53 protein-coding genes, 1 tRNA gene and 2 pseudogenes (2 of these 56 only partly in view) are annotated in these 57,671 nt (G+C 37.1%); 17 read left to right on the top strand and 39 right to left on the bottom strand.

From position 1 onward, the window contains the following. The 4 genes and pseudogenes from TOL5_RS12645 to TOL5_RS12655 form a co-directional block, all read right to left on the bottom strand. Positions 1 to 983, bottom strand: the start of a protein-coding gene (locus TOL5_RS12645) for a hypothetical protein (RefSeq protein WP_019384240.1). The gene continues 2,593 nt to the left of window position 1, outside the view; 983 of the gene's 3,576 nt are visible here — the first part of the coding sequence; its start codon is at positions 981 to 983; the stop codon falls past the left edge of the window. 389 nt (positions 984 to 1,372) lie between these two features. Beyond that, positions 1,373 to 1,521, bottom strand: a pseudogene (locus TOL5_RS22720) (HNH endonuclease); the annotation flags it as partial. Further along, complete coding sequence (locus tag TOL5_RS12650; protein WP_221260382.1) at positions 1,514 to 2,098, bottom strand: class I SAM-dependent DNA methyltransferase; 585 nt, start codon at positions 2,096 to 2,098, stop codon at positions 1,514 to 1,516. The pseudogene TOL5_RS22720 and the gene TOL5_RS12650, both read right to left, overlap by 8 nt. Before the next feature lie 78 nt (positions 2,099 to 2,176). Beyond that, the gene (locus tag TOL5_RS12655; protein WP_221260383.1) at positions 2,177 to 3,811 is read right to left on the bottom strand and encodes an HNH endonuclease; all 1,635 of its coding nucleotides are present in this window, start codon (positions 3,809 to 3,811) and stop codon (positions 2,177 to 2,179) included. A gap of 596 nt (positions 3,812 to 4,407) precedes the next feature. Here TOL5_RS12655 and TOL5_RS12660 point away from each other — a divergent pair. Then, complete coding sequence (locus TOL5_RS12660; protein WP_019384237.1) at positions 4,408 to 5,157, top strand: metallophosphoesterase family protein; 750 nt, start codon at positions 4,408 to 4,410, stop codon at positions 5,155 to 5,157. Positions 5,158 to 5,256: 99 nt separating this feature from the next. After that, the gene (locus TOL5_RS12665) at positions 5,257 to 5,439 is read left to right on the top strand and encodes a hypothetical protein (RefSeq protein WP_019384236.1); all 183 of its coding nucleotides are present in this window, start codon (positions 5,257 to 5,259) and stop codon (positions 5,437 to 5,439) included. 625 nt (positions 5,440 to 6,064) lie between these two features. Here the strand turns inward: TOL5_RS12665 and TOL5_RS12670 are convergent. The 4 genes from TOL5_RS12670 to TOL5_RS12685 form a co-directional block, all read right to left on the bottom strand. After that, positions 6,065 to 6,229: a hypothetical protein gene (locus TOL5_RS12670; RefSeq protein ID WP_019384235.1), complete on the bottom strand. Its 165-nt coding sequence runs from the start codon at positions 6,227 to 6,229 to the stop codon at positions 6,065 to 6,067. A 264-nt stretch (positions 6,230 to 6,493) separates the two neighbouring features. Beyond that, on the bottom strand, positions 6,494 to 6,769 hold the full coding sequence (locus TOL5_RS12675) for a hypothetical protein (protein WP_026094076.1): 276 nt from the start codon (positions 6,767 to 6,769) through the stop codon (positions 6,494 to 6,496). A 329-nt stretch (positions 6,770 to 7,098) separates the two neighbouring features. Then, a complete protein-coding gene (locus TOL5_RS12680) occupies positions 7,099 to 7,404 on the bottom strand; it encodes a hypothetical protein (RefSeq protein ID WP_019384233.1) in 306 nt (101 codons plus the stop codon). 95 nt (positions 7,405 to 7,499) lie between these two features. After that, positions 7,500 to 7,790 carry a hypothetical protein gene (locus TOL5_RS12685; protein ID WP_019384232.1) on the bottom strand — a complete coding sequence of 97 codons (291 nt, stop codon included), beginning with the start codon at positions 7,788 to 7,790 and terminating at the stop codon, positions 7,500 to 7,502. A 282-nt stretch (positions 7,791 to 8,072) separates the two neighbouring features. Between TOL5_RS12685 and TOL5_RS22490 the strand changes: the two are divergent. Next, positions 8,073 to 8,381: pseudogene (locus TOL5_RS22490) on the top strand (IS5/IS1182 family transposase); the annotation flags it as partial. A 547-nt stretch (positions 8,382 to 8,928) separates the two neighbouring features. Here TOL5_RS22490 and TOL5_RS12690 read toward each other — a convergent pair. The 4 genes from TOL5_RS12690 to TOL5_RS12705 are packed head-to-tail and all read right to left on the bottom strand — an operon-like array spanning position 8,929 to position 15,468. Continuing rightward, positions 8,929 to 12,411 (bottom strand): hypothetical protein, encoded by a 3,483-nt coding sequence (locus TOL5_RS12690; protein ID WP_221260384.1) that lies wholly within the window; start codon positions 12,409 to 12,411, stop codon positions 8,929 to 8,931. Positions 12,412 to 12,422: 11 nt separating this feature from the next. After that, positions 12,423 to 14,720 carry a hypothetical protein gene (locus TOL5_RS12695; RefSeq protein WP_019384230.1) on the bottom strand — a complete coding sequence of 766 codons (2,298 nt, stop codon included), beginning with the start codon at positions 14,718 to 14,720 and terminating at the stop codon, positions 12,423 to 12,425. A gap of 4 nt (positions 14,721 to 14,724) precedes the next feature. Continuing rightward, entirely contained in the window at positions 14,725 to 15,177 is a 453-nt protein-coding gene (locus TOL5_RS12700; RefSeq protein WP_019384229.1) for a hypothetical protein, read from the bottom strand. Positions 15,178 to 15,228: 51 nt separating this feature from the next. Beyond that, complete coding sequence (locus TOL5_RS12705) at positions 15,229 to 15,468, bottom strand: helix-turn-helix domain-containing protein (protein ID WP_019384228.1); 240 nt, start codon at positions 15,466 to 15,468, stop codon at positions 15,229 to 15,231. A gap of 100 nt (positions 15,469 to 15,568) precedes the next feature. Between TOL5_RS12705 and TOL5_RS12710 the strand changes: the two genes are divergently transcribed. Further along, the gene (locus TOL5_RS12710; protein WP_019384227.1) at positions 15,569 to 16,363 is read left to right on the top strand and encodes a hypothetical protein; all 795 of its coding nucleotides are present in this window, start codon (positions 15,569 to 15,571) and stop codon (positions 16,361 to 16,363) included. A gap of 88 nt (positions 16,364 to 16,451) precedes the next feature. Here TOL5_RS12710 and TOL5_RS12715 read toward each other — a convergent pair. Then, positions 16,452 to 16,528, bottom strand: a tRNA-Ile gene (locus TOL5_RS12715). 574 nt (positions 16,529 to 17,102) lie between these two features. Here TOL5_RS12715 and TOL5_RS12720 point away from each other — a divergent pair. Then, complete coding sequence (locus tag TOL5_RS12720) at positions 17,103 to 17,912, top strand: siderophore-interacting protein (RefSeq protein WP_121774996.1); 810 nt, start codon at positions 17,103 to 17,105, stop codon at positions 17,910 to 17,912. A 439-nt stretch (positions 17,913 to 18,351) separates the two neighbouring features. Here the strand turns inward: TOL5_RS12720 and TOL5_RS12725 are convergent, their stop codons facing one another. From TOL5_RS12725 to TOL5_RS12745, 5 genes are all read right to left on the bottom strand, one after another. Continuing rightward, complete coding sequence (locus tag TOL5_RS12725) at positions 18,352 to 18,789, bottom strand: hypothetical protein (RefSeq protein ID WP_208474512.1); 438 nt, start codon at positions 18,787 to 18,789, stop codon at positions 18,352 to 18,354. Between the two features lie 18 nt (positions 18,790 to 18,807). Then, positions 18,808 to 19,398 (bottom strand): Type 1 glutamine amidotransferase-like domain-containing protein, encoded by a 591-nt coding sequence (locus tag TOL5_RS12730; protein ID WP_221260385.1) that lies wholly within the window; start codon positions 19,396 to 19,398, stop codon positions 18,808 to 18,810. A gap of 153 nt (positions 19,399 to 19,551) precedes the next feature. Next, the gene (locus tag TOL5_RS12735) at positions 19,552 to 20,331 is read right to left on the bottom strand and encodes a TIGR03915 family putative DNA repair protein (protein ID WP_004831122.1); all 780 of its coding nucleotides are present in this window, start codon (positions 20,329 to 20,331) and stop codon (positions 19,552 to 19,554) included. Then, positions 20,332 to 21,591, bottom strand: coding sequence for a putative DNA modification/repair radical SAM protein (locus tag TOL5_RS12740; protein WP_049044248.1), 1,260 nt, complete (start codon positions 21,589 to 21,591; stop codon positions 20,332 to 20,334). Positions 21,592 to 21,831: 240 nt separating this feature from the next. Continuing rightward, the gene (locus TOL5_RS12745) at positions 21,832 to 22,254 is read right to left on the bottom strand and encodes a PACE efflux transporter (RefSeq protein WP_009583960.1); all 423 of its coding nucleotides are present in this window, start codon (positions 22,252 to 22,254) and stop codon (positions 21,832 to 21,834) included. A gap of 92 nt (positions 22,255 to 22,346) precedes the next feature. On the opposite strand from TOL5_RS12745, the gene TOL5_RS12750 reads away from it, so the two are divergent. The 3 genes from TOL5_RS12750 (at position 22,347) to trmB (ending at position 24,875) form a co-directional block, all read left to right on the top strand. After that, on the top strand, positions 22,347 to 23,255 hold the full coding sequence (locus TOL5_RS12750) for a LysR family transcriptional regulator (protein ID WP_004831125.1): 909 nt from the start codon (positions 22,347 to 22,349) through the stop codon (positions 23,253 to 23,255). A gap of 154 nt (positions 23,256 to 23,409) precedes the next feature. Continuing rightward, positions 23,410 to 23,964 (top strand): lipocalin family protein, encoded by a 555-nt coding sequence (locus tag TOL5_RS12755; protein ID WP_004831126.1) that lies wholly within the window; start codon positions 23,410 to 23,412, stop codon positions 23,962 to 23,964. A 194-nt stretch (positions 23,965 to 24,158) separates the two neighbouring features. Further along, the gene (gene trmB, locus TOL5_RS12760; protein WP_004831127.1) at positions 24,159 to 24,875 is read left to right on the top strand and encodes a tRNA (guanosine(46)-N7)-methyltransferase TrmB; all 717 of its coding nucleotides are present in this window, start codon (positions 24,159 to 24,161) and stop codon (positions 24,873 to 24,875) included. 61 nt (positions 24,876 to 24,936) lie between these two features. Here trmB and TOL5_RS12765 read toward each other — a convergent pair whose 3' ends face one another. Continuing rightward, complete coding sequence (locus tag TOL5_RS12765) at positions 24,937 to 25,782, bottom strand: hypothetical protein (protein ID WP_228740287.1); 846 nt, start codon at positions 25,780 to 25,782, stop codon at positions 24,937 to 24,939. Positions 25,783 to 25,943: 161 nt separating this feature from the next. Between TOL5_RS12765 and TOL5_RS12770 the strand changes: the two genes are divergently transcribed. After that, entirely contained in the window at positions 25,944 to 27,347 is a 1,404-nt protein-coding gene (locus tag TOL5_RS12770) for a PLP-dependent aminotransferase family protein (protein ID WP_005029448.1), read from the top strand. Between the two features lie 325 nt (positions 27,348 to 27,672). On the opposite strand, the gene TOL5_RS12775 is transcribed toward TOL5_RS12770, so the two are convergent. The 10 genes from TOL5_RS12775 to TOL5_RS12820 form a co-directional block, all read right to left on the bottom strand. Further along, the gene (locus tag TOL5_RS12775; RefSeq protein WP_221260387.1) at positions 27,673 to 28,452 is read right to left on the bottom strand and encodes a Rossmann-like and DUF2520 domain-containing protein; all 780 of its coding nucleotides are present in this window, start codon (positions 28,450 to 28,452) and stop codon (positions 27,673 to 27,675) included. Between the two features lie 106 nt (positions 28,453 to 28,558). Further along, entirely contained in the window at positions 28,559 to 29,596 is a 1,038-nt protein-coding gene (locus tag TOL5_RS12780) for a hypothetical protein (RefSeq protein WP_042089586.1), read from the bottom strand. 122 nt (positions 29,597 to 29,718) lie between these two features. Next, complete coding sequence (locus TOL5_RS12785; RefSeq protein WP_221260388.1) at positions 29,719 to 31,257, bottom strand: OmpA family protein; 1,539 nt, start codon at positions 31,255 to 31,257, stop codon at positions 29,719 to 29,721. 187 nt (positions 31,258 to 31,444) lie between these two features. Beyond that, positions 31,445 to 32,680: a dihydroorotase gene (locus tag TOL5_RS12790; protein WP_221260389.1), complete on the bottom strand. Its 1,236-nt coding sequence runs from the start codon at positions 32,678 to 32,680 to the stop codon at positions 31,445 to 31,447. Positions 32,681 to 32,696: 16 nt separating this feature from the next. Next, positions 32,697 to 33,713, bottom strand: a complete 1,017-nt coding sequence (locus TOL5_RS12795) for an aspartate carbamoyltransferase catalytic subunit (protein ID WP_221260390.1) — start codon at positions 33,711 to 33,713, stop codon at positions 32,697 to 32,699. Between the two features lie 240 nt (positions 33,714 to 33,953). Beyond that, positions 33,954 to 34,346 (bottom strand): hypothetical protein, encoded by a 393-nt coding sequence (locus tag TOL5_RS12800; RefSeq protein ID WP_228740288.1) that lies wholly within the window; start codon positions 34,344 to 34,346, stop codon positions 33,954 to 33,956. A 178-nt stretch (positions 34,347 to 34,524) separates the two neighbouring features. Next, the gene (locus TOL5_RS12805; RefSeq protein ID WP_221260391.1) at positions 34,525 to 34,884 is read right to left on the bottom strand and encodes a hypothetical protein; all 360 of its coding nucleotides are present in this window, start codon (positions 34,882 to 34,884) and stop codon (positions 34,525 to 34,527) included. A 120-nt stretch (positions 34,885 to 35,004) separates the two neighbouring features. Then, on the bottom strand, positions 35,005 to 35,307 hold the full coding sequence (locus tag TOL5_RS12810) for a hypothetical protein (RefSeq protein WP_221260392.1): 303 nt from the start codon (positions 35,305 to 35,307) through the stop codon (positions 35,005 to 35,007). A 37-nt stretch (positions 35,308 to 35,344) separates the two neighbouring features. Beyond that, positions 35,345 to 35,560 carry a hypothetical protein gene (locus TOL5_RS12815; protein ID WP_228740289.1) on the bottom strand — a complete coding sequence of 72 codons (216 nt, stop codon included), beginning with the start codon at positions 35,558 to 35,560 and terminating at the stop codon, positions 35,345 to 35,347. A 408-nt stretch (positions 35,561 to 35,968) separates the two neighbouring features. Then, entirely contained in the window at positions 35,969 to 36,550 is a 582-nt protein-coding gene (locus TOL5_RS12820; protein ID WP_252715403.1) for a LysE family translocator, read from the bottom strand. A 230-nt stretch (positions 36,551 to 36,780) separates the two neighbouring features. On the opposite strand from TOL5_RS12820, the gene rlmKL reads away from it, so the two are divergent. Beyond that, positions 36,781 to 38,985, top strand: coding sequence for a bifunctional 23S rRNA (guanine(2069)-N(7))-methyltransferase RlmK/23S rRNA (guanine(2445)-N(2))-methyltransferase RlmL (gene rlmKL / locus TOL5_RS12825; protein WP_004831142.1), 2,205 nt, complete (start codon positions 36,781 to 36,783; stop codon positions 38,983 to 38,985). 11 nt (positions 38,986 to 38,996) lie between these two features. Here rlmKL and TOL5_RS12830 read toward each other — a convergent pair whose 3' ends face one another. The 3 genes from TOL5_RS12830 to clpB all read right to left on the bottom strand — a co-directional run bounded on the left by TOL5_RS12830 (position 38,997) and on the right by clpB (position 43,008). Beyond that, on the bottom strand, positions 38,997 to 39,461 hold the full coding sequence (locus TOL5_RS12830) for a hypothetical protein (RefSeq protein ID WP_004831143.1): 465 nt from the start codon (positions 39,459 to 39,461) through the stop codon (positions 38,997 to 38,999). A 154-nt stretch (positions 39,462 to 39,615) separates the two neighbouring features. Further along, complete coding sequence (locus TOL5_RS22495; protein WP_151806918.1) at positions 39,616 to 40,335, bottom strand: tetratricopeptide repeat protein; 720 nt, start codon at positions 40,333 to 40,335, stop codon at positions 39,616 to 39,618. A 93-nt stretch (positions 40,336 to 40,428) separates the two neighbouring features. Then, positions 40,429 to 43,008: an ATP-dependent chaperone ClpB gene (clpB, locus tag TOL5_RS12845; protein WP_221260393.1), complete on the bottom strand. Its 2,580-nt coding sequence runs from the start codon at positions 43,006 to 43,008 to the stop codon at positions 40,429 to 40,431. Positions 43,009 to 43,271: 263 nt separating this feature from the next. Here clpB and TOL5_RS12850 point away from each other — a divergent pair, with 263 nt between their 5' ends. Further along, positions 43,272 to 44,417, top strand: a complete 1,146-nt coding sequence (locus tag TOL5_RS12850) for a hypothetical protein (protein WP_221260394.1) — start codon at positions 43,272 to 43,274, stop codon at positions 44,415 to 44,417. Between the two features lie 373 nt (positions 44,418 to 44,790). Here the strand turns inward: TOL5_RS12850 and epsC are convergent, their stop codons facing one another. Further along, on the bottom strand, positions 44,791 to 45,699 hold the full coding sequence (gene epsC, locus TOL5_RS12855) for a serine O-acetyltransferase EpsC (protein WP_004831151.1): 909 nt from the start codon (positions 45,697 to 45,699) through the stop codon (positions 44,791 to 44,793). Between the two features lie 273 nt (positions 45,700 to 45,972). On the opposite strand from epsC, the gene TOL5_RS12860 reads away from it, so the two are divergent. The 4 genes from TOL5_RS12860 (at position 45,973) to TOL5_RS12875 (ending at position 50,540) form a co-directional block, all read left to right on the top strand. Continuing rightward, on the top strand, positions 45,973 to 46,461 hold the full coding sequence (locus tag TOL5_RS12860; protein WP_004831152.1) for a rhodanese-like domain-containing protein: 489 nt from the start codon (positions 45,973 to 45,975) through the stop codon (positions 46,459 to 46,461). Positions 46,462 to 46,608: 147 nt separating this feature from the next. After that, positions 46,609 to 47,541: a family 2A encapsulin nanocompartment shell protein gene (locus TOL5_RS12865; protein WP_046760268.1), complete on the top strand. Its 933-nt coding sequence runs from the start codon at positions 46,609 to 46,611 to the stop codon at positions 47,539 to 47,541. Continuing rightward, complete coding sequence (locus TOL5_RS12870) at positions 47,516 to 49,465, top strand: family 2A encapsulin nanocompartment cargo protein cysteine desulfurase (protein WP_151797239.1); 1,950 nt, start codon at positions 47,516 to 47,518, stop codon at positions 49,463 to 49,465. The genes TOL5_RS12865 and TOL5_RS12870 overlap by 26 nt, the downstream gene beginning before the upstream one ends. Before the next feature lie 310 nt (positions 49,466 to 49,775). Beyond that, positions 49,776 to 50,540, top strand: a complete 765-nt coding sequence (locus tag TOL5_RS12875) for a peptidoglycan DD-metalloendopeptidase family protein (protein ID WP_221260395.1) — start codon at positions 49,776 to 49,778, stop codon at positions 50,538 to 50,540. Positions 50,541 to 50,719: 179 nt separating this feature from the next. Here TOL5_RS12875 and TOL5_RS12880 read toward each other — a convergent pair whose 3' ends face one another. Further along, the gene (locus TOL5_RS12880) at positions 50,720 to 51,142 is read right to left on the bottom strand and encodes an OsmC family protein (protein WP_004831156.1); all 423 of its coding nucleotides are present in this window, start codon (positions 51,140 to 51,142) and stop codon (positions 50,720 to 50,722) included. A 151-nt stretch (positions 51,143 to 51,293) separates the two neighbouring features. On the opposite strand from TOL5_RS12880, the gene crp reads away from it, so the two are divergent. Next, positions 51,294 to 52,004, top strand: coding sequence for a cAMP-activated global transcriptional regulator CRP (gene crp, locus TOL5_RS12885; protein WP_004831157.1), 711 nt, complete (start codon positions 51,294 to 51,296; stop codon positions 52,002 to 52,004). A 321-nt stretch (positions 52,005 to 52,325) separates the two neighbouring features. After that, a complete protein-coding gene (locus tag TOL5_RS12890) occupies positions 52,326 to 53,375 on the top strand; it encodes an NADP(H)-dependent aldo-keto reductase (RefSeq protein ID WP_004831158.1) in 1,050 nt (349 codons plus the stop codon). A 112-nt stretch (positions 53,376 to 53,487) separates the two neighbouring features. On the opposite strand, the gene TOL5_RS12895 is transcribed toward TOL5_RS12890, so the two are convergent. From TOL5_RS12895 to TOL5_RS12915, 5 genes are all read right to left on the bottom strand, one after another. Next, the gene (locus TOL5_RS12895) at positions 53,488 to 54,273 is read right to left on the bottom strand and encodes a M48 family metallopeptidase (protein ID WP_004831159.1); all 786 of its coding nucleotides are present in this window, start codon (positions 54,271 to 54,273) and stop codon (positions 53,488 to 53,490) included. Positions 54,274 to 54,385: 112 nt separating this feature from the next. After that, a complete protein-coding gene (locus TOL5_RS12900; RefSeq protein ID WP_004831161.1) occupies positions 54,386 to 54,691 on the bottom strand; it encodes a phosphoethanolamine transferase domain-containing protein in 306 nt (101 codons plus the stop codon). Between the two features lie 141 nt (positions 54,692 to 54,832). Further along, positions 54,833 to 55,624, bottom strand: coding sequence for a M48 family metallopeptidase (locus TOL5_RS12905; protein WP_004831162.1), 792 nt, complete (start codon positions 55,622 to 55,624; stop codon positions 54,833 to 54,835). A 175-nt stretch (positions 55,625 to 55,799) separates the two neighbouring features. Further along, the gene (locus TOL5_RS12910) at positions 55,800 to 57,119 is read right to left on the bottom strand and encodes an adenylosuccinate synthase (protein WP_004831163.1); all 1,320 of its coding nucleotides are present in this window, start codon (positions 57,117 to 57,119) and stop codon (positions 55,800 to 55,802) included. A 70-nt stretch (positions 57,120 to 57,189) separates the two neighbouring features. Further along, positions 57,190 to 57,671: the end of an ATP phosphoribosyltransferase regulatory subunit gene (locus TOL5_RS12915; RefSeq protein ID WP_100885011.1), read on the bottom strand. The gene runs 685 nt beyond the window's last position; only the last 482 of its 1,167 coding nucleotides appear in the window; the start codon falls outside the window, past its right edge; it ends in the stop codon at positions 57,190 to 57,192.

Here is a 57,671-nt window from a genome sequence, read left to right on the forward strand (position 1 = left end):
CCTACAGCGCCGTAGATAGCACCAAAATCAATGCCATAGTCTTTAATGGCTTCAGTCGTTTCATCATTCCAAGGTGCAATTCGATCACCGAAAATCTCAAAAAAAGCGACTGCTTTACGGATATAAGAAACAGCAGCTTCACGTTTAAATTCATTTCGTTCATTCTGCTCAATGTGATCAGCAATGATCTCCATTATTTTAAAGCAATTTCGGATACGTGCTCGTGGTAGTGCTTTAGTTTCTACAAAATGAAGTAAATTTTGGATGTCGTTATTTTCAACTGAACATTCAGCATCAAGAATTTCCTCCATACGTTCAGCAACCTCTAATGGCATCTTTTCGCCAGCTGAGTAGGACTGTTTCACGATGGCTTTAATAGCATCACGAACTTCTTTCACCCATTTAGGTTTGCTGAGTTCTTCCGTTACAGTAAACAGTCGCAATTCGCCATCTTTTGCTTTTAAGTCGTTTGTATATTGCAAAGAAGCTACTTTAGATTGTCCTTTGACTTGCATAGGATACTGAGAATTTTTGGCAATCACTGGATCAGAATATTTGAGATCGCCTAAGAATTGGTTGAGAAAATTCAGTGCCATACCTGTCGGAGCATTTTGAAGTACTTGCTGAACAATTTCAGACATCACTTGGTCTAAATCACGATAGGTCTGGGCAGTTTTAGCTTCAGATTCCTTATCAAATAAAGTGCTTATTCTGAGTTTTGAATCTTCAGGTAATAATTGAATATCTTTGATGATGTTATAAATTGGCTTTGAATCGTTTTTAGTCCCGATCTGCTTAAATACTGCAGACACAAAAGCGGTGGCATCAAAATGCAAATTATGAGAAGGCCCATAATAATTGAAGAAATGATCTGATTGATGGTTTTTAAGAGTCCCCACCATGGCTTTTAATAAAGGGGAAAGAATTATTTTAGGTGCGAGTGTACTTAGTTCTGTACTAGAACCATTGTTATTTAATTGCATTAAGTTTTTCCATGATAAAGTTGGCACTAAGAGGTCTTTTTATATTTATTAAATATCAAAATCCTCTGTCTGAACTTTGATCATATTTTTTTTAATTAAGAATGTAAATATAAGTTATTTAGAGATTTCTTAAATCGCCACACATATCTTGATATTATGGGAGTAATTAAATCATATTGATAACCATAATTTTCTATATAACTTGGAAACTTGTACAGTAAAATGACTTCATAAACAGACGCGGATTAAAAACCATGGAATCCTCGGTAGCCTATAAATAACCGAAGTTATAAGTAGAGGTTAAGCAGCCATTAAAGGTGATCTTCCTTTGTTAGCTTGTTGTGGTCTTTCATGATTCGAATGCCACACCCAATCAGTTATGTAGTCCTTGTGTCCTGCCATTTTTCAATAGCTAATCGTTTGAGAATAATCAATAGTGCAAATTTATAATGACCACTAAAACTCTCCGACTATAGAACCAGTTGGATATTTTTTAAGAATTTCAATTTTTTTGAGCTGTAAGAATAAAATCAGGCATGTTTTTCCCAAAGTATATTCAGCCATTTTTCTTGTCGATCATGTCGCTGATCTACTGTAATCCACTGTTTTAATACCCTAACCCCATTCAACTGGTCTAACAATTCCTGAGCCTGCTCTTCATTTAAGTCAGTAAACGCCCTACCGCCTTTTTCTCTATCTGCTGTTCCATATTTAAAAGACATATAGCACACACCGCCACGGCGTAATGCAGCATGAATACGTTTTAAAACATCAGGGAGTCTATTACGAGCACAATGTAGTAAAGAGGCACATGCCCATACCCCATCATAAACATCGTGCATATCAAGCTCATAAAAACTTTGCTGCTGAACAGCGATACCAGTCAGTTGGCTCGCTCGTTCGACCAATACTTCAGAATAGTCGATAGCATCAACTTGATAGCCTTTATTTTTAAAAGCCAAACTGTCACGTCCTGAGCCACAGCCTAAATCCAGGATGCGTGCTGAATCTGGCAACTCAGCTAAAAATGGTTGGTATAGGCTTTCCATATCCACATACAACGTGGCTTGTAAAAATTGATCTGCGTATTGGTTGTAATAGTCTATTGTTTTCATATTGGTTGCTTAGGCTAAAAACTAAACTCAGTCTACTAAAAAACAAAAAGATAAGGGAGCATTTGCTCCCTTATCTTTTTAGTCAAATAAATCTGCTCTTACTTCTTCCAAAGCACGATCTGACTTAAAACGATTACATATCGGGTGAATAATTGCTCCATTTTCTAAAACACCATAACCACCTTCTGCTTTCGATTCTCGATGATCTACCTCAGTCGACTCAAGGTATAGAGCACTATCACATACTTCACAATAGCTCCATGTTTTCCTTTCCTCACTTTGATAAAGATTTCTTTTGGTCGCGAGTGAAAAATTTAGAGGTTTTTTCTTCTTTGTTAGTCTTACTGATTTCACAAAGCTCACAACATCATCCACAATGCTCTCATCATAATCACCACCAAAACGATCAAGGTAAAAAGCATTAAAATTAATATAATCAAATGATTGACTCATTGAAAGAATGACGGTGTTCAAACAAACTTCATCTTCAAAATCTAAATCCATATTGAGTCCAATACAGATAAAGGCTTGATACACGTTCTTCAATCGCTCATATGATCTGATCCCGCTACCAAACTTACCGACAGTTTCTTTGATCGCTACAGGAATTTTTTCAATTAAACTTTCAACACCACGGCGTGCTCGGGTAAAACCAATAAAATCTAACTTCTTATTCTGTATTTCAAAACAATCTTCTTCAATTTCAAAGACTATAGAGAACCAAGCCAAAAAGGATGTCACTTGAAAACGATTATCTTTATAAAAATATAGTTTTGGGTGTAAGCCCAAACTTGGAATCCGAATACTAATTGGTGGTGTAGCGATACGACACAGCACAACTCTAAGTTTTAGCATTAAATTTTCTACACGCTGACCTTGGTCTATATTCACAGTATTCTGACTAGTATCACCAAACATGATATTCAGGAGTTCATTGACCAAGCCGATTTTTTTACCGTGTGTTAAATCCGGCTCTAAAAGTATTATCTTAAAAAGATGATCATGAATTTGCTCACCCAAAGTGATCACTTCATTTATCCGCTCGTAATTCAGTTCAGCCAAGTTGGATTTATTATCGTTTATATAACAACACGCATAAATCACATAAAAAGCATCACTCCCCCTATTTTGTAAATGATATTCTTCATCTGGATCTAATCGTTTCGTATCCGAATTGATTGAACAAAAGGCTTTTCGAGCTTCCTCAGGTGTCCCAATGACTTCAATAAAATTAATTTTGGTTGATTTTAATTTTTGCTGAAACTCAGAATCGCTACATAACTCTTGAAAATCAGCTAATCCACCTAATCGATTACGAATCTGACGAATATCTCGTTTTTGTGGTGCCGTGAATTTCGGGGCTCCTATTACTTGCTCATCAATAAAGTATCTTTTGATCCAAGCATAGATAATTGAAATCCTGTGCCCACCATCGATGATATAAATATTACCAGCAGCATCTTTCCAATAGCGAACGCATAAATTGACATTACGATCATTCAAACAGTTTAGAATAAACTCCTGAATTTCAGCAGGGCTCCAACACTCTGTGGAGCGTTGATTGTCTGCTTTATATAGTTTTTCTAGAATCTCATGGTTGGCGAAGTCATAAAGTGATATTTCAAAGTTATGGTGCAGATTTGAGTGCGACATTTCGTCAAGCACCATCATTTTTCTTTGAATAATATTGGTTAAAAGCTTAGTACGGGCCATTTTATTTTCTCTAGGCAATACTTCTCTATATCTCGTAAGATTACGAAATTTATAAAAGTAAAATTAATTAAACATGACGAAAATTTATTTCGAAAATTTTATTCTTTAAGAACAGAAGAAATAGCTTGGAGAAAATAAAGGATATTATAGAAAGTGTTCATGTCTAGTTCCTGTAGTAATTAATTACAAACAAGCTTCCAACTTTTCCACGAGATGGAGGCAAGCCAAACAGGGGTGGAAATACCGTACTACAGAAGACGGCCAGTCATAGACTGCCCTGCTTGGCCTACCATTACGATAGACTAAACATAGTTAACGCAAAAAACCGCCAAAGCGGTTTACTGCTTCTGTAGTAAATTCAGGTTTCCACGCCTGGTCACAGATTTTGCTGTAACATCTTTATCTTATGTGCATAAATTCAATTGGTCAAATTTTATGATTAATATTTGATCAATTGATTCAAAAATAATTACCTATATTTTTAGAGGCTTAAGAATACAGATGAGTATCTTATAATTTCTAATATTTAGTTGATGTAAACTTATTCGAATGAAGATGTATATATTTGAACGGCGTATTTTAATAAGGGAAGTAGATTGAAACTGCAAATTTTATCGGATACTCACAATTCTAAATATTCAATATCAGAGCAAGCTGATGTCATTATTCATGCTGGAGATTTTTCTAATCGCTTAAGTGGTGCAATTGAGTTTGCCGAAAAATGTAAATCTCTGAATAAAAAATTTATCTTTGTTTTAGGTAATCATGATTACTACAGCTCTAACTACAATTCAATCGTAGATTTCTTGAAAGAAAATTACCCTAAAAATTCACTACTTGATGATAACCATATCAAAATACGAGATAAAATATTTGTTGGCGGCACATTATTTACGAACTTCCGCTCCAATTCCCCACTTACATCTCCTAGCGTACTTTTACAGTCTCAAAAAGATGCTGAACAATCGATTTATGATTTTGATCAAATCATGATTGGCAGTGAGCATCGAACGATAACTGCTAATGACTACATTGAACTATTTAAAAAATATCATCAAAATATTATGCAATTTAAGGATAAAGATAATGTGATTGTCATTACGCACTTCCCGCCTCATTTAGCTTGTCTTGATCCATATTGGGGTACGCATCCTGTTGCATCAGCCCTCAATCCCTATTTTATTAATGACCTAGATGTAAAAGGCTTCAAACTTTGGATTTCTGGACATACCCACACATCAGTGGATACTATAGTCGACGGATGTAGATTAGTAATCAATCCTTTAGGTTATCCACAGGAGCAGGGAAAAAATGGATTTAGAGAAAATTTGATCATCGAAGTTTAAGTTGTCATACTTGAGTTGAACCAATCTAAATCAACTCTAATATCAAAATTCCTGTAGAACTGATGATTTAGATTCTTCGCCATGAATTAGGAGAAACTCATGTCAATTCATTTAGATTCAGAAAATGATAGAAGGAATAAACTTTCAGAACAAATGCTTAAAGATCTACTCGAGATCAATAAACTTCAAGGTAATTCAATTAAAAAAATGAAAGCAGATCAAAATGGTGTCTTTTACGTGGAACAAGAAATATCTATTGAGCAGTTCCTAAAGACACTCTGAGCTTCTCTCACTAAGATCACATCATAACTTTTAATGTTAATTTAAAAACTTAACCAAATTGTATCACCTGTAGTTGCATACATAGTCTCAGACGTTTGTTTTAAGATGTCACACTCATCAATTTCTATTGATAAATCATCACACAGAGTATGATCACTATCTTTAATAGAAATTTCATGCGACTGAATGACTACAGCATGTTGAATCAGTTAAATTTTATCTTGCCTTAAAAGTTGCACACCTCGTAAAGGAAAACTGGAAGAAGTATTTATAATAGGCTGACTCATTTTTCACCAAATATTTTTAGCTATTCATTTCGCTTTCCTAGGGCAAAATGGTGACGAGCTAAATAGGTTTAGGAAAAGCATTCATATTGATGATCGGCTTAAAAACCTCTTATGTAACCCACCATAAAATGGGCAAAATAAAGCCTATAAGAAATTTCAGCACTTTATAACAATAACTTCTTACCTATGAGAATTCAGGTTCCCTACGCATGGTCATAAGTTTTGCTGCAACAATTTCATCTTATGTACAGAAATTAATTTGTTCAAACCAATATGCTTAAAAATACAATCACATAACTTTATCAAAAACTCTTTCAGTGATAAAAAAATTAAATAATTTAATTTGAGCCTTTATTTAATATTTGGGGTGAATGCTCTTTGATCAACATAATTAAATACTTCTCTACGGATTCATAACCTAAAGCAGAAGCCGCATTTTTAGCGAGTTGCATCGTAGTCAAATCTATTTCTAGAGTAATCAAATCTGAATTATCTTCTGACATTTTATATCCCTACTCAGTTATAAAGTCTATATAGAAATCACTAAGCTATGCTTAAAATCATGGTCAAATGTAACGTCATCTGATCCTAGCCAAAACAATGGGCAACGATTCGCTCTAAAGCTAACATAAAGTTAACTTAGGAGATATAAAAATGGATAAACACTATGGTGTCTTTTGCGTGGAACAAGAAATATCCATTGAGCACTTCCTAAAGACACTCTGAACTTCTCTCATTAAGATCGCATCATAACTTTTAATGTAAATTTAAAAACTTAACCAAATTGTATCGCCTGTAGTTGCATACATAGTCTCAGACGTTTGTTTTAAGATGTCACATTCATCTATTTCTATTGATAAATCATCACACAGAGTATGATCTCTATCATTGAGAGAAATTTCATGAGACTGAACGACTACACCATGTTGAATGTGGTTAATTCTATCTTGTTTTAGAAGCTGTTCGCCACGGTAGCTAGCACGCATTTGATTTAGAGCATGTAGACGCCTTTCATTTGTAGTCATTATTATTTTTCTAGACAACAGTTATCTCCTTGCTGTTTATTTGAAATTAAGACTAACAAATTACGACATAAATTGAAATTAGGTATGATCTAGCTATCCGATAATCCCCCCTTTAAAATCACAGCGATGAAATAAAGTTTGATCATTGTATTTAAAATCAATCCTCTAGAAACTAAATTATATTTCGATCAGTTCTAATGACTTTCATAGGAAGATAATGAATTGCATTTAGTATCAACCTGAGATAATTATCTTTTATTACTTCATCTTGATGCTTTTTCACTGAGGATTCAGCGGTTATGTTTGCTCTCTCTTTAGAAGCAATACAATCTCACCTAATATTCACCTCACTTTACAGGTTGCCCAATGTCTGGCTCTTCAACACTCTGAAACGAAGATGAACTACTCATTAAAATTAAAGAATACCCTCTTCTGAGTGCCAATTCTTTATTAATTTCTTGCTCAGCTATACTTGTCTCGCCGTGACTTTTTATGTATTCAGCGCGTTTTTGTATAAATGCTCGCTCACGCTCTCGAACGTTGGAATTCACCGCTGTATTTTCTACTGGGCGAGTAGCTACATAATTATAGCTAATCACTCCGAAAAGTACGATTAAAAAGAAACTGAGTTGCTTCTTTACACTTCTAGTCACAAATCATCCTTTTATATCCAGTTCAGACTGAAGTTATCGTGTACTCACACTAATAAATTTAAAAATTAGAATGGATAAGACACTATAAGGGTTAATCACTCATCTCTAGGATTGAAATCTTTAAATTCATCAGCATTGCTGGCAAATTCAATAAAAAAGTTATGCCATGCAAATAATGACTCTAACTCCTGTTTATTTTGAATCGGCTTAGGCAACTCATATCCAATGATCCAGTATGGTGCTGTACAGCAAACATGCTCAGGTATAAGGACTTGCTGTAAGGCTTTTTCAGCACTTACTAAATATAAATTATCGTTTAAGTGGACAATACTCCCTTGCAAAGCTTCTTGAATACAATGATCTGCCTCTATATACGTATCCTTCATTTAGTTCGCCTCCATTTTTCAATTAATGGGATTTCTAAATCTGTTAAATTATTTAACGCTGAGATTACTATTTCAATTGCATCACACCATTTGACAACTCTTGTATACTACCTAAAAAATTCAAAAAATTGATTGATTCAAAATTTCAAAATACGTAAGTTGAGTGGAAACGTTATAAACATCAACCTGAATATCAATATCCATGGCGCAAGCTCCACATTAGAATATTGCTACAACCTTCCTAAAAGGCACTGCTCACAACAAATAATATCAGGTACTCCCCCTGGTGATTTACTAAATCACATTTCATCTGAGGAGCACATTGAATCCTTATATACCGATGGGGAGTCTATGATACGAAATGCTACAGACAAGTCATTTTAGATCGACTGGCACATACTTGTACTCTGCTAAAAAAACATAGAATCATGGAAAGATAAAAAATAGAGATCTTTATAAGTAAATGAATTCTTAAAAACATTCAAACTTCTAGGAAGAACATTCTGGAAAAAGTAGTCAGGTGATCATCGCAAAAGTCTGATGGAAACCAAGTTGGGTTGCATCAAATTATTGAAAGAGTTATATCTCTAATTTATATTTTTTAGAGTAATTCCATCTTTCTATTCTTTATGTAACCACAGCACTTAGGTTTTAAACAGCATCCTACTAAATAAATTAAAAGCTAGAATCATCCTTTTAAAAATACCAAAAATTTTCAATCAATTAAAATCAACCCCCTAAAATAGATTTTCACAACCATAAAAACTCCATTTACTATAAATTAACACTTAATCCAATTGATCACATTAAAACCAATAAAATACTTTATTTAAATGAACAATAATTTCGAGATACCTCTATTAACTTTAACAAAGATTAAATATTAAAAAATTTCTCAAAAAGATTTGCATTTCTGTCTAAAACCACTCAAAAATGCTAAAAATGGGGGTGAAATCCCCCCCTAAACTTCCCCATTTTTGAGCGCAAAAAACCAGATTATCTGCAAAGAAATACTAAGAAAAACCAAGTTGCAAAGTTAAAAACAATATCCATATGTTTTCAATGTATTTTTTTTGATAAATTTCCGTTCATATGCTAAACCTCTGATAGAACCTCTCAGCACTCTTTTTTGATACTCTCAGCACTCTTTCATCTTGTAAAAGACGCTTTGCAACAGCATCTTTTGAATAAAATTATTATCTTTTTTATTCCATATTTTATATTTTTTTATTTTCTCCTCTCCGATTTTTACATTATTAAATTCACTCGGATCATATTTATCCGATTCAAAATTATCTGAATCTTTTGAATAAATTTTATTGATAAAATCTAAGAATCTTTGATAGTCAATCAAGTCATTTTTAGATGATGCCTTAAAGTTCAAAATAGGACGATCTTTTTCAAGTGAAATTTTATTTTCTAAACAATCAAAAAAATGTTTAAGATCTTTCTGGTTTACATTTTCATTTAAGTTAAAAGGTTGCTCAATCTCATAGAGAGTAGACCATGTCACCATTTTACTCCAAGTAAAACCGATAATATCCTCATGATTAGCATCATTTTTGAAGTGATTTGTATAGAGAGAAAACGGCTGGCTGATCGATTGAATGAACTTCAATACTTCAGGATCGATCGTTGCTTGTTCTTTTTTTTCCGACCACTTCTGGTATTCATCTAAAAATGTTTCACGGTATAAAAACACTTCCTGCTGTTGAGGCTGCTTCTGCTTTTTCTTGCTCTTTAATGCAGAAGTTTGAGAATTATTTTCTGTGTGTGAATGAATCTTCTTCATCAATTTTAAAATATCTCTTTCATTCGACTGAAATTCAACTTTGAAATCGCGATGCATCAACTGACTATCGCCTAATAATGCCTTGATCAATTGAGGTGAATATTCACGGTTTGCTTGATAAAACATGTCAGCAATCAGGATACTCAGATGATGCAGATAATGTCTTGCAGTGATCCGAATGTCTTCATGCCCCATCAGATGCGCAAGTCGAGACCAGGCTTGTGCACTACGCGATGAAGCATCCTTCATATTGGGTAAAATGTGCTTTTTAAGCTTACGCCCAAACTCGGAATCATAGTCAGTAAAACAACGTACCAGTGCTATGCTGCCTTTTAAAAGGATAGCCAAATGTGAAGCGGTACTATGCCTGAAAGCATGAAAGGTATATTGATGATCGTTTGTCCCTAATACAGTATTAAACAGCAACTGGGTAATTTTTGATAAATTTGTACTGGATAAAGGTTGTTCACCCAGCATAAAGAGCTGTTTGATTTTTCTATTGCAGACTGCTGCAGTCGCTTTAGAGCCAGGTAACTGGTTTTGATAAAAGCGACAAAATCCTGTGAACTCGTCCGGTGCTAAAAAATGAACTAAATCAAACTGACGCGTGGCATTATCACTTTTCAGATCACGCTCAGAATTTAGACGAATCCTAAGGGTGAGATCATCAATATCACCCATTGTTTTTCTCATTTTATGGTCAGATCGATCGTCTTTCTGCTGATCTAAAGCGGATTCAAACACATAATAGAACTGTCGATTGTCAGGATGTTTTCGTAACTGCGGAGATACAAAATCATCGATACAGATCCCGGCAGCTTCATCAATACGCAAGCCCAGTCTAAATGCCAATGTATAGACCCATTCTAGACAGGTTGCATCCTGCTCAGTCAGCCCCAAAGCTTCTGGGTATTCTCTAAGAATCCGTATCATCAATTGAAACATCTGCGGACTAATGAGTCTGGTTTTTAAAAATAAACCGTCACTTTGACGTTCATATAAATATTGCACAATCGGTGCACGATGATTCTTGACTAAGTATTGGTGAAAGGCTTTCAGCCGATCAAAGGCATAACCCGAGGTATTGTATTTTTTATTGTTGTTGGTTTGGGCGGTCGTTTTATGATTTTTCTGATCATTCAGCAGTTTTTCTTCAACAATCGTGCGATACATTTCCTCAAACTGCTCTTCAGTGGCTGTATCTAGATTGATCTGTTTCTCTAGAACATAACAAAGTAAGTCAAGCACGAAACTACTATAGTAACGCTTGATCGTGGAGACTTTAATCGCTCCTTTCCCCTCCTGATAAGCAAATTCGTTTTTTAACCACTGACACACACGTAAATGTGCAATAGCCACTACATAATCCAGGTACTCGCCATTTCCAGCCTCATACGCAGATTTATAGTCCTCAGATTTATATATTTTTTCTTGGAGTTGATCCGCAAGCTGTTTGGGTTTGATATCCCAATGAAAAGATAAAAGCCAGGATTTCAGCTCATGGCGTTGACCGGTTCGTCGATCATGAAATGTTTTGACTGTAACTGTAGGCATCTCCAATTCTAAAAATTGGTTATTTTTGCCAAGGTTTCTAATTCTGGTCTGAATGGTTTTCCAGTTATCGAGTTGATCATAGAGCTGTGTATACTGCTCATAGATTAAAGGCGAAGTGATGATCTGATTGTTCAGTACACTGGTACTTAACACATCCAGATTAGGAATCTCTTGCCACAAGACATAATCCATATGCTTAAAAATGGCAAAACCGGTCTTTTCCAAGCCTTTTAAAAATAGCTTCACGTGATTAAGCTGTGCAAATGGCTGATCCTCACGTCCTTTTCTAGAGTCCCCCTCCTCCGCCATATTCAGTACAATGTTTAAATGGATTTTAAGTTTTTCTAGCAGTAAGGCTTCAGGCTGATTCCCCGTTTCAATTTCACTCTGTTCTTTTTCCCAGCACAGCAATGGCGAAGTGCTTTGTAATTCATGCCCTTGCGATCTATTAATTAGCTCCTGAATCCGTCGATAACATAGCATCGCAAAGGCATTGAAATAAATGTTTTGGGTTTGCCATAACTCCGCCTCTTCTTCGCCATCCTGACGATAGATGTTGCCATACTTTGTCGAGGGCAACGTGTATGAAAAGACATAAGCTTTTTGAACCTTTTCGTCACCTGAATAGATCGGAAGCAAGCCACTATCCAGGTTCATATGAAAAATCGCATCATGAATGGCTATCAGTCGTTCAGGTTGCATGCATCCCTGATCAAAAATTAATGAAATACACAGACATTCAAACAAGGTATTCACTAATTTTTGTTGCTCTTTAGCCGTAGAGTATAAGAGGATACCTTGAGTTTGTTGTTTGAGATAATCCGCCCAATTCACATACAGTTTTTCTTTTACCTCGACGAGCATAGTACCCTGCTGTAACTTTCGTCCTGAAAAAACGTTGTCTAGACGTTTAGATGTGTAGACTATCCAATCGGGCAACTTAATCTCATAGCTCTCGGCATAGGAAGGGTAATCCTTTTGCCACTGCTGGTTTTTCTCGTTACAAATCCGTTTCACTTGTTTAAAACAGAATTGAAGGTAATCTGCAGCATTGTCCTTAAATTTGGATATTTGGCAGAGCTGCTCTAAAACTGCTCTATGGATATTGAACTTGTCCAGAATTTGCTGATCAAGCCACTTAAAATCAATTTGAGCAAGGTCAGAATTTACATCTGTGTATGTAGCAGTGATCAGCTGAGAAATTTCCTTAAAAATGTCGGCGATTTCTCTTTTAATGGCATTTTCTAATTGCGTAACGAGTGATGTATCAAGCACAAGATGGTCCTTTAAAGCACTTCAAGCTTTGCGATTTCTAGTTTGTTGAGCAAGCTTTTAACTTGCTGCTGAATGTCGTGTTTGTAGAGATAAGGGCTTAATCCAGAAATGTGACTGAATCCCATGCTTTGCTTATCATGGGTATATAGCGTATTGTGAATGTCACCACTCAAGGCGAGATGATTTTTAGTGAAATGCCTTGGCCAGTTTTTATAAATCTGCACGGTCTCTTTAAGGTAATTCGTGACAAAATCAGCAGACATGGGCTGTAACTCCAAATGCTCCACGACTTCCGCAAGATTCACCTGACCTTTTTGGGACTTGATCCGAGGATGTGAGATGACATAGAGCATAAAACCATCGTTTTCCAATTTCACTTTAAAACTAGTTATCCCGAGTGTCTCGATGGTTTGCGTCAGATATTTTCGATATGCATTGAAATGATCCTGCCAGTAGCCTGTAACAGGAACAGGACGTCCTACTTTTCGTGAATCAGTTTTTTTATCATGCACATAAAGCAGTTGTGCCTTAGGATCGTAATGTTTGAGTAACCCCGGCATGCCGACTATTGGACGTACCGTCAGGCAGATTAAGGAAAGATGCCACATCCAAATGCTGTAAGCATTCAGCTTCTCGATCAGATTCGCTTGAGTATTGGCTAATGTGTTTTTGACAAAATGATAAAGCTGATTAAAAAATTCACTCGCGGCCTCTACAGTCCAGCATCGCTGACTACCAATACGTTCCTCACGATGAAAAATATGGCCAGGGTGTTCATTCTCAATCCATGGATCACCTTTTCTACGGTCTAATAGAACATTAATATAGCCTTGAAAATGCTGGTCGATTTGATCGATCTGACGCCCTTCATAGTTCCATTGCACGATATGATGAGTATCTCGATTAGCCAACAAGTGTGCGACTAGGTTATCACCAGTCTCCATATCCAGATAGAAATAGATTTGCAGCTCTAAAATCCCGCAGGTGATTTCACCAATCTGATGCTCTTTAAAGACTTCCCGCAAAAAATTATTGTACTCAATCACACAAAATTCAGGTTCCTCTAAAGCCTCTAAACTGGTGATCCAGGGTGCTGGTATGCGCCATTCTAGGGTTAAGGCCCGATTATAACGCTGTGCTTTATCTTGCATGGCACCGGAATGATTGGCATTCAACTTAGGATCGATCACCCAATAATAATGGATGACTTTTTTGACTGATTTTTTTTTAATTCTACCAATACCAATCAAATACTTGATCTTTTGAAAGACCGTTGGACTCAGACCGGTCAAGAGACACATCAGACCACACACAGCTAGAGCCGATTGATATGCATCATTTCTCGTATTTTCTTGATAACACTCGTGCAATCGCTGATATACCTCAGTTAATAAACTGGGTTTCAGATAAAGCGGATTAGTTTTACAGGCTAAGTCACGTCGCTGAATTCGCTTAGCTTGCTTTTCAAGCTGTTTCTGTTTGTCGTCAGAGAAACTCCCCTTCACCCGCTTGGCGATCTCATCCTGTTCAGGATCGACAACATTGGCCTCTGTATCCTGTTCCTTATCATCATTCTCCACATCAAACGAAGATATGCCAGAATGAGATGTGCGGGTCATGCGCTTTTGAATGTTGTCGATTAAAGCCTGAACATTGATTGACGATGAATTTAACTTACTATTGATGAGTTCATTACAAACAATAATGAATTGTTGAATATGGCGGCCGAGATTAAGCTGTTCAAAATCGTTTTTTATTGTTTTGCGCTCTAAAAGAGTTTTTAACTCATTGGCATTAAATTCATCCATCCCCTGGAGTTTTTGCGTGATGTCTGCATACAGTTGTTTATTTTCCTCAGCGTGAGAAAACTGCTTTTGCAACAACAGTTTTAAATCATAAAATACTGTATTGATTTTATTGTTCTTTTCACACTTATGTAAAATAACTCGTCTTTCTTTCTCTTCAGCCTGAGGCTCTAACAAGATGATTCCCTTCAGCATTTCGCACAAGACTGCAGTCAAAAGATAGGAATAGATGAATGCTGCTTTTTGTTGGTCGTTTAGTTCTCCTATAGATGCACTTTTAGCCCATTGAGTTAAGCCTGCCAATAATTTCTTTTGTGTCACCATCCGATTGTCTTTAATCACCACATGGATATCGTGAGCAGCAACATACAATTCCAGTACCTGCTTATCTTGCGCCAAGAGCTGATTCAAAATTTGTTTTTTGTCGCTCAGGGACTGATTTATCCATGCTTCCAATAATTTGGTTTCTTCGTCTAACTCTGACGATTTATCATTTTGACTCATAAAATCACCATAATTTTTTAGGGTAAAAATTGAAAATTAGGTTTTGCTCTAACTTGAGGTTCAAGTCTTTATGCAACTTGAAGTATTTTTTATAGGTGCTGGCACTCAATTGAACATGACGCTGCAGATTTGGATCCGATCGCATATGCTGTGATAACCGCAGACCTAAGGCTTCGGATAATTGAGTAAAAAAACAGGTAAACAGCACAGCATGCACATGTTTCTGTTTGTGCTTGTCGACCTGTTGCAGATCTAGAGGAATTTTATGGATTAACCATTTTAGGACCTCAAATTCATCAACGGCTTTATTCGATTTCGCCCCCGTGTTAAGAGTTCTTTTGATGTAAGCATCCAGCTTGTTTTTAAGATTCAAGATAAAACCTCGAATAAAGTCTGGTAAATCTAATATCAAAACTGCTCTGAGTTTGATCAGAACTTCAAATGATTTTTTTTGCATGTTGAAACCTAGTAAATAGGTATGAGCAATTAGTCCATACCATCTTCAAAATCAGTCTTCTTTTAAGCAAGCAAATTTGTAGACTTCCGCCTTACTCCAACGAAGAGTACGTCCATGTCTAATAGGATTAATTGGGCCATTTTCATATAAAGCCCACTTACGTAAAGTCTGTTCTGCATACCCTAAAAGCCTAGCTGTCTCTCTAGTGGTCAATAAAAGCCGATCATCTGTAATCGGCTTATGTTTATGCTTAAATGACATTTTTTTGTGTCCTTGTTGATTTAGAGTCATAACACCACAAATCAATTTGGAATAATACTTTGCAAAAATATGTTTTTCTTGCCAAATTTTCAGTTAAGATGAGTTGTACTTGAGTGAATCAGAGTGATACATGGGCCGCCCGCTAAGAACTAGGATAGATTTTGCAAAAACAATAAGTTGGTATGACTTTTTTTATAATCAGTTAGTAAGCTTTGGTAGATATAAAAATGATTATGATATGGAAAAATTTTTTTATGGATACCAAAAAGATCACAAGGTACAGAGCTTATTTAAAAAGTATAAATTTGGATTATCCACACCACAAAAATACCAGATAATTAATGTTGAATCTAAATGTATTGGTTCATCTCAAATTATCAACCATCCCCTGTGGAAAATTTTGAAATATCAAATATTTGATGAAGATCTTATATTATTAGAATTAGCTACTTTACCTCACTATATCTTAGAGTTCATTTCATCCAATGGACGTATTAAAGACTTTGATAAGAGTTGCTTAGAACATATAGCAAGCTATGGCTCACTCGACAGCCTATGTACATTGTATTTATTGCATCACTGGGGAGTAACCATTAATAGTACCGCTCTTTCTAATGATTGCTGTTCACTTCTCATAAATTCATTAGAGTTATTACTAAAAAGAAATCCTCACTTCCATCGTTCACATGTCTTTTTATTTGATGAATTATGTGATCAGATATTCCTTATGGAATTAAAAGGATACAGTCGACCACTCAAAATTAAATTAAATTGGCGAGAATACAGAAGGAAAAACTGGTCTAATGAAGTTAAAGAGATATCTACACAAGCCGAAGCAGATTTCCGCATTCACCCGAAACTTCAAGACTTCATTCCAAGCACAGATCCAAACCTAGTAGAACTATACAAAAAACTGTTTGTTTAAGTTGATTTCATCTGCTTACCATTTGCTTACCAGAATCTAAAAACAAAAAAACCACCTAGGATTAGTACACCTAAGTGGTTGTTTTATATGGTGGGCCCACCGTGACTTGAACACGGGACCAACGGATTATGAGTCCGCTGCTCTAACCAACTGAGCTACAGGCCCTATAAATACTGACGATAGAGTATTTTCGAGAAAGAATACTAGCGAAAATAAAATTGAATTACAAGAACTTTAACAACAACTTAGATTTAATGCATGTTTTTTGAACATTAGAGAGCGAATTCAGCGAATTATGACAAAGCAACTGTACTTTGCAATATCGATTACACCAAAATGACTAGTGATGATCTTTACGTTTATCTAAATAAACTTCCAACCCGCTCCATAAACAAATCAGCATAAGGACAAAGATCATCACAATAAATAAGGTCATAAACACGCTGCAATCCTTTTGCGCACTGTTAAAATTTTAAGCTCGTTGCTTAACCAAGACTAAAGTCTAAAACATTCAATATCGATAGTGAATATGAGTTTGGTTATTTTTAAAACAAATTAAATCTTATGCTATTGTTTTTAATAATTAATTTTGGATTTATTCATTTAATCACGAAGATAAGACACAAATTTATTCAGCCTACTGACTTTTTAAACTTTGGAATTATTACTGTAATAGTGGCACTTCTATTCAAAAACATATACGATAATGATAATTGTTATTACTTGAGCAATATGAATCATGGCTTTGAATGCACATCGTACTTTTATTCAAGTGAAGGAAAAAATATATTTAGGTCCCAACTATATTCGTATCATTTTTGACTGTGTAGATACGGATAAATTCAAACATACAAGTATTGGCGATAACAATAAAGTCTTTATTCCAAGACCTGACCAAAGTGAAATAGAGCTTCCAGATTTTGATTTTGATCAACGTAAATGGATCGTCAACAATCCTACCCTTATGCCAGAAATTCGCACATATACCCATCGTGATATTGATCTAATCAATAAAACTTTAACCATTGAGTTCGCAATGCATGGTACAGATACGGTTGCTTGTCATTGGGCTGATCGTGCGCAACGAGGTGATCAAATTGGTGTCACCATGTCTACTGCGACACGAGACTTGATTCCCACTGGGCTTCAACATTATCTGATTATTACGGATAGTACAGGTTTAGCTGTTACACAAGCAATTTTAAAAACATTACCTACAAGTAGCAAAGCTTATGTGATTGCAGAAGTACCAACTATCGCAGATCGAATCGAATTAAAAACACAAGCTGATTTAGAACAAATATGGTTATATAACCCTACGCCCTTGAAGCAAAGCTTATTGGCAGATGAGTTAGCGAAACATCCAGAGCTGATCAATCTACCGCCGAGTCGTTATGCACACATCACCGCTGAATTACAAGCTGTACGTGCTTGTCGGAATATTCTCAGAAAACAAAGTGACTGGGGGAAAGAAGATTGTTATGCATGCTCATATTGGCAAATTGGTAAAGCAGACAGTGAGCGATTTTCTAAAGTTGTTGATGATTGAAATAATGTTGTGAGTCCAATATCTCAATTGATTTATTACAGTGCAACTGATTGAAGTTCAAACAAAAGTCTCTATGCTCGTTCTCTGTGTAGAGACTTTAATCATTCAGTGTAAATTAAAATATCGGTGAATAGGCATCTGGCATAAATCAAAAAATGAGACTGGTTTGTGATTGTGAATCATTTCAACATTTCAAGTAATTTCCTCATTCAAAAAAGTACAAATTAATCATTATTTCATATTTAATGATAGAGCCAATTTATTAAAAACTCATACCGTAAAATATGACTTACCTTGATCAATAAAAGCGATGTAATGAAAATCTTGTTGAATAACAAAAATCTTTCGTTGAGCGAGCAGGCTTATAAAAAGCTCCGACCTAATAAAATAAAAAGTATCACAATCAATCTTCCAATTACGCTTTTAATATGTTCAAGTCTTAATCACAATATTTCATGGCTTTATTCTTTGATAAATTTAATTGTGTATGATGCAGTAACACACAAGAATAATTACGAAACTCGTATTCCTTAATCATTTTGTCCTGTATGAGCTCAATCCGAATCTGGGTTTCTAAATAATCTTTGAAAAAATCTAGCTGATTCAAACAAAACATATATTTTTGCTGATGATTCTCTAAGTTGTGCAAACTTGATTGATAAACTTTGCTTGTCAACACATCGTTTACATTTCCGTTTGCATATAAAAACACAATATCAAGCCTTGAGAAATCGTCAGAATTGAATATGGCTTGGGGCTTCAGCGCACATATATTTTGATTCACGCGTTCATATTTAAAATCTTGGATATATTTCTTTTTACATCCCTGTACAATCAAACAAGAACTTAAAATTATAATCAAACCACAATATTTCATCGATGACCTAAAAAATAATCAGTTGATATAAATAAATTGCTGGTTGGTGAGTGGAACTAAAACCTGTTTAGCATAAAACTCATTGAATATCTGTGTGGTAATTTCTGAAAATGGTTCATCTTTAAAATGCGGTAAAATTGAAAAATTGATCAACCCCAATCCTTGAATATCCTGTAAATAAGGTGCTTTTGAAGCATCGTCCATTGTTCTGACATAGTCTAAATCTTGTCCCAATACGATAGAGCCAGCGGAACTGCCTATATAAGGCTTTCCCTGATTGATCAACTTTGAAATAACTTTGTCAGCCTGAGATCGTTTTAATTCTTGTAAGAGATAAAAGGGATTCCCTCCTGAAACAAAGATAAAGTCATTCCGATTTAGCGTCGCTTCAATTGACTGAATGTCTTGCTCATCTATATGTAAAACGTCAACCTGAATGCCTAGCTTTTCAAAGGCTTTTTTATCATCTTCGACATAAAATGTAATTGATTCAGGCTTACTTGCAGTCGGAATAAATGTAACAGACTTACCGATTAGAGGCTGATCAATATGCTGTGCAAAATCCAAATAAACATCCGCAAAAGAAGCTGCTAGAAAAAGGTTTTTCATGATGAACGCTCTATTTTCAGGTTATATTAAAAAATATTGTTAATTTTTAAATAATTCAAAATCTTAAATGAAGACAATAAATCTAGATATTCAAATCAGTCCAACTTTATCATAGCACAGCAAAGCGACGGATTTTATGTAAAAATACAATGCTCAAATCAGTTTCTCATTCATATAGCGCCAATAACGTTTGGGAACATATTGAATATGAAGTTTGATATTTTTACGTGCCGAAATATTGACACTATTAAAATAGTCTTTCCAAAGTTGGTCATAAAGAATTTCATCGTCATCCAGTTCAATACTAAAATCCTGACTGGTCCCCTTAGCAATATTTTGATCAATCTCAAATACATTCATACTGACTTGATGAATATTTTTTAAGTCATAATAAATGCCAAAATTCCGCAACTCATCATAAATGAGCCAACGTTGATCTTGATATCTTGCTTTGAAGTGCCTTTCAATCAATGGAAGAACATTGAAATCAGGACGTACCAAACTTAAAAATAATTCATCTTTACACTTTTTGAAACGGACAAAAGCCTCCATACGGTGCTTCTCACGCCCCACTTGTTTCGCCCATTTAGAAACTGCAAGCACATCTGCATGACCATAATCAGCATCGACACGTCGATGTGATGAAAACACGTAGATACTCAAATTAAATAAATGTTGAAATGCACTTTCCTGCTCAGATAAAAAAGTATAATAAAAATTACGCAATGTATTAGATGAAACCTTTTGCTTAAATGCCTTCCACACGCGATCAGCGTGAATTTCATTAGACTCAACAAAAATCGTTTCATCCAATAAACTGGATTGAAGACTATTTTGGCTGGCTATCAAGACATCCAGCTCTTTAAACTGAAATGCACGAAACACACAGCATAATAAGCCAGTCATCGTTCCATCAAAAATATACTTTGCCATTTAAAATAAAAGGTCCAACTGTGGTGAAAGTTGTTGCGTATATTTTGATTGACCAGTTTGTAATATTTGGTGACGAATCTGACTCGGTAATTGATCCTTTACAAAGGCAGGCGTATCAGCACAACGGATAAAATGGACAGCACGATTATATGCAATACCCATTTTCTTAATTTGATCGATATGAATCTTCCCAAAACGTCGAGCCTGAATAATTTTTTTGGCTGAACGTACACCGATACCAGGTACGCGCAATATCATACGATACTCAGCACGATTGATGTCTACAGGAAATTGCTCAGGATGTCGTAATGCCCAACTCAGTTTGGGGTCGATATCCAAATCTAAATTCGGATGTTTTTCATTGACAATTTCTGTTGCCTCAAAACCATAGAAGCGCATTAACCAATCGGACTGATACAGACGATTCTCACGTAATAGTGGCGGTGCAGAACCAACAACAGGCAATGCTTTTTCTTGATCATTGATTGGAATATATCCTGAAAAATAGACCCGTTTAAGTTTAAATTCTTTATAGTGATGATCTGCCATGAGAATGATATCTTGGTCTGTTTCATTGTGTGCTCCCACAACCATCTGTGTGGTTTGCCCTGCCGGCACAAACTTAGGCACAGACTTTATAATTTTTCTCTCATCTTTAAACTGAATTAATCGATCTCGTACAATGCCTAAATCTTTTTGTACCTCATCATGCGTTTTTTCTGGTGCAAACTTTTTTAGCCCTTCTTCGGTCGGCATTTCCAAGTTAATACTCATACGATCAACATAAAGCCCAGCTTCATGAATGATTTCTTGTGACGCACCTGGAATGGTTTTAAGGTGAATATAGCCATTAAAATTTTCTTCTAGGCGTAGTTTTTTCACCACCTGCAACATACGTTCCATGGTGTAATCAGCAGATTTAAAAATTCCTGAACTTAAAAATAGCCCTTCAATATAATTTCTTCGGTAAAAATTAATGGTTAAATCCACGACTTCTTGCACAGTAAATGCCGCTCTTTTGACATCATTTGAGCGCCTAGAAACACAATAAGAGCAGTCAAAAATACATACATTGGAAAATAAGATTTTAAGTAAGGAAACACATCGCCCGTCTTCGGTATAGCTATGACAAATACCAGAACCAGTATTTCCAAGCCCTTTATCTTTGTTTTTACGTTGACTTCCACTGGACGAGCATGACACATCATACTTTGCAGCATCTGCCAAAATTTGCAATTTTTCTCTGATACGTTCTGTCATGACTTAAACTCAATTTTACCAATGAATTTTAGTCATTATATAAACTCTTAAGGCTGTAAAATATTGATCCAATGATCATCACGACATGAGCTGACGTATAAATTATAATCCATTATTTTTACAGTAAATTATCAAGTAAAACTTCTAAATGAAAACTAGAAATATACGATGAATTTAAAACATTTAAACATTGCCCATTCATGTTGATGGGCAAGCCTCAATAGTAAAGTCAATGTTCTTCTAAGCTTGTGCTGAAAGTGGCAGTCCGAAGATTCGATCAAATGACCAGTTAAAAATAAATGTATAAATAGGAATAATGACAATCAATGCTGCATCCAACAGGAATGCATCAAGAAAACTGATTTTCATCCACCACGCAATCAAGGGGATTAAAAATACAATTAAGGTCAGTTGGAAGCCAATAGCATGAACAATACGACGTTTTACCGTACGTTGACGTGAAAGCTGACGTTTTTCCCAAGCCTCAAAAATAAGGTTATAAATAAAATTCCAACTCACAGCAATGGTCGTAATAAAAATCGCCAATGGACCCGTATGACTCAATTGAGTCCCTGAAAGTAATGCAAGACCTAAAGATGAAATTGTCAATCCGATGATTTCATAACTACTCACATAAATCACTCGACGTTTAAACCCTTGCATATATCAATCTCAATTTTTGAAGAAAGGCTATTTTAATTTCAGTTATAATAATAGATAAAGATAATAGCTTTCAGTTGAGCTGATACCAAACTATGAATTTCACCAGTGAAAATATTGAATTGTTTGTCAAAGTCATTGATACAGGTTCTTTTTCAGCTGCCGCTCGTGCCCTAAATAGGGTTCCATCAGCAGTAAGCATGGGAATCGCCAATATTGAGGCTGAATTAGGCTTACAACTCTTTGAAAGAACACCAAGAAAAGTCATTCCAACAGCAACTGCACTGGCATTAGCTCCACAAGCTCGCATAATTTCTGAACAATTAAAACAACTCAGTAAACATGCTTATGAACTTTCTTTAGGTCTAGAAAGCATATTAAAAATAGGTGTGGTATCGGATGTAAATAATCAGAAGCTTTTGCGTGCAATTGATCAACTCGCCTGCAAATATCCTTTATTAAATATTGAAATCATTACTGCGCCCCAAGATGATATTTTACATTTATTGTACTCTGAGCAAATCAGTATCTGTTTGGCAGGTTCTGGGCAAAATATTAAAATACAAGAACATTTGCAATTGGTTAGTTTGGAAACCGTCGTTGCAACTATTTCTGCTCAACATGATTTAATCACTCACTACAACCACCCTATTTATATCGAAGATCTGATCAATATTCGTCAAATTATTGTGGCGAGTACCGATTTAGATATTACTGACTTAAGACCAGTAATTGGTGCATCTTACTGGAGGACCAATAATCTACAAACAGCTATTGATATGGTTGAAGCAGGTTTAGGATGGGGAAACTTTCCATATTCACTGGTCAAACCATATATTGAGGAGGGGCGTTTAATTCAAATTAATTTTAAAAATACTTATAACCAACTTTCTGTCCCGATTTATTTGATTTGGCTAAAAGATAAAGCACTCCCTAAAGCTACTCGAGAACTGATCGAATTGATCAGACAAAGTTTAGATCAGGATAGCTGCCATAATGCTTAAATTTAACGATCAAATATAGCTTTAAATAAAGTTGAGAAGTTTCTAAATTTCATCCTTCAATTACATGACTTGTAAGTAAATTTACAATACATAATCCACATTTATCCATCATTAGGTATATTGATTGAATGATCAAAACAGATAAGGCTTTGTTATGAATAATAAATTAAGGGTATTTACCTTAGTCAGTGGAATTGCGTTACTTAGTGTTGCTGCACTCGCTCATTCAGAGCATGAAAAAATCCCAACAGCTAAAGATATCAATCTAAATAAATACTTGGGGCAATGGCATGAAATCGCTCGCAAACCCCTCTATTTTCAGAAAAAATGTGATTATAACGTAACTGCTCATTATTCATTAAATGAAAATGGAAGCATTAGAGTGGATAATACTTGTTATAGTCAAGATGGAAAACTTCAGCAATCGATTGGGGTCGCTAAAGTACAAAATGCACCTGTAAATTCAAAATTAAAAGTTACATTTTTACCGAAAGCTTTACGTTGGTTACCTGTAGGACGCGGTGATTATTGGATTCTAAAAATTGATGAAGACTATCAAGTGGCTTTAGTCGGAACACCTAACAAAAAGTATCTTTGGTTACTCAGCCGTTCTCAAAAACTAGATCCTGTAGTTGTTGAAGAATATTTAAATTATGCACAACACTTAGGCTATGACTTAAAAGATTTAATTTACACCAAGCAAAAATAGTAAAGACTTGGAAAATTTATAAAGGCATGCTTGTTAAAACGGCGAATGAACAAAATTTCAAGCATCGAATTTTTATTCATTCAGCATCAGACTCGATTTTTTGCTTGAATACAATCAGTCTGACCATAAAAAATTTGACTTGGCATGCTCAGGACTTACAATACGCCTTTTAGATTTCCAGTATTACCAAAATCATGTCAAACGATCAAATCGAAGCACAAATTGTTGACTTAGACAATTTGCAAGAACACCGCGAAATTGTGACGTTTATGCGCAGATCGTCGCCGCTCAATACTTCACAACGTACTGCACTTGAGCAACATCGTGAGTTAATTTTGGAATACCCTGTTGGCGACTTGCGACAGCATTTTGAACATCCGGAACGCCCACTGACTGTAGAAATTGGTTTTGGTATGGGGCGTTCTTTAGTGTTGATGGCAAAAGCCAATCCTGAGCGTAACTTCGTTGGAATTGAAGTTCATGTTCCCGGTATTGCGCAGTGCGTTTATGAAGCAGGCATGGCAGAAGTCAAAAATCTTCGTGTTTTAGATGCAGATGCAATTCAAGTGCTTCGTGAAATGCCTGATAATAGTATCAATACTGTTCAGCTTTATTTTCCAGATCCATGGCAGAAAAAACGTCATTTCAAACGTCGTTTTGTGTCACATGATCGTATGCCATTGGTGGAAGAAAAACTTGAAATTGGTGGTACTTTTCATGCTGCAACAGACTGGGAACCGTATGCTGAATGGATGCTTGATGTCTTGGATAATCGCCCCCGCCTAGAAAATCTTGCGGGGAAAGGCAACAGTTATCCTCGTCCAGAATGGCGCCCACAAACTAAGTTTGAACGCCGTGGAATTGAATCAGGTCATAAAATCAATGACTTTATTTTCAAAAAAATCAACTAAATCAGAATTTCTTCGCCATCAAAAAAGCTGTAACAATCGTTACAGCTTTTTTTACGTCTTTTTACATCGTCAAGCTCGATACGGACTTGAATTTCGGGCTCAACACATTGTTCTGTAGTTTTGTTTGCATGTATTCAGCATATACAGACAATTTTTCATAAATGTGCTCAGAATAAAACATATCTTCAACTAAATTTTGCGCTCGATAATTATCATAAAGCCCTAATAAAGTTAAAATCCTCGCATTCATTTCAGAGAATTCTCGGCATAATGCCATATGCGTAGTATCTTTATATTTAAAAAGCAGTTGTTGCATATTTAAGTCATCTGCTTGGTATTGAAATGAGCTCTGTAGTTGATGATCCTGTGGGCGAATCAGAAAAATTCTAATTCTGAAATAACGCTCAATTTCATATAGTCCCTGGATGTCGATTGGATAATCTGTAATTAAAAAAATGGTCTGTATTTCAGACAATGTCAGCGCGTTGAACATCTCAAAACAAATAAAGTCCTGCTCGATTAATGCTTGATCCTGAAAATCAAGACGTAACTTTAAGCTTTCTAGGACAGTTTCATCTTTTTCAGTTAAATTTATGGTTTTTTCAATTTGATAATAAGGCTTGAGTAGACTTTGAAGTTGGTCTGTTAGTGGCGAGGTGTACAAAACGGTTTGATTTAAATTTGCCAAAATAAACGGCGCAAACAAATAGGCAAAATCTGTTTGTTTGGTGGTCATTTCAGATTGGATAATCAATATATGTCTTTTTTCAGAAAACTCACGCAAAACTTTGGCACGTAATAATGTTGCTTCAAAGTTAACAAATTTCTGATTTAAATGATTGATCACCGTCGTTGAACAAGCATGATCAGATAAAAACTGCGTAAGCACATTCAACTGAGCTGTCATAAACATTTCTCTAACTCACTCTCTACCACCTCAAGTAACAGTATTCTGAAAACAAATCATAAATAAATATAGCCACAAATATTTATAAAAAATATATAACAGATAGAGCTGAAACGATGTGATCTGTTATAGTTATTTCACAACTTGTCTTGAATAATGTCATGTATAAATCCGAACAACTGGCACATAGTCTTAAAGTATTGATTGAAAATGGGACATGGAAAGCACATGAAAAACTCCCTTCACTTCGACAGCAAGTTGAACAATCTGGACTCAGCCTAATTACCGTCATGAATGCTTATCAAGAACTTGAAGCGCAGGGTTTGATTTATTCAAAAGAAAAGTCTGGTTATTTTGTCGTTGAGCAAACTTCTCAACACAACCTACCAGTACATGTCGTCAATGAAACGATAGAAATCAACTCAGTGGTATTTAAATATTTAAAATCGATACAATCTGAAAATATCATCCCATTGGGTTCCGCATTTCCAAATAGCCAATTGTTATATTCAGCCAAGCTTATTCAATCACTAGGACAACTTGCAAAGCAACGGCGCAGTTATGAACAAACACCCAGTTTACCGCCAGGAAATTATCAACTGCGTAAAACTATTGCACAAAAATATGCCATGCAAGGTATCCCAACTGATCCCTCGGATATTGTGATGACTTCTGGTGGATTAGATGCCTTAAATCTTTCATTACAAGCGCTAACGCATGCTGGAGATTACATTTTATTGCAAGAAACCATGTTTTATGGCGCATGGCAAGCAGCTGAACGTCTCGGTTTAAAAGTGATTACCATTCCTGAACATGCTGAGCATGGTATTGATTTGGAGGCTTTTGAACAAGCTATTCTTAAATATCCCATCAAAGTTTGTATGATGATGTTGAATAGTCAAAACCCCATTGGTTTCACTGTAAGTGATGAGATTAAACTCAAGCTCGCCAAACTTCTGCATACTCATCAAATTTATCTCATTGAAGATGATGTCTATGAAGAACTCTACTATGGTCAAAAAAAACCGCTCCCAATGAAATATTTTGATCAGCAAAACTGGGTTCTACACTGCTCGTCTTTCTCTAAAACTTTGGGGGCAGGTTTTAGAATAGGTTGGGTCTATGCAGGAAAATTTTCTGAACATATTCAACACACTCAATTAATGAGTACACTTTCAGTCAATTCATTTATTCAAAATGCCTTGGTCGAATATTTATCTCATCGCCATTATGAAAAACATCTAAAAACTTTACGCTCAACTTTACAACGTTATAAAAAGCAATACTTTAATTATCTCAAAGCCCATTTACCTGCACAATGTCATGTGAACTATTATCCTTCAGGGTATTTTTTATGGATTGAACTACCCGCACGAGTCAATAGCAATGATGTCTATCATCAAATGTTGGAGAAAGGCGTCAGTATTACACCGAGTAATTTATTTAATATCACAAACCAACAAAATAATTTTATTCGAATCAATTGCTCTTTTGAATTAAATGAAACATTTATTCAAGCACTTAATCATTTAATTACGATCATTGAAGCAGCACTAAAAGACTAATTTTTATAACAGATGAAAAGTTTCGCAGCTCATCTGTTATATTTTTTTTCTAATTTTTTGTATCTACGCGATATCAAGTTATGTCGTCATAATTCAATCATATTAAGCAGAAAGAGATTTTGCGATGAATGATGACAAAAGCCCTAAAAAACCACAATATGCGGATAGTTCTATTTCGGACAAAGCCTTTAAACGAATGATTATCTGGTTTTTTATCTACTGTAGCCTATTTTGCATCGGAGTCATCGTCACCATTGGTGCAGATCACGCTGCTATCATTAAATGATGAGCCATTTTAGTAATCAAGTTACAGCAAACACTCACTTTACTCCAGTGAGTGTTTTTTTTGTATTTGTTGACTAAGTAAGCTATAGACACAGCTTAGATCCAGACGTCCTTGTTGTTCCAACATATTTTGATGCATTTTTAAAACGTTCCTATCACCCCGCATTGCAGGTCCTGTTTGCATGGCTACGGGATCATTCTGGGTCGCTTTATGTGCGGTTTCTAAAATCAGCGGATACAACAAGTTAAAATCAACATGTTGCGCATCAACCACTTGTTTTGCCATGTCATAACAATAATTACTAAAGTTACATGCAAATACGGCTGCCAAATGTAAACTCAAACGTTGTGCTGAAGTATAGTGATAGATACGCTCACTTAGGCTATTGGCTAACCCTGTCAGTATTGCCAAATCCTCAGATAATTCAGTTTCAATGAATAAAGGTGTCGTTTTCCACTCAACATTACGATCAAAACTAAATGTTTGTAAGGGATAAAAAACCCCTGATTTTTGATGAAACTCGGTCAAAACTTTCAAATTGGTACTACCAGAAGTATGTACAATCAGAACTTCAGTCAGCTGAGAATGAACAGATTGAATCACTTGTGAAATGGCTTGATCACTGACAGCAATCACCAATAGATCAATTTTAGGATCAATATGCACTAGCCGTTCTATCGCTTGTGCATTTACTTGAGATGCTAATGTTTCTGCGTGGATTAAATCACGACTATAAATCTGTACAATATCATGTTGTTCTGACAATTTTCGTGCTAAATGAGTCGCAACACGACCTGAACCAATGAAACTAATACGCATAGCAACATCTTAAATTTAAATTGGCTTACAGCATGCCAATAAAAAAGGGATGAATCAATTCATCCCTTTCTTTATATTTCAGAAAAATGATCTGAATATATTTAGTTTAATTTAACGCGTTATTGAGATAAATAATACGTTCAGCAGTTCGCTTATTAAAACATTTGGTATATTGCATTTCTTTATTTTGTTGAGACATCGCATCATCCCAATATTGGCGTTGTTGCTGATAGGTTTCAACTTCACTTTCAGGCAGTTCACTATAACTTTTTTGTGAAATCACTTTACAGTCTACATCACGCTTTTCAAACCACTCTGCTTGATCTTGCTTGAGTTGTGCCTTCGCTTCTTCCGTTAAACTGTCCCAAGTTTGATTTAAACGATCAACTTGTTTGGCTTTTTCTTCATCAAGCTCTTTTTTACGGATATCCATGGCTTTCTGTGCAAGCTCAGTCTGTGCCGCATTTTCGATCTGATTTTCTTGCTGACGTTCACGTATATCTTTATTTTCTTTAATATAAGCAGCATATTGCACAGCTTTGACAGACACAAAACTGACACCTTGAATAATTGCATCTTGATTTAACACATCCAGCGTTAAACCATCTTGATCTGTTTTAACCACATTATAATTAAATTTGCCTTTTAGCTGATCATTACCGAGCACCAGTTTAGACTCGCCTGCTTCAATATATTCTCGAAGTGTACGATAACCTTCACCTTCACATTCTTCGCTACGGCAATCTTGACCATATTCAGCATAGGCATTTTCAGCACGCTGTTGTAAGCCTTTAGGAAATTGTACAACCAGCTGACTTTCGCACTCTAACTGATTGGTTTTGGTAGAATCATTACTAAGAGTGCGTACATTTTTGACTTCAAATTTCAGACCATTATTGATTTTTTGCAATAATGCTTGGTCTGCTTCATAACCTGAATTGGCAATATTGTCTGAAACTTGACGTAAATATTCATCTTTTAAAAATTTCTGAATTTGATCAATATTGCTTTGGTTGGTACAACTCCACTCAGCAAGTGCGGTATTGTTCTCATCTTTTTTCTTTTTAAAATAATCACATCCTGACAATAGCAAAGAACTTGAAAGGGCTGTAATTATAAGTAAAGGGCTAAAGGATTTATTCATTGTTTATCCAATCATCTTTTTATCTGCGCCATTTAAACAAAATTTGATGCGATTTTCGAGCAAAAAATAAAAAAGCTTCTTTGTCCAGAAGCTTTTTTATTCATTTCATTATAATGAGAATCTTAAGGTGTGGTTGCACCCACCACTTCAAACTCAATGCGACGATTTTTAAATTGCCCTTCTTTCGTCGAATTATCTGCAATCGGGTTATCCTGACCATGCCCTTCCGCAGTAAGCTGAGAACTATGAACTCCCTTTTCAACCAAATAAGCGACAACGGATTTCGCTCGTTTTTCTGATAAGGTTTTATTTGAGGCTGCATTCCCGACATTATCAGTAAAACCTTTGACCACAAGTTTTGCATCAGGCAGTTGTTTTAACAAACTCGCTGCTTTATCCAAAATGGCTTTATTGGCATCAGGAATACCTGTAGAACCAGTTGCAAAGTTAATCACCTGAAGGTTTAAAGCTGCGGCAATATCATTGACATTCGCAGAGTCTACTTGAATATTTGACAATGCTTGATCAGCTTGTGAATTACTTGTATCGACATTTGTTGTCGCATCCGATGTAGCGAGATTCGCAGTTGATTGGTTTGCTGTAATATTTACATTTGGAATAATACCTTTTAATTCATCAGCCAATTTTTGTGCTTGAGCCAAATCTGGGGCTTGAATGGTAAATTGATCCCCCATCCATGCCAATGAAATATTCGGAATTCCTTTAATTTTTGTTAAAACTTGATTGATTGCATTTTGATCTGGCAAGTCACCTGCATAAGCTGTATTGGCTGTAATTTGACACTGATCTGCTTGACCAAACACAGAGGCAACAGCACCTTTTAATTGATCCAACAAAGTTTGGCTACTGGATTGTGCTTGGCAATTTGCCAGCTTACCCTGAGCATCAGTAGAAAGCTGAAATTCAGCAGCTTGTAAATCTACAACAGCCTGTGAAGCTGAGCTTCCTGTTGTAGATTCGCCAACTACAGCAGGTTTACTGCTACATTGCTTGAACAATAATGCAGCTAAACCTGCAATCACCAATAAAGCAATGATGGGCAACAGCCAATTTGATTTCTTTGGCTCATCTTGAACTGGGTTTGAGTTAAGCGGTGGAACAGGTGTAGGCGTGACAATTTCAACGGGTGCAGGAGCAACAGGCTCAACAGGTGGTATGACCGTTTCCGCAACAGGCACAGCTTCTGCATTGGAAGCGAAACCTAAGCCTCCAACGCTAAGCCCAAGTGCTGTAAATAAGCCCCCAGCCCATGCAGGCAACGCAGCCTGAATATTCCCCCACTGCGACTTAATCAAATCGAAAATTTCATGTTTATTGTCTGAGCCTGCCTGATCTGCAAGCAAAGATAATGTGGGAGAAATAGCATGATTTAATGTGTTTTCAATGTCTTGTGCCGGTGCATCCCCCCGAACCAGATCAAGAAATTGGCTTACCGTTTCTGGACGATAACTAAAAATGTCAGCGAGCCGTGGATTCAGATTTTGCTGAAGTGTACTAATCAGTTCAGGTTTGGATTTAAAAATAGTAAGAAGGATGGGAAAAAAAGCGCTTAACGCACCGATTTTTTCATCTTGAAACTGTTGATCATGTTGTAAAACTTTTGTTGTCACTTGTTGTTTTAAAAGCTCAATAATATTCATAATTCTGGACACTCCTATATCATTGTTGTGTTTGTCGCATTAGAATCACTTATTGATCGTTTTTTATTCTAGTGGTTAATTTTTGATATTTATAATATCTTTTTGTAGCAATAAATGTTTTATATCTATAAAAAAAGCCAGCTTATGCTGGCTTTTTAAACTCAATAGAAGTGAACACTTTCCTATATTAAGCGATAAACGTCGCTACAACTTTACCCAACATTTTTTGATTAATTAGTGGTGTATTTTTCCCATTTGAATAAATGCTGTCTTTGCCCACTGTCCATTCCATGTCTGGATCAACCAATGCCCAACCTGATTCTTTCACCCAACGTTCAGTCATGTTGGCAACTTTTGCAGGTGCAGCTGTCACTTTTTCAACCCATTCTAAAGGTTCAAATAAACCTTCACGAACCAATTGAACACCAAAAGACACATAGGTATCAAATGCACTGATACCGGGTAAAGTTTCAGCAAATGGTGCTAATTTAGCCGAGCCACTTAAAGGTTCATGATGCGTACAAATCGCATCAATAATGCCCTCTTTTACTCCCTTACGAAGTAATTCCTTATCTTGTTCAGCACGTAAAGGTGGGCGTACATGCGCAAGCGAATTAAAACCATCAATCAATTGATCAGTTAAATGCAGTTGGTGCATGGCAACATCCGCTGTGACTGGCAAACCTTTCTGCTTTGCGATTTTGATCAAATCGACAGATGCGCCACTCGAAAGTAAGCCAAAATGCGCTTTAACGCCTGTGGCTTCAATCATTAATAAATATTTTGCAATAGCGATTGTCTCTGCAAGCGCAGGAATCATTGGCAAACCTTGACGTGAGGCAACAAAACCTTCGTGTACACATCCGTCTTTGGCAATTTGATGCTCTTCAGGATAGAACACAACGGTCATATCCAAACCCGCGGCATACTCCAGTGTACGAAGTACCACATCATCATTTTCAAAGGTCGCATAGGCATTTGAAACAGCTGTACAGCCACCCTTTTTCAACCCCGCCATATTGGCAGGCTGTTTTCCGTTTAAACCTTGTGTTTGTGCGCCAATCACCTGTAAGTGGATACCGCCATCCAACATGGCTTTTTCAACCAAACCATGAATTAAAGCGCCGTTATCTTGCACAATCGGTTGAGAGTCAGGTGGCGTGAACACATGTAAAATGCCATTTTCACGAGCAGCTTTACCTTCTGACTTTAGTGTTCCATGCTGTTGTTGACCTGGCTCACGTAAACGCGCGCAAAGATCCACCATAGTCGGCATCAACCACTTCCCTTGCCCATCAATGCTTTCGACAACGTCATTCGAGGACTCTACAAGTTTTCCATCTTTCAGATAAACAGTTTGTACGCGGTCAGTTTTATTGATGGGGTCTAAGACACGTACATTTTCAATTTTTACAATACTCATGACTTTATCCTCTACCTTAAACTGCAATCGCGTCTAATAAACCTTTTTCCTGCAACTGACCTTGCATTGCCAGTGCCAAAACAGCCATACGAACTGCAATACCGTTGGTCACTTGATGAAGAATCACCGATTGATCCCCATCCGCAATGCTAGAATCAATTTCTACACCACGATTCATAGGTCCAGGATGCATCACGATACAATCTGGTTTTGCCAAAGCAAGGCGTTCTTTGTTCAAACCATACATTTTGTAAAACTCAGCTTGTGAAGACAACGCGGGTGAATCAATACGTTCATTTTGAATACGTAAGGTAATGATCACATCGCAATCTTTAACCCCTTCATCCATTTTATTGAATAGACGTACACCTTCACCATATTCATCAAAACCATGAGGCAATAATGTGTTTGGGGCAATAACACGGATATCTTTACAGCCGAGCGTTTGTAAAGCAGCAATGTCTGAACGAGCGACACGAGAATGTTTAATATCGCCAATAATTGCGAGGCTAATATCTTCAAAATTCTTTTTAGTTTCACGGCGAATAGTCAACATATCCAACATTGCTTGAGTTGGATGTGCATGACGTCCATCACCTGCATTGATAATAGCAACATGAGGACATACAGTTTCTGCGATAAAGTGAGCAGCACCTGAAGAAGAATGACGCACCACGAAAATATCGGCTGCCATTGCTTCTAAATTCCAAAGTGTGTCACGTAATGTTTCACCTTTTGAAGTACTTGAACGTGCAATATCAATATTCAGTACATTGGCTGACAAGCGCTTTGCAGCAGCTTCAAAAGTGGTACGGGTACGAGTTGAGTTTTCAAAAAACAGATTCATCACTGTACGACCTTCTAAAAGCGGTGTCGTTATCAGTTGATTTTGATCATTTATAAAAGAATGGGCTGTATCTAGAATTTTAGTGAGGGTATCTTTAGAAAGACCTTCGATGGTCAGGAAATGCTTTAAGTTTCCATCATTATTGAGTTGAATCTGGCTCGGTGTATGCAATGCCGCCAAGTGCATGAGAGATTCCTTAGAGGTTAAGTTAACGTATTATACAGATTTTCCTTTTCTTTGGCAGACGAAGTTTTGGGCAAATAACGCTAAAAATATTGATCAAATTTTAAATTTGATCAATTTCAAATCAGACTGCTTCACATTCATTTGCAATAGCTTTTGTTTTAATTGTCTGATCAGTTCAATATAGTCTTTGTCGGATTGATCTTTTAAAAGTTCAAGATAGCTGTCTAATCTATTCAGTGCCTAATCTCGCCATTTAAACAGCTCCTGAATCGGATGATATTTTTCAGGATCTACATGGGGTAGATCATATTCCAATATTTGACTATTTGTTAATGCCGTATCACATTCTTTGACTCTTTTTAGACAATTCAGCATATCTTCTAGTCGAAAACGGATTTCATGTTTACACAAAACTTTTAAATGGGCTAAATCATGTTGCTCTGCAAAATACTGTGCTAGTGGTAATGTAAATTCCTCACAAGGATACCAACGACCATGTGCGCACGAAATCAATTCTTTAAACTTTTTATTGTCCAACCATTGTCGAAAAACTGCATCTTTTGCCAGTTTATAATCTGCCAAACGTCGCGCTGTTTGAGCGAATGATTCATCTGCTGTACCTGAATAAATCATTTGATGTCTTTTTAAATATTTGCTGATTTCCGTATTAAACTTACTATAACTCAAAGTCTATACGCTATGATCATTATGATTTTTATCAGCTTATAAGTTGAATGGGATATTTACTGTTTCAAATGCGTAAAAAGCTTCAAGCCCTACCATCTTTATACTTAAAGCTTTTAATTTTGTATTATCTCAATGCACCAATATAGTGATGAGAAACTTGTGCACGATATATTTCTTCTTCCGTTGCACCAGAAACATAGCCTTCTTCAGATGCTGAACCCTGTTCTATCCGATCAACGGTTGTATCTAAATCTGGTTGTTCTTGATCAATTAAATGCTGTAAACGTAAAGCATGTCGATTGAGCTCAGCATCTTGGGTTGCTAAAGACATGTCAATGACATACTGCGCATAGCTTTTATTGTCAACCAAATACATCACATCTATGACTCGCCCTGTTACACGTCTAAGTCTGGTTAAAATGAGTGCCCCAATTGAAAATGCATCTGCATGTGCAATAAATCGATTGTTATTGACTGGTTGCATAAAAATCCCCCGTATTCATTTAAATTTTTAACATCAGCACACTGACCAATACGATGAATAACTAAGCAATTTATATACCAATTTTAAATTCTAACAGCTGTCATCTTTTAAAAAGTTCAATCAATCCGAATCTTTAAGTCGTTGAATCATGATTTCACCGACACATCTAGGTCCTTCCAATAAATTGAATAATTGCCCAATGTGTATATGACGTTCATCATGATCAAACAAAAACCACATTTCTGCTTCATTCGGAGACATTGCATTCATTTTAAGCGCAATACTCCAAGTATTGATCTTATGCTTGTGCAAAATCTCTGTTGTACAGTAATAAACACCATTTTGTGGAATATGCTGACGTCCACCACTCTCAGGTGTATACCAATCAATCAACACTTCAAAGACTTGCTTTTGTTTTACCATGACTGGTTAATTATTTTGTTCGCTGATGAACTCCAAGTTACCACGTTGTTTGCTCTCCATCGTCATCGATCACATCAACCTGAACATATTGACCGAATAAAGCTAAAAAAGCTTTTATTTCTTGTCCGAGTTGATCATTTATCGCAGATATTTCCAATAGAATCTGGGATGCTTCAAAAATCAAACGAACATCATATTCCCATGCATTTCCTGTCACTGTCGTTGCTTTTAAATAAATAGGGTCTGTGGACAATTCGTCTATGTTTGCGACTAGGTGTGTTTTTTAGGCGATTCTAGACGCGAGATACGAAATTTAGTCATTCTAAATGATGAGAAACGCTGTTTCACAAGGGAGCGACTAAGCGACAAAAAACACACTAGTCCCGAAGGGTTGTGGCTAAAATTATCTCAGGCTACGTTATGAAAATTGAAAATAGTCTCGCTATTCTCTTCATTTCATGCCTTGCCTGCTCAATTTTAACCTACAACGCAAGTCATTTATGAAATGCCCACAGCCCCTAATATTTGACTGGAGGAATTGATAACTCTGCAATTGCTGAGCGATTTGAATCACCGATTGACAATTTATTCGATACCAATCTTCAGGCTGAAAGGTGACATAAAATTCCGCTGACATGTCAAAGCTCTCTAGATAATGATCTTATAAAGCAGGTGAATGATAAAAATATGTCCAACACATTTCTATTGAGATAAAAATAAGTACCAATCCCATCACTACATTAAAAATTCGTGCGCGATTTCCTGTGTTTAAAAAGTTTGCTAATTTTTCCCCCACAACTCCCCACAAGAATAAGGATAAATAACACACCACAAAATAAATCAGCACAAAAATCAGCAAAGCATTTTCGATTTGACCTGTTGAAAACAAACCCGTACCTGCTACAGCCGCAATCCATGCTTTTGGATTAAGCCACTGCATCAATGCACCTTGCATAAAGGTGGGAATTTTAGTTTGAGCATGGCTTTGGGTAGAAATCGTTGTGCCTTCTGCGCGCAGAATATTTAGCCCAATCCATAACAGTAAAACTGTACCCAATACAGTAATAATATCCAGTAGCAAAGGATAAACCACGATAATTTGATATAGACCAAAACAGACTGATGCCAATAGCAAAGTAAAGCCAATTGTTGCCCCTGAAATAAAACCAAAGCTGCGATTAGCGCCATAATTCATACTGCTGGTTAAAATAGTTAAATTTACAGGTCCTGGCGATATGGACATTGAAAGTGAAAAAATGAACATTGAAAGAATAAGACTCAGCATTTTTTTAAATTTCTTGATTTGATCTTGGTTAGATATGGATATTTGAATATATTTCAAGCAAATCACCACTATCTTTGAAAGAATTTTAAGGTTTTTGGAAAAATTCGATCTTCTTGGCACAATCCACAAGTTTTCGTCATCAAAATACGCTAAAATATGCGATTGCTTTAATGTCTTTGGAAATATTCATGAATTCGAAACCGCGTCTTTCTACATATTGGGTTACCTGTGCAGATGGACTAGAAACCTTACTGCAAGAAGAAATTCAAGGTTTAGGGATTCAAAATATTGAAAAATTTCCTGGACGTTTGGTCTTTAAGGGTAAACTTGAAGATGCTTACCGTATTTGTATGTGGTCACGCCTTGCTTCACGTGTGCTCACGCCTATTCATACACATGAACTTGAATTTACGCATGATGCACGTGACGTTGCTGAAGAACTTTATGAAGGTGCGATCAACTTTGATTGGTCGTTAATTTTTGCACCACAAAGTACTTTTGCCATTCGCCTACACGTTGAACGTGATATCAAGGTCAATACTCAATTCGCGACCTTACGTGTCAAAGATGGCGTGGTTGATTCTTTCATGGAAGCAGTGGGTAAACGCCCAAGCATTGATATTAAGCAACCTGAAATTACCTTATATGTACTTGCAGGCAAAACTGAACATACCTACTGCCTAGACTTATCTGGCGATTCTCTACATAAGCGTGGCTATCGCCGTTACATGACCGATGCACCGATTAAAGAAAATTTAGCCGCTGCCATTTTACAAAAAGCAAAATTGAAAGAACGTCACCCAGAAATCATACTTGACCCAATGTGTGGTTCAGGTACGTTTATCATTGAATCACTAATGATTCTGACTGACCGTGCGCCAGGTTTAGTCCGTCGTTTTGGTTTCAATGGTTGGAATGGGCATGACCATGAACTCTGGATGTCGATCAAAGCTGAAGCCGCAGACCGTCATCAAGCCGCATTACAACAACCTTTACCAAAATTCTATGCTTATGATGCAGATTGGGAAGCTGTAAAAGCCACCAAACAAAATATTATTGCGGCAGGTTTTGAACAGCAACTCGATCAAATTCAAATCGAAGAACGTACATTAGCAGATTGGCCAGACTTCCATGCTGAAGGTAAAACATCCTTTGTTGTCACCAACCCTCCTTATGGTGAGCGTTTGGGAGATAAAGCTTCAAACCGAGCATTATATTTAGGTCTATCTGCGCTTTTACAAAAGAATTTCCCAAATCAATATGCAGCTGTTATAGCTGCAGCAGTTGAACAAGCGGATGTATTGGCTTTCAACAATCCACAAATTTTACGTTTGATGAATGGTAAATTACCGATTTATGTTCGTTTTGGTGATATTAAACCAGCAACAGTCAGTAAGCCCTTCCTTGCAGATTGGCAACCTCAACAATTTGAAAAGATTGAAGGTGCTGAAGACTTTACCAACCGTTTGCAAAAAAACATGCAAGCTTTAAAGAAATGGGCAGTCAAAGAAAATATTTATTGCTTAAGACTTTACGATGCGGATCTACCTGATTTTAATGTTGCAGTTGACCTTTATGGTGATCGTTTGCATGTCCAAGAATATGCGCCGCCGAAATCAATTGATCCTGAAAAAGCCAAAAAGCGTTTTAATCTTGCTTTAGCCTCGATCCGTGCGGTAACAGGTTTAGGTCGTGATGCAATTTTTATCAAAACCCGTGCGCGTCAAGAAGGTAAAGCGCAGTACACCAAACAAAGTACTGCGTCTAAACGCTTTATCGTTCAGGAAGGTAAAGCTAAAATTCTGGTCAATTTAACTGATTATTTAGATACAGGATTATTCTTAGACCATCGTCAAATGCGCTTACGCATCGCAGCAGAAGCCAAAGGCAAACACTTCCTTAACCTATACAGCTACACCTCAACTGCAAGTTTGCATGCCGCTTTAGGGGGTGCTGCCAGTACAACCAGTGTGGACTTATCCAATACTTACTTAAACTGGTCTAAAGAAAACTTTGTATTGAATGGTCTGACCGTAGATCATGCTGATGAACAACACCAATTTTTCTCAAGCGATTGTTTCGAATGGCTCAAAGAGGGTCATGAACAATATGACTTGATCTTTATTGATCCTCCAACTTTCTCTAACTCAAAAAAATTCTACGGTACATTCGATGTTCAACGTGATCATATCTCATTACTTAAACGAGCAATGAACCGCTTAACGACCGAAGGGACTTTATATTTCTCAAATAACTATCGTGGTTTTGAGATGGATGAAGAAATTGAGGCTATGTTTGATGTGCAAGAAATCAGCAATGAAACCATTGGTTTAGATTTTAAACGTAATCAAAAAATCCACAGAGCTTGGAAAATTAAACACTTCCCTGTTTAATTTTTTTCTCGCTATTTATACGCCACGGGGTCAACTTCATGACCAATGTACAAGGTCACCCGATCTTGTGTTGTGATACGAACATCGTGGCGTTGATAAGGGTTAAATCCAATATCGATAATTTTATATTTTTCTAAAGGGGTAATATATTTATCCCCCGGTTTATTCGGATCAGGGTCTTTTTTTTGCCACTCAAAATCAGTCAATACAGTAGAATATATTTCATCCTTTTTTGCTGCATCTGCTTGTTGTTGCGCGATCTTATGATGTAAATCTTTTTGCTCATCTACAGATTGTTGAGCATCCTGTTTAACGGCTTGAATAATAATCGGCGAAAGCTTTACTACACCTACAGACTGTTCTGCAAGATCTTGGTCATCCAATTGATTTGCCAATATCTCAGCCGAACCCAGTGCCATTAACAACATCGTCAGTAGCTTTAAATAATCAGATTTTTCCTTTATTTTGATCGTCATGATCAACTTCCCTTTCTTATTATTCCTGTCTAAAAATTATCAATTTTTAACAAATGTTGCAATCAAACGATCAGAAAACCCGATAATAGGTAAAACAGGTTAGGTTTATCTGTTAAATAAGCCCGCTTACTGGCTGAAATATGTTCAAACAGAACTAATCAACACATTCCGCTGTAATTCTGCCTGCATTACACATTTCCCATAACTGCTGGTGTGCATAACGGTTACCTTGTGCTTCAGAACGCTTCAACCATTGCACTGCCAACGTTACGTTTGCAGCAACACCCTTACCTTCCAGATACATCTGCCCAACACTGTTTTGAGCATCCTCATCGCCCTGCTCAGCAGATTTCAACATCCATTGAAATGCTTGCTTTTCATTTTTTGTTATTCCATCCCCATATAGATTCATGAGGGCAAGATTACGTTGTGCATTGGCATCGCCTTGTTCAGCAGATTTCTGATACCATTTTGCAGCCAAGGCTTTATTTTGCGATATGCCCTCACCAGTATAGTAAGCAAGCCCTAAATTATTCTGTCCTGCTGGATCATCCTGTTCTGCTGATTTTTTATACCACTCTACAGCTTTGGAAGGATCTTGCTTGACCGTAAAACCATATTTAAAGAAATCACCAACAACTGAAAATGCTAGCCAAAACCCTCCTTGAGCCGACTTTAGCATCAATGCTGCCCCGTTTTTTTGGGATGCCTCATCTTCGCGATGTAATAAAAAGTCAGCATATTGATACATTGCTTCTGGATCCCCCTGTTCTGATCGTTTGATCATTTCTTCAAATGTTCTTTCAGGTAAGGCTTGTGCCAAAGGGTTAAAACATAAAATTGAAAATAATAGGATATAAATTTTTTTATTCATTGAATATTCGCCGTTGATATATAGATTTCTTATAACATAAAAAAACCAACCGTCTTATAACGATTGGTTTTTTATCATTGGTACATGACTCGATTAGCTGAGTTTTAATTTCCCAAAATCAAGCTCACCATTTTCAGCACTGATCAAGATGGTATCACCCGCTGTAAATGCACCTGACAAGATTTTTTGCGCCAATGGATTCTCAACCTGCTGTTGGATTGCACGTTTGAGTGGACGCGCACCATATACAGGATCAAAACCAGCATCAATCAGAATGTCAAACGCTTGATCATCAACATTTAAACGAATATCACGTTCAGCTAAACGTGCGCGTAAACGATCTAATTGAATATCCGCAATGCCTCGAATCTGCGATTTTTTCAATGAGTGGAACACCACCAATTCATCTATACGGTTGATGAACTCTGGACGGAAATGCTGAGAAACGGCATTCATCACTGTTGCTCGAACATCTTCATCGCTTGCACCTTCACCCAACTCACGAACATCACTTGAACCTAAGTTAGACGTCATCACGATAACCGTATTCTTAAAGTCGATCACACGACCTTGAGAATCTGTCAAACGCCCATCATCAAGCACCTGCAATAAGATGTTAAATACATCTGGATGTGCTTTTTCCACCTCATCAAACAACACCACGCTATATGGCTTACGACGTACAGCTTCAGTCAATACACCGCCTTCTTCGTATCCGACATAGCCTGGAGGCGCACCAACTAAACGACTGACCGAATGCTTTTCCATAAATTCTGACATGTCAATTCGAATGATCGCATCATCACTGTCAAATAAAAAGTTGCCTAAAGCTTTGGTAAGCTCGGTTTTACCCACACCTGTCGGTCCAAGGAACAAGAATGACCCACTTGGGCGATTCGGATCGGAAAGACCTGCGCGTGAACGGCGCACCGCATTTGCGACTGCCACAACAGCCTCATCCTGACCAACGACACGGTTATGCAAGAAGTCTTCCATATGAAGCAGTTTCTCACGTTCACCTTGTAGCATTTTGGACACTGGTATACCTGTTGCAGCACTGACAACTTCTGCAATTTCGTTTTCAGTCACTTTGGTACGAATCAGTTTTGGCTCTTCATTCACTTCCGCAACTTCTTCTTCATTCAAGCGTTTTTGCAACTCTGGAATCACACCATATTGCAAACGGCTTGCTTCAGCCAAGTCACCTTCACGTTGCGCTTTTTCAAACGCTGTGCGAGCTTTATCAAGTTCAATTTGTGCCTGATTAGTGCCATCAACCAAACGTTTTTCTGCAATCCAAACTTCTTCCAAATCACTGTATTCTTTCTGAACTTCAGCAATTTGTTTTTCCAAATGCTCAACTTCAGCCTTACTGACTGAATCCGCATCCTTCTTAACCGCTTCCAATTGCATCTTCAACTGGATTAAACGACGGTCTAAACGATCTAATGCTTCTGGCTTAGAGTCAATTTCCATTTTAATACGCGATGCCGCTTCATCAATCAAATCAATCGCTTTGTCTGGCAATTGACGATCCGTAATATAGCGATGCGACATTTTCGCTGCAGCAATAATCGCGGAGTCAAGAATTTGCACTCCATGATGGGTCGCATATTTATCTTTTAAACCACGTAAGATTGCGATGGTATCTTCCACACTTGGTTCATCTACCAATACTTTTTGGAAACGACGTTCAAGCGCAGCATCTTTTTCAATAAATTGACGGTACTCATCCAAAGTTGTTGCACCTACGCAACGTAACTCACCACGTGCTAACGCAGGTTTTAGCATATTCCCTGCGTCCATTGCGCCATCACCTTTACCCGCACCCACGAGCGTATGTAACTCATCGATGAACAAGATGATTTCACCATCAAATTTCGCGAGATCTTTTAAAACAGCTTTTAAGCGTTCTTCGAATTCCCCACGATATTTCGCACCAGCCAATAATGAACCCAGGTCTAAGGACAAAACACGTTTGCCTTTTAAACCTTCTGGTACTTCACCATTGATAATACGTTGCGCCAAACCTTCGACAATCGCAGTTTTACCGACACCCGGCTCACCAATAAGTACTGGATTATTTTTGGTACGACGTGACAATACTTGAATGGTACGACGAATTTCCTCATCACGACCAATCACAGGGTCAAGTTTTCCTTCTGCAGCACGAGCAGTTAGATCAATGGTATATTTATTAAGTGAATCTCGTTGATCCTCATGGTTATTTGCCATCACTTGTTCACCCCCTCGAATATTTTCAATCGCTTTGCGTAGTTTTTCAGTGGTCACACCTACGCCAGTTAATAATGTTTTGGTTGCACCTGTTTCAGCCAATGCCAAGATGACCCAATCTGTAGATAAGAACTCATCGCCTGCTTTTTGGGCAAAGCTGTCTGCTAAATTCAATGCTCGAACAGCCTCAGGATTGAGGTTGATATCTCCAGTCGGTGTTCCAATTTTTGGTGCATCCGCCAACGCTTTCTGCAACTTTGCTTTTAACTCAGGGATATTTGCACCCGCCTGTTGTAACAGACTCAGGTTTGAAGGTTCATCCAATAACACTGAAAGAATATGAATACCTTCAATGGCGGTATTGTCATTACCCATTGCCTTAGATTGTGCATCTGATAATGCTTGCTGTAAGCGGTTCGTAAATTTTTCAAATCGCATTCTTGTTATTCCTCACAACAAATTTGTACTTGAATAATAGATGGGAACGGTTTTGTAGATTTCAACTATATTTAAAAATTAATTTATATATTTTTCAAAAGCTTACTAAAATAATCAGGATATATTTCAGTATTAATATTTGTGCTAAATTCATCTTTTTCAAGTCAATTTAAGCAAAAATATTACGTATGACCTTTAAGCGTTTGTATTTTCAACGATATGCTTTAGAGTAAGCAGTATTGAACTTTTTTAGAATAACAACAATGTTGAATTTCAGTAAATTATTGTCGGTACTATTCACTATAAGCATGTTAAATGCTTGTGGCTATCAATCGCCGAACAGCGATAAATTTCCACATAAACATATTCAAGAATTAACACCTGAAACATCAGATCTAGAATTTAAATGGTTTAAATCGCCTGCTGACACGATCTTAAAAGTTTTGAATGAAAATTTTATTGTTTATGATTGTTCGATATTTGAAAGAGCCAATCAACCCAAACGGGATTTAAAAATTTGTAGTTATGATTTACGTACCCATCAACAGCTTCCGGCATATTTTGTCTCGTCTTCACCCCGGCAGTTGATCCAACAAATTGAATATTTAGGTCAAAATCAATTTCTAGTGACTATAAGAATTTTTCAAGCCGATTATCAGTCGTCCACTCAAGCTTATCTTTTCAATGCGCAGACCCAAACTTTTACTCAACTAAGTACTTTTTCTTATGATCAATTTGCTTATGCACTATTGGAGCAAATGGTACAGGAAAAAACTTATCAAAAAAAAGTTTCAGAACATGACATCATCGTTTATTTCGACCCTCAATATGTCTCAGAAAAAGAAGCCGAGAAAGTCAAACAAGAACAAAAACAGCAGGAACAATCTTTTATTCAAAATATAATAGATATTTTTAGAACTCAGCCTGAACAACCACAACGTAACTTTTCACCCAATAATTATCGAGTTCAACCTGCAGAACCATTTAATTTAGCGATGATTGCAAAGTTAAAACAATACTTACAACAGCAGCAAGCCGAGTGTTATCAAGTGATTGATGAAGAAACACAGCTCATAAAAACCTCAAAAAACTATATTTTTAGTCAAGATTTTTCCAGATTTCTTCCAAAATTAGAACATTCGATTGAGCTACCTGAATGTAAGACAGCCCCTAAACCAATAATTTCAAACGATAAATACCTAAAATATCAAAGTATTGATGATGTCCAAGGCTCAGGAAATCACTATATTTTTTGGTTTACACCGATTGGCTATGATGTATTTGAAATTCAGCAACATGGCAAAACAATACAGTTTAAACTACCGCTTGAAGCAGCACAGATCTATCGCGTTAGCAATGATCTCATCGTGATCAATGCTCAAACTTATTACATTATTCCTTTGTCTTAGCAAATATAGTCAATCTGCTTAAAAAGCGCATACAGTAAAAATATAATTTCTTATGATCAATAAAATCAATGCTTCTCTTTGCTTATCCATTCTTTATTGAATAGCATTCTTGCGCTGCAAACAAAGCAGTGCTTTGTTTTTACTCATATACACTCGCTCAACATGGCAACATCCATGTCGCCCCACAATAGAAAGAACATCGGTGATTCAAAAATGCAAAAAGTCATTCTCCAAAAGTTTGTAATAACTAATAATTTGTATAAAAGCATCAAGCTTATTGAATATGAATGATTTAAATCGAATCACTTGTATCGATAATCAGGGTTGAACTATAGAATCTCAATCAAGATCATCATGAATATGATGAGATTGGCTATACTTCTGTCTTGGTTGCCGAACTCTGCGAAACCGCACTATTTGCAGCAACACTTTGAGTAATCCACACGTTACCACCAATCACAGCGCCTTGACCGATCGTGATACGTCCAAGAATGGTCGCACCTGCATAAATCACCACATTGTCTTCAACAATTGGGTGACGGGCATATTCTTTCTGCAAACGTCCACTATCATCGACTTCAAAACGCTTAGCACCCAAAGTGACCGCTTGATAAATTCGGACATTTTTTCCAATAATACACGTTTCTCCAATCACCACACCTGTACCATGATCGATGAAGAAACCTTGTTCAATTTGTGCGCCTGGATGAATGTCAATTCCTGTTTTTGAATGCGCAATTTCAGCGATTAAACGTGCCAATAGAGATAAATCTTTTTTATAAAATTCGTGGGCAACACGATGATAAATGATTGCCAAAATTCCCGGATAACATAACAACACCTCATCCACACTACGTGCCGCAGGATCACCATCATAAGCAGCTATCACATCTGTATCCAAAATACGGCGTATATCAGGCAGTTTTTGCGCAAATTCACTGACAATACTTTGCGCCAACACGTCAATGACGTCTGCATTTTCATTATGTTTTTTATATTTATAATCATAGGTTAAATTGAGTTTGACTTGCTCAAGTAAGGAATGCAAAGTTTTTTCAAGTGTATGTGCAATATAAAAATTTTCACTTTGTTGTCGTAAATCATGTGGACCCAAACGCATAGGGAATAAAATGCCACATAGGTCATTCATAATCTTCTTAATTTCGTCTTTTGACGGTAATTCCCTCCCTCCAAAGTCTTTGAGACTTTTACGTTGGGTACGCCATTCATTCCGAGCTTCTTGTAACTCATCCACAATATTTTGGATATTCCATTGGGTCATATGTTTACCTACCTAAAAGACGTTCCATGATCTAAAAAACCTCACATGAAATTTTATTATTCATCTAAATACTATTTTATTCACAATATGGTAGATAAACATAATTCATATAAGTATATCTGTAAAAAATAATTCAATCTTTATTTCAAAATAAGAATAAGCAATCCATTTTTTATTAATTTATAGAATATACAAAATGTTTATAGTTGTTATCAATACATCTGATACATCAAAGCTTAAATACAAATTTAAGTCAGAAGAAAGGCAATTGAAATGACCAGTTTAAACCAACAACATTTTAACGAATTAACTCAAGCACAAATTGAAAAGATTTTTGAACAAGCGCAACAACGTGTTGAAGACCATTATTTAGAGTTTACAGGTACGATTTTACCGCACGAAGCTTGGGCATTGTATCAAGCTGGTCATGTCGAAATTGTTGATGTTCGTACCAATGAAGAACGGAAATTTGTCGGTTTTGTTGAAGGTACCATTCACATCCCTTGGGCTACTGGAACTGCATTAAACCGTAATCCGCGTTTTGCCAAAGAACTCGAAAGCAAAGTGGGCAAAGATAAAATCATTCTTTTACTGTGCCGTAGTGGTAAACGTTCCGCAGCGGCAGCCAATGTCGCTTTCAATGCTGGTTTTGAAAATATTTATAACATTGAACAAGGCTTTGAAGGTGACTTGGATGAAAACAATCATCGCGGGGTATTCAACGGTTGGCGCTTTCATGGATTGCCTTGGCGCCAAGAATAGCTTTCGAAGTTATTCCTTATACATATTTTAAAAAATTCAAAATATGAAGCATTCATAACAGCACTCTGATTTTACTGGAGATGATAACAATAGACACCTTAAACAAATTGTAATCAACCATCAATTCATATCACCAAGGATTAAAACATGGCTAAGAACCAAGAAGTCACACGCCAAGCACTCAATGATCAGGCTGCTCGCCAACTGGCAAATGCAACCAAAACCGTTCCTCAACTTTCAACAATTACGCCACGATGGCTGACGCATTTATTACAATGGACACCTGTAGAAGCCGGTATTTACCGAGTCAACAAAGTCAGCAATACAGATGATATTCAAGTTGCCTGCACCCAACGTGATGAAGCGACACTTCCGCAAACCTTTGTGGATTATGAGCTTAATCCACGTGAATATTTTTTAAATGGGGTTTCAACCGTACTCGATATTCATACCCGTGTTTCAGACTTATACAGTAGCCCTCACGATCAAATCAAAGAACAATTACGCCTGACTATAGAAACGATTAAAGAGCGCCAAGAAAGTGAATTGATCAATAACCCTGAATACGGGCTATTAGCGAGTGTTGCAGATGAACAACGCCTTTCAACCTTGACAGGCGCCCCAACACCCGATGATTTGGATGACCTATTACGCAAGGTTTGGAAAGAACCCGGTTTTTTCTTGGCGCATCCTGATGCAATTGCTGCATTTGGTCGTGAATGTACTCGCCGTGGCGTACCACCACCGACTGTCAGCTTGTTTGGTTCTCAATTCATTACATGGCGTGGTATTCCGTTAATTCCTTCCAATAAAATCCCAGTGGAAGACGGCAAAACCAAAATCATCCTGTTACGTGTCGGAGAAAAACGTCAAGGTGTCGTCGGACTATTCCAACCTGGTCTTGCGGGTGAACAAGCACCAGGACTTTCAGTCCGCTTTATGGGCATCAATCGCAATGCCATTGCTTCATATTTGATTTCGTTATATTGCTCACTTGCTGTGCTTACAGATGATGCGCTTGCTGTACTTGAAGATGTGGAGGTAGATAAATACCATGACTATCCAACAACCTACAAATAATTCATCTGCTGCAACACAAGATGCACCAATCCATGAATCTGTGATTACCCAGTTAGCAAATGAATTGTTTGCGGCATTACCACAGCAAAAAAAACAAGCTTTGAATTTTGAGCTGCCTGATCAAGTGCTCGGGCAAAGCCATACACCACAGCCAAAAGATCCAATAGCAGCTTTATCAGGTCGTATCCCTGCTATTGTGCAACAAGCTCATTTAAATCCGAAATCTACGCAACATTATGTAGAACCTACGACAGATCATCCTGAACGTCGCATTCTATCTTCGGCGCCAATTATTGGAGGAGCGAATACGCCAGACCCATTCACGGTCACACCTGATTGGAATTTAGCCTTAAATTCAACGTCTGCACTCCCCTCTACTCCGCCAGCAACATCCGCAACACCATCACAATCCGCTTTTTATTTTTTGGATTTCGCTCAAAATGAAAGTGTTGATGCTGAAAATCTACAACACAACATCAGCCAAACAAAAGGAGTTAAAAATCCCTATGCCTTTGATGATTATCATGTGACAAATGACCATCATCTAAAAAGCACGATAGAAGATCGTAATGACAAACCTGCGACGACTGAATCAGGCTATTACTTTCTTCAATCCCCCACAATTGAGTCTGTTCGTCCACATTCAGATAAGCAAATACCCACTCAGAGTCAAAATTATCAGCCATTGGATATTCTGCAAATTCGAAAAGACTTTCCAATCTTGCAAGAGCGTGTCAATGGTCAGCCTTTGATCTGGTTGGATAATGCAGCAACCACCCATAAACCACAGGCAGTTATTGATCGAATTTCTTATTTTTACCAGCATGAAAATTCGAATATTCACCGTGCTGCACACGAACTCGCAGCACGCGCCAGTGATGCCTATGAACATGCACGTGATGTGGTTGCTCGCTTTATCGGTGCAGCTTCTGCTAAAAATATTGTTTTTGTCCGAGGCACAACCGAAGGCATTAATTTAATTGCAAAATCATGGGGAAAACAAAATATTCAAGCGGGAGATGAAATCATTGTCTCGCATTTGGAACATCATGCCAATATTGTCCCCTGGTACCAACTGACTCAAGAAACTGGCGCTAAGCTGCGGGTAATCCCTGTCGATGATACAGGTCAGATTCAGATTGATGAATTTATCAAACTTCTCAATCCAAAGACTAAGCTTGTTTCAATCACTCAAGTATCCAATGCACTTGGTACGGTGACACCGACTCAAGAAATTATCGCTTTAGCACATGCTGCTGGTGTACGGGTCTTAATTGATGGCGCGCAATCGGTTTCTCATGTTCCAACCAATGTGAGTAGCTTAGACGCTGACTTCTTTGTGTTCTCTGGGCACAAAGTTTTTGGACCTACAGGGATCGGCGCTGTTTATGCCAAATCAGAATTACTCGACAGCATGCCCGTTTGGGAAGGTGGCGGTAATATGATTCAGGATGTCACCTTTGAACATGTGATCTATCAACCTGCTCCAAATAAATTCGAAGCTGGTACTGGAAACATTGCTGATGCTGTTGGCTTGGGCGCTGCTTTGGAATATATAGAAAGAATCGGCATCCACAACATCGCACGCTATGAGCATGATTTACTGGAGTACGGTCAACATGCACTTCAAAGTGTTTCTGGTTTACGTTTAATTGGTACAGCCTTAAATAAAGCCAGTGTGATGTCTTTTACCCTTGCAGGTTATGAAACTGAAGAGGTAGGGAAAGTTTTAAATCAGCATGGAGTTGCTGTACGAACGGGACATCATTGCGCACAACCAATTTTACGCCGTTTTGGTGTCGAACGGACGGTGCGCCCTTCACTTGCGTTCTATAACACCACTGAAGAAATAGATGTATTGGTTTCAGTATTGCACCAATTAAGACGAGCTAAACCTTATCGGTCTGCATTTGCAAATCAATGAATATCCAAGCAGTTCTTTTAATGAATCACATGCTAGATCATTAGCATGTGATCGTAAAAATATATCAAATTCATTCTCCCTCCAATTCAACCTATAAACTGTACTCGAAAGCGCTTGATCAATTTAAAAGTTGGTCGATTTAAATGCTCACAAGTACAAATGCTAAGCGTTTAAACGATCAACAGGAGTGCTGATAATTTAACAATCATGGGCTTGAGCTTGCTAGGACAATCTCAGATACTGTCTAAAAATTAAATCTTGTATCAGCATTATGTTTTCAATCAAAAAAATCCTCATTTTAACCAGCCTAATGATCACAACTCAAAGCTTTGCGTTACCTCAAGACTCACGTCGAGCTGGTGGTATTGCGGTGATTACTGTGCCCAAAACAGTGTTGAATGTGAGTTATCAAGGCAAGCCCGTATTGGTTGTTGATGGGACCAATTCGGTGAATCATATTGTGTTTGGTATTCCACTTTCTGCTCAGGTTGGCAACCTAGAACTGCAAAGCTCAAATGGTCCAATCAATATTGAGGTGCAACCCTATAAGTATGCTGAGCAACGGCTTAATGTAAAAAACCAGGATTACGTTAATCCAAATCAACAACAGCTTGATCGATATAGCCAAGAAGCCAAAGAGCAAAATGACGTCTATAGCACATTTAGCCCAGCCCAATGGAAAGATTTCCCAAATTTCATCCGACCAACTGCAGGTAAATTTAGCAATTCATTCGGTCGCAAACGTTTTTTCAATGGCGAAGAACGCGCACCCCATTCTGGATTAGATATACCTGCTCCAATTGGACAAAAAGTTATTGCACCCGCGGCAGGAAAAGTGGTTGCAACAGGCAACTATTTCTTTAATGGCAATACTGTCATGATTGATCATGGACAAGGTTTAATTAGTATGTTCTGTCATCTAAGTAAAATAAATGTTGAGAAAGGACAAATATTACGACAAGGTGATTTGCTCGGTTTGGTGGGTAAAACAGGACGAGTAACAGGACCACATTTACATTGGGGAATGAGTCTCAACAATGCACGTGTTGATCCACAGCTTTTTCTAACCCACTAATTTGCTCAAATAGATCGCGAAATTAAGCCATTTCCTCACTAAAAATAGCTTTTTTGGAGAAAATACACATTTTGTAATAATTTATTTTATTTAATTTTGACTCCACTAGTCACGTTTTATAAATACTAAAAAATAAAAAAAAGCCAATAAAACTATTGGCTTTTTTTAGATTTATTTTGCTATTCAGCAGCGATAATTTCATAATCGTGGGTGATTTCAACACCGCCATCAGACAACATTTTACTCGCCGAACAATATTTTTCAGCTGATAATTCAACAGCTTTGGCAACTTGCTTATCTTTTACATCATGCCCTGTCACGACAAAATGTAGATGTATTTTAGTAAATACTGCTGGAATGGTATCTGCACGTTCAGCCTTGAGCTGACAAACAACATCCGTTACATTTTGTCTCGATTTCTTTAAAATGGTCACAATATCAAATGAAGCACACCCACCAAGTCCCATTAATATCAATTCCATAGGACGTGGTCCACGGTTTTCACCACCGTATTCAGCAGAACCATCCATAATAATTTGGTGACCACTTTCTGAATTTGCTTGAAAAGCAACATTCTCTAACCAATGAACGCTAGTTTGCATTGCAACTACCTAAAAAAAGCTATAAATTTACAGGGTACCTGTACACTAGCATAAAATGAGTTGATAAGGAATTTCATCTCTACTGCTTCTACGTGACGAGTTCAATTTAGATCAAAAGATCTAGTTATTATCCAATTCGGAATTTTTAAGCATGTCTTCTAATTTTGCACAACTTAGTACAGATGCTTTGTCACCTGGTCAATTACCTGAGTCAGTCAAAGCTTTGCTCAAGAGAGCCCACATCAATCGTTTTCCTAAACGCTCAACAATCATTGATGCAGGTTCAGAGTCAAAATCACTGTATTTAATTTTAAAAGGTTCAGTTTCAATTATTTTACGCGAAGATGATGAGCGTGAAATCGTTGTTGCCTATTTGAACCCTGGGGATTTTTTCGGAGAAATGGGTTTATTTGAGCAAAACCCACAACGTACAGCCGAGGTCAGAACTCGTGACGTATGTGAAATCGCAGAGATTTCATATGACAATTTCCACGAAATCAGTAAACAATACCCTGACTTAAGTTATGCAGTATTTGCACAACTTGTTCGTCGCTTAAAGAATACAACACGTAAAGTGACTGACCTTGCATTTATTGATGTCTCTGGTCGTATTGCACGTTGCTTGATTGATCTTTCTGCGCAACCTGAAGCGATGATTTTACCAAATGGTCGTCAGATTCGTATTACTCGTCAAGAAATTGGTCGCATCGTAGGTTGCTCACGTGAAATGGTAGGGCGTGTATTAAAAACGCTTGAAGAGCAAGGTATGATCGAGACTGATGGTAAGGCAATTTTAATTTTTGATGCGTCTTTAGAAGAGTCTAAATTCTCTGAAGATGAATATAACAATGATGATGAATAAAATTTAAAAGTTGATTTGAGAAGTAAACATCACCAATTCTTTGGCTTTGATAAATATCAAAATTCTCAAAATAACACCATCTTTATATTGTTTAAAAGCAAACTTTCGAGTTTGCTTTTTAAGTCTAAACTCTACAGTTTTTGTCCATATCCCCTTTGTGCTGTTTAAATAGTGAATTGGATAAAGATAAATACTTTCTTATAAATTTTTTAGATAAATTCATCTTCTTTTGGTCATTAGAAAAATAATTTCAACAGCTTATCAAATTTTATTTACGTTATTATTCTCATTAGATATTGAACTCTCATTAAAGGATCTGACATGAAATCAAATCGCTTAGGTCATTCTGATTTGGTGGTACCTGAAATTTGTTTAGGAACCATGACTTTTGGTGAACAAAATACTCAGAATGAAGCATTTGAACAACTCGCCTATGCACTTGATCAAAATATTCATTTTTGGGACACAGCAGAAATGTATCCTGTTCCCCCAAAACCTGAAACTCAAGGTTCAACAGAAACCATTATAGGCAATTGGATTGCTCAAAATGGTCAACGCGACAAACTCATCATTGCTACAAAAATCGCTGGACCACAGCAAGGCGGTAGTCAAATCCGTGATGGGCATACAAAATTTATTGCTTCAGAAATTAGTTCAGCAATTGATGGTTCATTAAAACGCTTACAAACCGATTATATTGACCTCTACCAACTACATTGGCCACAGCGACCTGCAAACTTCTTCGGTACCTTAGGCTATGGCAACCAACAAGCGGCATTGACTCAAAACATTACCCCACTTGCAGAAACATTAGAAGCGCTTTCAAATGAAGTTAAAAAAGGACGTATTCGCCATATTGGCTTGTCCAATGAAACGCCATGGGGCACCTTAAAATTTTTACATCTCGCAGAGCAATTGGGATTAGAAAAAATTGTCAGTGTACAAAACCCATATAGCTTGTTAAATCGCACCTATGAAGTCGGTATGTCTGAAATTGCACAGTTTGAAAGTGTTGGTTTACTGGCTTATTCACCACTTGCATTTGGCTACCTGACAGGAAAATATCGTCATGGTGCACGACCTGCAGATGGTCGTATTAGTTTATTTTCGCGTTTTAGCCGTTATACCAATCCTCAAAGTGATTGGGCAACAGAACAATATGCGCGACTTGCTGAAAAACACGGTTTAAGTCTAACCCAATTGGCATTGGCATTTATTAAACAGCAATTCTTTGTGAGCAGCACCATTATTGGTGCAACACAACTTTCACAGCTCAAAGAAAATATTCATGCTTTCGAGCTTCATCTGTCTGAAGAAATCTTAACGGAAATCGAAGATATCCATAAACAACAACCTAATCCAGCACCTTAGTGTGGTTCAGGCTTTAATGTACATAGCCACTCCAATAACATTACTGATTCAGAAACTAAAAAAGGATGCCTAGGCATCCTTTTCACTTATATACTGTTGTAGTCCCAAACGCTTATTTTCCACCGCGTGCGTTGTATACTGCCATCGCAGCTGCAAGATTCTTTTTCATCGCATTGATACGGTTTGCATCAGATGGGTGTGTAGAAAGCAAAGCAGAACCTTGAGCACCACCTTGTTTGGCCATTTTTTCCCATAAAGTAATTGCTGCTTGAGGGTTATAGCCTGCCTTTGCCATCATCATTAAACCGCCTTCATCCGCACGGCTTTCCAAGCTACGTGAATAAGGCAAACCTACACCCACTTGACTGCCCAAATCAATTGCAGCATTGCCTAGTTCACCAATTTGGCTACCTGCATAAGATTTACCAATATTTACGGCAAGATTGGTTAAGGCTTGCGCTCCTAACTTCTGTTTTGAATGCTCTTCTAAAGCATGGGTCATTTCATGTCCCATAACAGCAGCCACTTCAGCCTCAGATAAATTGAGTCGGTTAACAATGCCCGTATAGAAAACAACTTTTCCACCTGGTGCAACATAAGCATTGATCTGATCTGACTTAAGCACAGCCAACTGCCAATCAAATCGTTGTCCTGTTTGGTTCATCTGATCTGCATAAGGTTTTAAGCGAATAAATGCCGCATTTACCTTTTTATATGTTGCAGAAGTTGTGTCTAAAGTTTTATTTGCACGTGCTTCTTGCACAGTTTTGTTAAAACCCAGCGTCGCATTTGAATTCAATGTTGCAGAGTCTGCACCTGCCATATCCGCAATGGTTGTACATCCAGAAATTGAAATCGCAGTCGCAGCGCAAAGACTAAGTATTAATTTATTGTTCATTATAATCAACTCCATAGAGAACAAATAAAAACGTTGTGAATTATATGCAAATGTTACATAAGGATAAATCAATAATTTTCATTAAATCATATTAATTATGTAAGTAAAAAACCTACAAAAACTGTACCATCAACCAGTACACCAAACACAGCACATTCAAAGCCAAATAGATATTTTTTAAAGGAATAATTTTCTGTTCCAACTGCTGATTATTTCGTTTAAAAAATAGAAATGCATTTTGAATCAGAACAATAGGAACCAGTATACAAGCAATCATTACACTCAGCCCAAGCAAAGCTTGAGAAACAATAGCTGGATCAGTGGTTTGAGCCTGAATAATGAGCATAGCGATTGTTGGTGCACCGCCCATTGCAAAAATCAGAGAATAAAACATCGTTGAGGATATATTCTTTTGCATGGTTCAAACTCAATGTGTATCGAAAGATATATTCTAACAAGCTGAATATAAAAACCTAACTTAAATCATTTTCGACTTTAGTCTTTTACTTCCAAGAAAAAGCCTGAATAACTTCAGGCTTAGATCTCTTCTACATTTCAATTATTTTTTGATTGCAGCTTTATAAACTTGCTTGGCTTCAACCATACTCTTATTTAAATCTGAGATACGGTCATTATTCGATGGATGCGTAGAAGTAAACTTTTGAACACCATTGGTACTGCCACCATCAATTTTATTCATTTTTTGCCATACTGTGATTGCGGCTTCTGGGTTATATCCTGCTTTAGCCATAAGCATCAAACCACCACGATCCGCAGAAGACTCTAAACTACGTGAGTAAGGTAGACCGACGCCGTATTTACTACCAATATCGAGTGCTTGAGTACCCATTGAGCCTAACTTATCACCTGCATAAGTTTTACCCATCTTCACAGCAAAATCAGTGATTGCAGTAGCACCTGCATCGCGTTTAGAGTGTTCTTCTAAAGCATGCGTCATCTCATGACCCATGATTGCAGCGATTTCAGCATCTGTTAATTTAAGCTGATTGACGATACCTGTGAAGAACACCACTTTTCCGCCCGGCATGACAAATGCATTGAGTTCATCAGATCTCAACACACTTAACTGCCAGTCAAACTGTTGCCCTGTTTTATTTGCTTGATCCGCAAAAGGCTTCATTTTTACAAAAACAGCATTCACACGTTTATAAGTAGAAGATGTCGTATCCAGTGCTTTTTGTGCCTTTGCATCTTCAACCAATAACTTATAATCTGCTGCCGCATTGAGGTTTAATGTTGCAGAGTCATTACCCGTTAACTCAGCAACCGTGGTGCAACCAGACAAACCAACCACTAACCCTAATCCAAGTAATACATTCTTGTTAATCATTATTTTCACCAAAGCTCATTAGTCTTTATGTAAACTCCAACACGGAGTTCAACGTTTAGCGCCCAAATTATGTTGTATTTTGTAAAAAAAATCAAAGTAAATCACATTTTATTTAAACCTTATAAAATAGCTTTATAAAAAAAGCTCCCGAGGGAGCTTTTAAAATATCTATATATCAAGCATCAAATGGGTGACGCATCACAATCGTTTCATCACGATCTGGACCAGTAGAAATGATGTCAATCGGACATTCAATCAACTGCTCAATACGCTTCACATAATTAATTGCATTTTGTGGCAATTGATCTAGTGATTTCGCACCGAAAGTCGATTCAGACCAACCTGGCATGGTTTCATAGATTGGTTTTAATGTTTCAAATGCAAGCGCATCTGTAGAACCAACACAACCAGAATCCGCAGCTTCATAGCCTACACAGATTTTCACTTCTTCTAAGCCATCTAAAACATCAAGCTTAGTTAAGCAAATACCAGATAATGAGTTTACATCAACTGAGCGGCGTAAAATTTCTGCATCAAACCAACCACAACGACGTTGACGACCAGTAGAAGCACCAAACTCAGAACCTACAGTACCTAAGTGTTTACCAATCGCATCACCAACATCATTGGCAGCATCATAAACAAGTTCGGTAGGGAACGGACCCGCACCTACACGAGTTGTATATGCTTTGGTAATCCCAAGAACATAATCAAGGTGTAATGGACCTAGACCTGAACCTGAGCTCACACCACCTGCTGTTGTATTTGAAGAAGTTACATATGGATATGTACCGTGATCAACATCCAATAATGAACCTTGAGCACCTTCAAACATAATATTTGCACCATCTTTACGATAGTCATGCAAAGTCGTGATCACGTCCAATACTAATGGTTTAATCACTTCACGCCATTGGTCGCAAAGAGCAAGTACATCTTCTACTTTAACTGCTTCAACACCAAAGAATTGGGTTAACTGGAAGTTATGGTACTCAAGAAGTTCTTCAAGCTGCGCTTTAAGATGATCACCACCACGTACCAAATCCGCAACACGGATTGCACGACGAGCAACCTTATCTTCATACGCTGGACCAATACCACGACCAGTTGTACCAATCTTAGCATTTCCACGTTTTTTCTCACGTGCTTGATCAAGTGCAATATGGTGCGGAAGGATCAATGGGCAGTTTGGAGAAATACGTAGACGTTCACGAACAGGTACGCCCTCTTTCTCTAAAATATCCATCTCTTTGATCAAAGCTTCAGGTGAAAGCACAACACCATTGCCAATTAAGCAAAGTACGTTTTCACGTAAAATACCTGATGGAATGAGGTGAAGAACTGTTTTCTTACCACCAACGACGAGTGTATGACCCGCGTTATGCCCGCCTTGATAACGTACTACCGCAGCTGCTTGATCTGTGAGCAGGTCAACGATTTTACCTTTACCTTCGTCGCCCCATTGGGTACCGAGTACCACAACACTTTTGCCCATAATAGCCTCATTACATCATGCTGTTAAAATAGAAAACCAAATAAAGTGACATGAACACTCAATTCGATCATTAAATTGTTTCGACTTTCCACTCACCTGCAACATTCACCAATTGGTGTGTTGCATTAGGAACTGAGTTTAAATCGTCGTTACCCAATAACTGAATTACACTTAAACCTTGTTTACGAGCCGTCTCAATCGCATCAAGCAAATCAGGAGCTGTTCCCTTCGGCGCAACCACTTTTTCAATCTGTTGATGTTGCCCGGCACTTAAAACATATAAGTCACAAGAGAAACCTGTTGCTGGGCGCGCTCGTCCAAAATGTTCACCAATACCATCATAACGACCACCTTGTGCCAATGGTGCTGCACGGTTTGGTGCATATACGGCATACATTAAACCAGTGTGATAATGGTATGAACGAAGTTCTACCACATCAATCCCGATGTTGAGATTTGGCCAACGTGCTTGAATTTCGGTATATGTTGTTTTAAGTACATCAAAAGCATGTTTGAATGCTTCGTCCGCAAAAATTTCTGTACTAATATGCG

Origin of the sequence: Acinetobacter sp. Tol 5, assembly GCF_019702905.1 — a bacterium.
Classification (GTDB): Bacteria; Pseudomonadota; Gammaproteobacteria; order Pseudomonadales; family Moraxellaceae; genus Acinetobacter; species Acinetobacter bereziniae.

What these genes read in the sequence shown, in the direction of transcription:
- TOL5_RS12650 (WP_221260382.1), bottom strand. Translation starts at nt 2,098, where the DNA reads ATGAAAACAATAGACTATTACAACCAATACGCAGATCAATTTTTACAA.
- TOL5_RS12655 (WP_221260383.1), bottom strand. Translation starts at nt 3,811, where the DNA reads ATGGCCCGTACTAAGCTTTTAACCAATATTATTCAAAGAAAAATGATG.
- TOL5_RS12665 (WP_019384236.1), top strand. Translation starts at nt 5,257, where the DNA reads ATGTCAATTCATTTAGATTCAGAAAATGATAGAAGGAATAAACTTTCA.
- TOL5_RS12670 (WP_019384235.1), bottom strand. Translation starts at nt 6,229, where the DNA reads ATGTCAGAAGATAATTCAGATTTGATTACTCTAGAAATAGATTTGACT.
- TOL5_RS12685 (WP_019384232.1), bottom strand. Translation starts at nt 7,790, where the DNA reads ATGAAGGATACGTATATAGAGGCAGATCATTGTATTCAAGAAGCTTTG.
- TOL5_RS12695 (WP_019384230.1), bottom strand. Translation starts at nt 14,720, where the DNA reads ATGAGTCAAAATGATAAATCGTCAGAGTTAGACGAAGAAACCAAATTA.
- TOL5_RS12700 (WP_019384229.1), bottom strand. Translation starts at nt 15,177, where the DNA reads ATGCAAAAAAAATCATTTGAAGTTCTGATCAAACTCAGAGCAGTTTTG.
- TOL5_RS12705 (WP_019384228.1), bottom strand. Translation starts at nt 15,468, where the DNA reads ATGACTCTAAATCAACAAGGACACAAAAAAATGTCATTTAAGCATAAA.
- TOL5_RS12710 (WP_019384227.1), top strand. Translation starts at nt 15,569, where the DNA reads ATGGGCCGCCCGCTAAGAACTAGGATAGATTTTGCAAAAACAATAAGT.
- TOL5_RS12720 (WP_121774996.1), top strand. Translation starts at nt 17,103, where the DNA reads ATGGCTTTGAATGCACATCGTACTTTTATTCAAGTGAAGGAAAAAATA.
- TOL5_RS12725 (WP_208474512.1), bottom strand. Translation starts at nt 18,789, where the DNA reads ATGAAATATTGTGGTTTGATTATAATTTTAAGTTCTTGTTTGATTGTA.
- TOL5_RS12730 (WP_221260385.1), bottom strand. Translation starts at nt 19,398, where the DNA reads ATGAAAAACCTTTTTCTAGCAGCTTCTTTTGCGGATGTTTATTTGGAT.
- TOL5_RS12735 (WP_004831122.1), bottom strand. Translation starts at nt 20,331, where the DNA reads ATGGCAAAGTATATTTTTGATGGAACGATGACTGGCTTATTATGCTGT.
- TOL5_RS12740 (WP_049044248.1), bottom strand. Translation starts at nt 21,591, where the DNA reads ATGACAGAACGTATCAGAGAAAAATTGCAAATTTTGGCAGATGCTGCA.
- TOL5_RS12745 (WP_009583960.1), bottom strand. Translation starts at nt 22,254, where the DNA reads ATGCAAGGGTTTAAACGTCGAGTGATTTATGTGAGTAGTTATGAAATC.
- TOL5_RS12750 (WP_004831125.1), top strand. Translation starts at nt 22,347, where the DNA reads ATGAATTTCACCAGTGAAAATATTGAATTGTTTGTCAAAGTCATTGAT.
- TOL5_RS12755 (WP_004831126.1), top strand. Translation starts at nt 23,410, where the DNA reads ATGAATAATAAATTAAGGGTATTTACCTTAGTCAGTGGAATTGCGTTA.
- trmB (WP_004831127.1), top strand. Translation starts at nt 24,159, where the DNA reads ATGTCAAACGATCAAATCGAAGCACAAATTGTTGACTTAGACAATTTG.
- TOL5_RS12765 (WP_228740287.1), bottom strand. Translation starts at nt 25,782, where the DNA reads ATGACAGCTCAGTTGAATGTGCTTACGCAGTTTTTATCTGATCATGCT.
- TOL5_RS12770 (WP_005029448.1), top strand. Translation starts at nt 25,944, where the DNA reads ATGTATAAATCCGAACAACTGGCACATAGTCTTAAAGTATTGATTGAA.
- TOL5_RS12775 (WP_221260387.1), bottom strand. Translation starts at nt 28,452, where the DNA reads ATGCGTATTAGTTTCATTGGTTCAGGTCGTGTTGCGACTCATTTAGCA.
- TOL5_RS12780 (WP_042089586.1), bottom strand. Translation starts at nt 29,596, where the DNA reads ATGAATAAATCCTTTAGCCCTTTACTTATAATTACAGCCCTTTCAAGT.
- TOL5_RS12785 (WP_221260388.1), bottom strand. Translation starts at nt 31,257, where the DNA reads ATGAATATTATTGAGCTTTTAAAACAACAAGTGACAACAAAAGTTTTA.
- TOL5_RS12790 (WP_221260389.1), bottom strand. Translation starts at nt 32,680, where the DNA reads ATGAGTATTGTAAAAATTGAAAATGTACGTGTCTTAGACCCCATCAAT.
- TOL5_RS12795 (WP_221260390.1), bottom strand. Translation starts at nt 33,713, where the DNA reads ATGCACTTGGCGGCATTGCATACACCGAGCCAGATTCAACTCAATAAT.
- TOL5_RS12800 (WP_228740288.1), bottom strand. Translation starts at nt 34,346, where the DNA reads ATGATTTATTCAGGTACAGCAGATGAATCATTCGCTCAAACAGCGCGA.
- TOL5_RS12805 (WP_221260391.1), bottom strand. Translation starts at nt 34,884, where the DNA reads ATGCAACCAGTCAATAACAATCGATTTATTGCACATGCAGATGCATTT.
- TOL5_RS12810 (WP_221260392.1), bottom strand. Translation starts at nt 35,307, where the DNA reads ATGGTAAAACAAAAGCAAGTCTTTGAAGTGTTGATTGATTGGTATACA.
- TOL5_RS12820 (WP_252715403.1), bottom strand. Translation starts at nt 36,550, where the DNA reads ATGTCCATATCGCCAGGACCTGTAAATTTAACTATTTTAACCAGCAGT.
- rlmKL (WP_004831142.1), top strand. Translation starts at nt 36,781, where the DNA reads ATGAATTCGAAACCGCGTCTTTCTACATATTGGGTTACCTGTGCAGAT.
- TOL5_RS12830 (WP_004831143.1), bottom strand. Translation starts at nt 39,461, where the DNA reads ATGACGATCAAAATAAAGGAAAAATCTGATTATTTAAAGCTACTGACG.
- TOL5_RS22495 (WP_151806918.1), bottom strand. Translation starts at nt 40,335, where the DNA reads ATGAATAAAAAAATTTATATCCTATTATTTTCAATTTTATGTTTTAAC.
- clpB (WP_221260393.1), bottom strand. Translation starts at nt 43,008, where the DNA reads ATGCGATTTGAAAAATTTACGAACCGCTTACAGCAAGCATTATCAGAT.
- TOL5_RS12850 (WP_221260394.1), top strand. Translation starts at nt 43,272, where the DNA reads ATGTTGAATTTCAGTAAATTATTGTCGGTACTATTCACTATAAGCATG.
- epsC (WP_004831151.1), bottom strand. Translation starts at nt 45,699, where the DNA reads ATGACCCAATGGAATATCCAAAATATTGTGGATGAGTTACAAGAAGCT.
- TOL5_RS12860 (WP_004831152.1), top strand. Translation starts at nt 45,973, where the DNA reads ATGACCAGTTTAAACCAACAACATTTTAACGAATTAACTCAAGCACAA.
- TOL5_RS12865 (WP_046760268.1), top strand. Translation starts at nt 46,609, where the DNA reads ATGGCTAAGAACCAAGAAGTCACACGCCAAGCACTCAATGATCAGGCT.
- TOL5_RS12870 (WP_151797239.1), top strand. Translation starts at nt 47,516, where the DNA reads ATGACTATCCAACAACCTACAAATAATTCATCTGCTGCAACACAAGAT.
- TOL5_RS12875 (WP_221260395.1), top strand. Translation starts at nt 49,776, where the DNA reads ATGATCACAACTCAAAGCTTTGCGTTACCTCAAGACTCACGTCGAGCT.
- TOL5_RS12880 (WP_004831156.1), bottom strand. Translation starts at nt 51,142, where the DNA reads ATGCAAACTAGCGTTCATTGGTTAGAGAATGTTGCTTTTCAAGCAAAT.
- crp (WP_004831157.1), top strand. Translation starts at nt 51,294, where the DNA reads ATGTCTTCTAATTTTGCACAACTTAGTACAGATGCTTTGTCACCTGGT.
- TOL5_RS12890 (WP_004831158.1), top strand. Translation starts at nt 52,326, where the DNA reads ATGAAATCAAATCGCTTAGGTCATTCTGATTTGGTGGTACCTGAAATT.
- TOL5_RS12895 (WP_004831159.1), bottom strand. Translation starts at nt 54,273, where the DNA reads ATGAACAATAAATTAATACTTAGTCTTTGCGCTGCGACTGCGATTTCA.
- TOL5_RS12900 (WP_004831161.1), bottom strand. Translation starts at nt 54,691, where the DNA reads ATGCAAAAGAATATATCCTCAACGATGTTTTATTCTCTGATTTTTGCA.
- TOL5_RS12905 (WP_004831162.1), bottom strand. Translation starts at nt 55,624, where the DNA reads ATGATTAACAAGAATGTATTACTTGGATTAGGGTTAGTGGTTGGTTTG.
- TOL5_RS12910 (WP_004831163.1), bottom strand. Translation starts at nt 57,119, where the DNA reads ATGGGCAAAAGTGTTGTGGTACTCGGTACCCAATGGGGCGACGAAGGT.